The 56,841-nt window shown below is 64.0% G+C and carries 52 protein-coding genes (2 of these 52 running past the window's edge); 20 read left to right on the forward strand and 32 right to left on the reverse strand.

Translation table 11 applies throughout. The features are described 5' to 3' along the window. The 3 genes in view from BM190_RS23715 to BM190_RS23725 are tightly spaced (at most 10 nt apart) and all read left to right on the forward strand, a layout consistent with a single transcriptional unit that may run on beyond the window. Positions 1-216, forward strand: the 3' end of a protein-coding gene (locus BM190_RS23715) for an ABC transporter substrate-binding protein (RefSeq protein WP_092259591.1). The gene continues 1,293 nt to the left of window position 1, outside the view; the window shows 216 of its 1,509 coding nt (coding positions 1,294-1,509); its start codon lies off the left edge, out of view; the stop codon is at positions 214-216. 10 nt (positions 217-226) lie between these two features. Next, entirely contained in the window at positions 227-1,168 is a 942-nt protein-coding gene (locus BM190_RS23720) for an ABC transporter permease (protein ID WP_092259593.1), read from the forward strand. Between the two features lie 3 nt (positions 1,169-1,171). Then, positions 1,172-2,056, forward strand: a complete 885-nt coding sequence (locus BM190_RS23725; RefSeq protein ID WP_092259595.1) for an ABC transporter permease — start codon at positions 1,172-1,174, stop codon at positions 2,054-2,056. 216 nt (positions 2,057-2,272) lie between these two features. Here the strand turns inward: BM190_RS23725 and cnbZ are convergent, their stop codons facing one another. The 9 genes from cnbZ to BM190_RS23770 form a co-directional block, all read right to left on the reverse strand. Then, positions 2,273-3,019, reverse strand: a complete 747-nt coding sequence (gene cnbZ, locus BM190_RS23730; RefSeq protein WP_092259597.1) for a 2-amino-5-chloromuconate deaminase CnbZ — start codon at positions 3,017-3,019, stop codon at positions 2,273-2,275. Between the two features lie 9 nt (positions 3,020-3,028). Then, a complete protein-coding gene (locus BM190_RS23735) occupies positions 3,029-4,279 on the reverse strand; it encodes an adenylate/guanylate cyclase domain-containing protein (protein ID WP_092259598.1) in 1,251 nt (416 codons plus the stop codon). Further along, entirely contained in the window at positions 4,276-4,665 is a 390-nt protein-coding gene (locus BM190_RS23740) for a response regulator (protein ID WP_018315558.1), read from the reverse strand. The genes BM190_RS23735 and BM190_RS23740 overlap by 4 nt, the downstream gene beginning before the upstream one ends. Further along, positions 4,662-7,259 (reverse strand): ATP-binding protein, encoded by a 2,598-nt coding sequence (locus BM190_RS23745; protein ID WP_092259600.1) that lies wholly within the window; start codon positions 7,257-7,259, stop codon positions 4,662-4,664. Before BM190_RS23745 ends, BM190_RS23740 begins: the two co-directional genes overlap by 4 nt. A gap of 146 nt (positions 7,260-7,405) precedes the next feature. Continuing rightward, positions 7,406-10,501 (reverse strand): MexW/MexI family multidrug efflux RND transporter permease subunit, encoded by a 3,096-nt coding sequence (locus BM190_RS23750; RefSeq protein WP_038972774.1) that lies wholly within the window; start codon positions 10,499-10,501, stop codon positions 7,406-7,408. A gap of 70 nt (positions 10,502-10,571) precedes the next feature. After that, positions 10,572-11,765, reverse strand: coding sequence for an efflux RND transporter periplasmic adaptor subunit (locus tag BM190_RS23755; protein ID WP_177237250.1), 1,194 nt, complete (start codon positions 11,763-11,765; stop codon positions 10,572-10,574). 1 nt (position 11,766) lies between these two features. After that, positions 11,767-12,453, reverse strand: coding sequence for a TetR/AcrR family transcriptional regulator (locus BM190_RS23760; protein ID WP_177237251.1), 687 nt, complete (start codon positions 12,451-12,453; stop codon positions 11,767-11,769). Positions 12,454-12,614: 161 nt separating this feature from the next. Next, on the reverse strand, positions 12,615-13,205 hold the full coding sequence (locus BM190_RS23765) for a thiamine pyrophosphate-dependent enzyme (protein WP_092259606.1): 591 nt from the start codon (positions 13,203-13,205) through the stop codon (positions 12,615-12,617). Then, positions 13,202-13,744 carry a phosphonopyruvate decarboxylase gene (locus BM190_RS23770; protein WP_026201519.1) on the reverse strand — a complete coding sequence of 181 codons (543 nt, stop codon included), beginning with the start codon at positions 13,742-13,744 and terminating at the stop codon, positions 13,202-13,204. Before BM190_RS23770 ends, BM190_RS23765 begins: the two co-directional genes overlap by 4 nt. 105 nt (positions 13,745-13,849) lie before the next feature. On the opposite strand from BM190_RS23770, the gene BM190_RS23775 reads away from it, so the two are divergent. The 3 genes from BM190_RS23775 (at position 13,850) to BM190_RS23785 (ending at position 18,475) form a co-directional block, all read left to right on the forward strand. Continuing rightward, complete coding sequence (locus BM190_RS23775) at positions 13,850-15,070, forward strand: cytochrome P450 (protein ID WP_092259608.1); 1,221 nt, start codon at positions 13,850-13,852, stop codon at positions 15,068-15,070. A gap of 194 nt (positions 15,071-15,264) precedes the next feature. After that, on the forward strand, positions 15,265-16,479 hold the full coding sequence (gene rocD, locus BM190_RS23780; protein ID WP_092259610.1) for an ornithine--oxo-acid transaminase: 1,215 nt from the start codon (positions 15,265-15,267) through the stop codon (positions 16,477-16,479). A gap of 622 nt (positions 16,480-17,101) precedes the next feature. Continuing rightward, positions 17,102-18,475, forward strand: a complete 1,374-nt coding sequence (locus BM190_RS23785) for a Spy/CpxP family protein refolding chaperone (RefSeq protein WP_244550716.1) — start codon at positions 17,102-17,104, stop codon at positions 18,473-18,475. Between the two features lie 164 nt (positions 18,476-18,639). Here BM190_RS23785 and BM190_RS23790 read toward each other — a convergent pair whose 3' ends face one another. The 10 genes from BM190_RS23790 to BM190_RS23835 form a co-directional block, all read right to left on the reverse strand. Beyond that, positions 18,640-18,831 (reverse strand): hypothetical protein, encoded by a 192-nt coding sequence (locus BM190_RS23790; RefSeq protein WP_092259961.1) that lies wholly within the window; start codon positions 18,829-18,831, stop codon positions 18,640-18,642. A 604-nt stretch (positions 18,832-19,435) separates the two neighbouring features. Next, a complete protein-coding gene (locus tag BM190_RS23795; RefSeq protein ID WP_092259613.1) occupies positions 19,436-20,299 on the reverse strand; it encodes a sugar phosphate isomerase/epimerase family protein in 864 nt (287 codons plus the stop codon). Further along, positions 20,299-21,489 carry a dihydrodipicolinate synthase family protein gene (locus BM190_RS23800; protein WP_092259615.1) on the reverse strand — a complete coding sequence of 397 codons (1,191 nt, stop codon included), beginning with the start codon at positions 21,487-21,489 and terminating at the stop codon, positions 20,299-20,301. The genes BM190_RS23795 and BM190_RS23800 overlap by 1 nt, the downstream gene beginning before the upstream one ends. A gap of 136 nt (positions 21,490-21,625) precedes the next feature. Continuing rightward, positions 21,626-22,777, reverse strand: coding sequence for a Gfo/Idh/MocA family protein (locus BM190_RS23805; RefSeq protein ID WP_092259617.1), 1,152 nt, complete (start codon positions 22,775-22,777; stop codon positions 21,626-21,628). Further along, positions 22,774-24,171 carry a hypothetical protein gene (locus tag BM190_RS23810; RefSeq protein ID WP_092259619.1) on the reverse strand — a complete coding sequence of 466 codons (1,398 nt, stop codon included), beginning with the start codon at positions 24,169-24,171 and terminating at the stop codon, positions 22,774-22,776. The genes BM190_RS23805 and BM190_RS23810 overlap by 4 nt, the downstream gene beginning before the upstream one ends. A 203-nt stretch (positions 24,172-24,374) precedes the next feature. Beyond that, on the reverse strand, positions 24,375-25,220 hold the full coding sequence (locus BM190_RS23815; protein WP_018322821.1) for an ABC transporter ATP-binding protein: 846 nt from the start codon (positions 25,218-25,220) through the stop codon (positions 24,375-24,377). 151 nt (positions 25,221-25,371) lie between these two features. Further along, entirely contained in the window at positions 25,372-26,364 is a 993-nt protein-coding gene (locus BM190_RS23820; protein WP_177237254.1) for an ABC transporter substrate-binding protein, read from the reverse strand. A 55-nt stretch (positions 26,365-26,419) separates the two neighbouring features. Continuing rightward, a complete protein-coding gene (locus tag BM190_RS23825; protein WP_018322819.1) occupies positions 26,420-27,229 on the reverse strand; it encodes an ABC transporter permease in 810 nt (269 codons plus the stop codon). A gap of 308 nt (positions 27,230-27,537) precedes the next feature. Continuing rightward, on the reverse strand, positions 27,538-28,245 hold the full coding sequence (locus BM190_RS23830; RefSeq protein ID WP_177237255.1) for a TetR/AcrR family transcriptional regulator: 708 nt from the start codon (positions 28,243-28,245) through the stop codon (positions 27,538-27,540). 210 nt (positions 28,246-28,455) lie between these two features. Next, on the reverse strand, positions 28,456-29,304 hold the full coding sequence (locus tag BM190_RS23835; RefSeq protein ID WP_018322817.1) for a VOC family protein: 849 nt from the start codon (positions 29,302-29,304) through the stop codon (positions 28,456-28,458). Between the two features lie 224 nt (positions 29,305-29,528). On the opposite strand from BM190_RS23835, the gene BM190_RS23840 reads away from it, so the two are divergent. Both BM190_RS23840 and BM190_RS23845 read left to right on the forward strand, forming a co-directional pair. After that, the gene (locus tag BM190_RS23840; protein ID WP_018322816.1) at positions 29,529-30,422 is read left to right on the forward strand and encodes a sugar kinase; all 894 of its coding nucleotides are present in this window, start codon (positions 29,529-29,531) and stop codon (positions 30,420-30,422) included. 6 nt (positions 30,423-30,428) lie between these two features. Beyond that, positions 30,429-31,343 carry a ribokinase gene (locus tag BM190_RS23845; protein ID WP_092259625.1) on the forward strand — a complete coding sequence of 305 codons (915 nt, stop codon included), beginning with the start codon at positions 30,429-30,431 and terminating at the stop codon, positions 31,341-31,343. Here the strand turns inward: BM190_RS23845 and BM190_RS23850 are convergent, their stop codons facing one another. After that, positions 31,344-32,564, reverse strand: coding sequence for an NAD(P)/FAD-dependent oxidoreductase (locus tag BM190_RS23850; protein WP_092259627.1), 1,221 nt, complete (start codon positions 32,562-32,564; stop codon positions 31,344-31,346). A 228-nt stretch (positions 32,565-32,792) separates the two neighbouring features. Between BM190_RS23850 and BM190_RS23855 the strand changes: the two genes are divergently transcribed. Together BM190_RS23855 and BM190_RS23860 are read left to right on the forward strand one after the other, a co-directional pair. Beyond that, the gene (locus BM190_RS23855) at positions 32,793-33,587 is read left to right on the forward strand and encodes an enoyl-CoA hydratase/isomerase family protein (RefSeq protein WP_092259629.1); all 795 of its coding nucleotides are present in this window, start codon (positions 32,793-32,795) and stop codon (positions 33,585-33,587) included. Then, positions 33,584-34,192: a histidine phosphatase family protein gene (locus BM190_RS23860; RefSeq protein WP_092259631.1), complete on the forward strand. Its 609-nt coding sequence runs from the start codon at positions 33,584-33,586 to the stop codon at positions 34,190-34,192. The genes BM190_RS23855 and BM190_RS23860 overlap by 4 nt, the downstream gene beginning before the upstream one ends. On the opposite strand, the gene BM190_RS23865 is transcribed toward BM190_RS23860, so the two are convergent. From BM190_RS23865 to BM190_RS23880, 4 genes are all read right to left on the reverse strand, one after another. After that, positions 34,152-35,492: a TRAP transporter large permease gene (locus BM190_RS23865; protein ID WP_092259633.1), complete on the reverse strand. Its 1,341-nt coding sequence runs from the start codon at positions 35,490-35,492 to the stop codon at positions 34,152-34,154. The two genes, BM190_RS23860 and BM190_RS23865, sit on opposite strands and share 41 nt — an antisense overlap. After that, positions 35,489-36,067 carry a TRAP transporter small permease gene (locus tag BM190_RS23870; protein ID WP_018322810.1) on the reverse strand — a complete coding sequence of 193 codons (579 nt, stop codon included), beginning with the start codon at positions 36,065-36,067 and terminating at the stop codon, positions 35,489-35,491. Before BM190_RS23870 ends, BM190_RS23865 begins: the two co-directional genes overlap by 4 nt. Before the next feature lie 186 nt (positions 36,068-36,253). Beyond that, a complete protein-coding gene (locus BM190_RS23875; RefSeq protein WP_018322809.1) occupies positions 36,254-37,261 on the reverse strand; it encodes a TRAP transporter substrate-binding protein in 1,008 nt (335 codons plus the stop codon). A gap of 55 nt (positions 37,262-37,316) precedes the next feature. Then, positions 37,317-39,032: an IlvD/Edd family dehydratase gene (locus BM190_RS23880; RefSeq protein WP_177237256.1), complete on the reverse strand. Its 1,716-nt coding sequence runs from the start codon at positions 39,030-39,032 to the stop codon at positions 37,317-37,319. 174 nt (positions 39,033-39,206) lie between these two features. On the opposite strand from BM190_RS23880, the gene BM190_RS23885 reads away from it, so the two are divergent. The 3 genes from BM190_RS23885 (at position 39,207) to BM190_RS23895 (ending at position 41,833) form a co-directional block, all read left to right on the forward strand. After that, positions 39,207-39,890, forward strand: a complete 684-nt coding sequence (locus BM190_RS23885; protein WP_092259637.1) for a GntR family transcriptional regulator — start codon at positions 39,207-39,209, stop codon at positions 39,888-39,890. Positions 39,891-40,065: 175 nt separating this feature from the next. Then, entirely contained in the window at positions 40,066-41,241 is a 1,176-nt protein-coding gene (locus BM190_RS23890) for a TAXI family TRAP transporter solute-binding subunit (protein ID WP_092259639.1), read from the forward strand. Between the two features lie 34 nt (positions 41,242-41,275). Further along, positions 41,276-41,833: a hypothetical protein gene (locus BM190_RS23895; protein ID WP_092259641.1), complete on the forward strand. Its 558-nt coding sequence runs from the start codon at positions 41,276-41,278 to the stop codon at positions 41,831-41,833. Positions 41,834-41,869: 36 nt separating this feature from the next. On the opposite strand, the gene BM190_RS23900 is transcribed toward BM190_RS23895, so the two are convergent. Together BM190_RS23900 and BM190_RS23905 are read right to left on the reverse strand one after the other, a co-directional pair. Continuing rightward, entirely contained in the window at positions 41,870-42,280 is a 411-nt protein-coding gene (locus tag BM190_RS23900; RefSeq protein ID WP_092259643.1) for a hypothetical protein, read from the reverse strand. Between the two features lie 203 nt (positions 42,281-42,483). Further along, positions 42,484-44,277 carry a winged helix-turn-helix domain-containing protein gene (locus BM190_RS23905; RefSeq protein ID WP_092259644.1) on the reverse strand — a complete coding sequence of 598 codons (1,794 nt, stop codon included), beginning with the start codon at positions 44,275-44,277 and terminating at the stop codon, positions 42,484-42,486. Between the two features lie 151 nt (positions 44,278-44,428). Here BM190_RS23905 and BM190_RS23910 point away from each other — a divergent pair, with 151 nt between their 5' ends. From BM190_RS23910 to mddA, 4 genes are read left to right on the forward strand one after another with little or no spacing between them, the layout of a single operon-like run. Further along, positions 44,429-44,734: a nickel-binding protein gene (locus BM190_RS23910; protein WP_092259646.1), complete on the forward strand. Its 306-nt coding sequence runs from the start codon at positions 44,429-44,431 to the stop codon at positions 44,732-44,734. A 53-nt stretch (positions 44,735-44,787) separates the two neighbouring features. Further along, positions 44,788-45,042 carry a hypothetical protein gene (locus BM190_RS23915; RefSeq protein WP_092259648.1) on the forward strand — a complete coding sequence of 85 codons (255 nt, stop codon included), beginning with the start codon at positions 44,788-44,790 and terminating at the stop codon, positions 45,040-45,042. Then, positions 45,000-45,311, forward strand: coding sequence for a hypothetical protein (locus BM190_RS23920; protein ID WP_143109072.1), 312 nt, complete (start codon positions 45,000-45,002; stop codon positions 45,309-45,311). The genes BM190_RS23915 and BM190_RS23920 overlap by 43 nt, the downstream gene beginning before the upstream one ends. A gap of 42 nt (positions 45,312-45,353) precedes the next feature. Then, the gene (gene mddA / locus BM190_RS23925; protein ID WP_092259652.1) at positions 45,354-46,127 is read left to right on the forward strand and encodes a methanethiol S-methyltransferase; all 774 of its coding nucleotides are present in this window, start codon (positions 45,354-45,356) and stop codon (positions 46,125-46,127) included. Positions 46,128-46,194: 67 nt separating this feature from the next. Here mddA and BM190_RS23930 read toward each other — a convergent pair whose 3' ends face one another. Further along, positions 46,195-47,019 carry an NAD-dependent epimerase/dehydratase family protein gene (locus tag BM190_RS23930; protein ID WP_092259654.1) on the reverse strand — a complete coding sequence of 275 codons (825 nt, stop codon included), beginning with the start codon at positions 47,017-47,019 and terminating at the stop codon, positions 46,195-46,197. An 89-nt stretch (positions 47,020-47,108) separates the two neighbouring features. Here BM190_RS23930 and BM190_RS23935 point away from each other — a divergent pair, with 89 nt between their 5' ends. Next, on the forward strand, positions 47,109-48,086 hold the full coding sequence (locus tag BM190_RS23935; RefSeq protein ID WP_092259656.1) for an SMP-30/gluconolactonase/LRE family protein: 978 nt from the start codon (positions 47,109-47,111) through the stop codon (positions 48,084-48,086). 199 nt (positions 48,087-48,285) lie between these two features. On the opposite strand, the gene BM190_RS23940 is transcribed toward BM190_RS23935, so the two are convergent. Both BM190_RS23940 and BM190_RS23945 read right to left on the reverse strand, forming a co-directional pair. Further along, positions 48,286-49,716 carry an aldehyde dehydrogenase family protein gene (locus BM190_RS23940; protein ID WP_092259658.1) on the reverse strand — a complete coding sequence of 477 codons (1,431 nt, stop codon included), beginning with the start codon at positions 49,714-49,716 and terminating at the stop codon, positions 48,286-48,288. 249 nt (positions 49,717-49,965) lie between these two features. Beyond that, positions 49,966-52,329 (reverse strand): thiamine pyrophosphate-binding protein, encoded by a 2,364-nt coding sequence (locus BM190_RS23945; RefSeq protein ID WP_092259660.1) that lies wholly within the window; start codon positions 52,327-52,329, stop codon positions 49,966-49,968. A 134-nt stretch (positions 52,330-52,463) separates the two neighbouring features. Between BM190_RS23945 and BM190_RS23950 the strand changes: the two genes are divergently transcribed. Continuing rightward, complete coding sequence (locus tag BM190_RS23950; RefSeq protein ID WP_028144303.1) at positions 52,464-52,925, forward strand: Lrp/AsnC family transcriptional regulator; 462 nt, start codon at positions 52,464-52,466, stop codon at positions 52,923-52,925. Positions 52,926-53,021: 96 nt separating this feature from the next. Further along, the gene (ppk2, locus tag BM190_RS23955) at positions 53,022-53,942 is read left to right on the forward strand and encodes a polyphosphate kinase 2 (RefSeq protein ID WP_092259662.1); all 921 of its coding nucleotides are present in this window, start codon (positions 53,022-53,024) and stop codon (positions 53,940-53,942) included. A 142-nt stretch (positions 53,943-54,084) separates the two neighbouring features. Here ppk2 and BM190_RS23960 read toward each other — a convergent pair whose 3' ends face one another. From BM190_RS23960 to BM190_RS23970, 3 genes are all read right to left on the reverse strand, one after another. After that, the gene (locus BM190_RS23960) at positions 54,085-55,164 is read right to left on the reverse strand and encodes a zinc-binding dehydrogenase (RefSeq protein WP_092259664.1); all 1,080 of its coding nucleotides are present in this window, start codon (positions 55,162-55,164) and stop codon (positions 54,085-54,087) included. Positions 55,165-55,224: 60 nt separating this feature from the next. After that, positions 55,225-56,166: a DMT family transporter gene (locus BM190_RS23965; protein WP_177237275.1), complete on the reverse strand. Its 942-nt coding sequence runs from the start codon at positions 56,164-56,166 to the stop codon at positions 55,225-55,227. Between the two features lie 187 nt (positions 56,167-56,353). Continuing rightward, a protein-coding gene (locus tag BM190_RS23970; RefSeq protein ID WP_092259668.1) for an aldo/keto reductase crosses the window boundary here: on the reverse strand, positions 56,354-56,841 show its 3' portion. The gene runs 352 nt beyond the window's last position; 488 of the gene's 840 nt are visible here — the last part of the coding sequence; the start codon falls outside the window, past its right edge; its stop codon occupies positions 56,354-56,356.

The raw sequence follows: 56,841 nt of genomic DNA on the forward strand, positions 1-56,841 counted from the left end.
CCGCAGGCCGACAAGGCACTGGAGGACGCCCGATCGGTCACCGATCCCGCCAAGCGCAAGGCCAGCTATGAGACCCTGGCCAAGCTGGTCCAGGACGAGGAGCCGCTGCTGTACCTCTACCACCGCCGCATCATCATCGCGCACACGACCAAGCTCGAAGGCTACAAGCAGATGCCCGACGGCCTCGTGCGCGTGATCGGGCTCAAGCTGAAGTGACGCCGCCAGAATGCTGAACTTCCTCGCCCGCCGCCTCGCGCAGATCGTGCCGACGCTGTTCTTCGTCTCAGTACTGATCTTCTCGCTGCAGCAATTGCTGCCGGGCGATCCCGCGCTGGTGATGGCGGGCGAAGAGCGCGACCCGGCCGTGATCGAACAGATCCGCCACCAGTACCGGCTCGATCAGCCGGTCCCGGTGCAGTACGCCTACTGGATCAAGGGCGTACTCTCTGGCGATTTCGGCGAGTCGCTGCGCAACAAGATGCCGGTGCGCGAGCTAATCGCTCAGAAGCTACCGGTGACGCTGCAGCTTGGCGCGATGGCGATCGTGATCGCGTTCCTGATCGGCATCCCCGCCGGCATCGTCGCAGCCGTGAAGAAAGGCTCGGCCTGGGATTACGGCGCGAACCTGTTTGCGCTATGGGGCATCTCCACGCCGAACTTCTGGCTCGGGATCATGCTGATCTTCCTGTTCTCGATCGAGCTCGGCTGGCTGCCGGCTTCCGGCTACGTGCCGCTCACCGAGAACTGGCGCGCGAGCCTGGCGGCCACCATCATGCCGGCTTTCGTGCTCGGCAACGCGATTGCCGCGGTCCTGATGCGGCATACCCGCAGCGCCATGCTGCAGGTGCTGGAAAGCGACTACGTCCGAACTGCCCGGGCCAAGGGACTGTTGGAGCGCTCGGTGATCCTGAAGCACGCGATGCGCAATGCGCTGACGCCCGTCATCACGCTCGGCGCACTCGAGCTCGGCACGCTATTGTCAGGCGCAGTCCTGACCGAGCAGATCTTCTCCATCCCCGGCTTCGGTAAGCTGATCGTGGACGCCGTCTTCAACCGCGACTACGCCGTCGTGCAAGGCGTCGTGCTGGTGACGGCCACGATCTACATCACGCTGAATCTCGTTGCCGACATCGCCTATATCCTCGTCAATCCGCGGCTGCGGGGCTAGAGCATGACCGACGCCGCGCTGCCGGGCCCTCTCACGCAAGCCGACGAGCTGGATAGCCCGGCCCACCGCGCGCGCCGGCGGCTGTTCAAGCGCAAGGCGGCGATATTCGGGCTCACCGTGCTCACGATGTTCATCGTGCTCGCCGTGCTGGCCCCGCTCATCGTGCCCTATGATCCCATCGCGACGAGCTGGAGCCTGGTGCGCAAGCCGCCCACCGCGGCGCATTGGTTCGGCACCGACGAGCTCGGCCGCGACATCTTCAGCCGGATCGTCTACGGCGCGCGCGCCTCGCTGCTCGCGGGCCTCATCTCGGTTGCGATTGCGCTCGGCATCGGCGTGCCGCTCGGCCTGCTCGCCGGCTATCGCGGCGGCTTCGTCGACGCGCTGATCAGCCGGATCACGGATGCGATGCTGGCCTGCCCGTTCCTGATCCTGGCGATCGCGCTGGCGGCGTTCCTCGGGCCGAGCCTCGGCAATGCCATGATCGCGATCGGCATCTCCGCAACCCCGATCTTCATCCGCCTGACCCGCGGCCAGGTGCTCGTCGTCAAGGCCGAGGACTATGTCGAGGCCGCGCGCGCGCTCGGCAACCCGCCGTGGCGGATCGCGCTGTCGCATATCCTGCCGAACATCCTGCCCGCGCTGCTGGTGCAGGCGACGCTCTCGATCGCCGCCGCCATCATCGCCGAAGCCGCGCTATCGTTTCTCGGCCTCGGCCAGCAGCCGCCGGCGCCGTCCTGGGGCAGCATGCTCAATGCCGCGCAACGCTTCCTGACCCAGGCGCCGTGGATGGCGATCTGGCCGGGCCTTGCGATCTTTCTCGTGGTGCTGTCGCTGAACCTGCTCGGCGACGGCCTGCGCGACGCGCTCGATCCGCGGCAGCGCTGAGGTCCGATCAGAGGAAACTCAGCTAGCACCTCCAGCGGAGGTGCGTTCCCTCCCCCCTTGTGGGGGAGGGCTAGGGAGAGGGGTAACCAGGAAAAGGTGCCGGTTGATTGCGCGCGGAGAACGGCTGCGCCACGGAGGGAATCCCCGTGTGGCCCCCCTCCCTGCCCCTCCCCCACAAGGGGGGAGGGAACGGAGAGAGCGTTGCCGTCAGAAACTCTAGATCACCACTTCCCGCAATACCCGACGGCAATCCATCTCGTATTCGAGATCGACTACCGGAGGGCGGGCGAAATACCAGGTCAGGCCGGAGCGCAGCGCGCCGCGGCGGACCAGTTCGTCGGCGAGTGCGTGGTGGAAGTCGTGCACGGAGTAGGCCTGCACCGCGGTGGTGTCGCTCCAGCCGAAGCCGAAGGCCGCCATGCGGTTTTCCATCTGCGACGTCGTCGTGAAGCGCACCTTCTCCCGCAGCCCCTCCGGGCTGAGGTCGCGATAGCGCACGGTGCGCTCGACATAGGTGCCGCTGCCCTCGCGCGCCTCAGCGCCGCCTGATATCACGAAGGACGGCGCTTTCGAGCGGGTCGGACGCGTGAACGAGAACGCGTAGAACGACGGCTCTGACGGCGGATCGATCTCGGGACAGACATTGCTGCGCGCCACCGGATTGGTGGTGCCGTCGAAGATGCTCCATTCGGACAGCGTCTTCACATAGTGCAGGTTGAACGCGCGAAAGCCCTCTTCGCTGAAGGCTGCCGGTGAACGCAGCTCGCAGGCGCAGAATGCCGTCAGCGGCCGTCCTGCCTCCTGAATGAATCTTGCCGCCAGTGCAAACCCTTCCGCGAGCGGGACCAGACGATCGAAGCGGACGCGTTCGATTTCATAGCCGTCGTCCGCGGCGACCCCCGCCGAATACTGGAACACGGACGGAATGAAGCGGTAATTGCCGGCAGAGAACTCACGAACCATGGCGAACTCCTATTCCAGTTGCATGCGAATGCCCTTGGCGCCGTTGAGCAGGCGCCTCAGGTGAAAGCCGGCCAGGGAATCGTCGGCGTGCATGCCGACCAGCGCGGCAAAGGCCGGCATGGCCGCGGCATCACCGGCCTCCATCTTGGCGAAAGCCTCCGAATACAGCGCCGTTTCCGGCGCTTCGAACTTGCCCGGTGGCAGCGGCTCGAACGCGCGCAACGGCTCGCTGCGTCCGCGCAGCATCAGCTCCCCCACGGGGCGGCCTTGAAAATTCTCCGCCGCCTCGGCGACGCTGGCGCTGACGCAAATGCGGGTGCCCAGATGCTTGTTGGCGGCCTCCAGCCGCGCCGCGATGTTGATGGAGTCCCCATACGCGGTGTAATCGAAGAAGCGGTTGCCGCCGAAATTGCCGACCAGCGCGGGACCGGCGTGAATGCCGATGCGGGTGGCACCGAAGGTCACGCCCATGGCGCTCTGGCGCGCGCGAAAGTCCTGCGCCCAGGCATCGAGCTCATGGGCGCAGGCGACCGCACGCGTGGCATAATCCGGCTGATCGCCGGGCGCGTTGAAGAGCACCTGGATCGCATCGCCGATGATCTTTGCGACCGTGCCCTCATGGGCGAAGACGATTTCGGTCATGCCGCCGACATACTCGTTAAGCAACTTGCCCAACGTCTCGGGCGGCGCGCTCTCGACCAATGAGGTGAAGCCGGTAATATCGGTGAAGATGGTGGCGACATCGCGCCACTGCACTTCGATGCCCTCGCCGTCGCCGCTGGCGGCCAGACGCTTGGCAAGCTCGGGCGAGAAATGACGCGATAGCGCGGCATGGGCGCGCTCGGCTTCCATCTGGCGCCGCCGCACCTCGCGCAGCATCTCGATATGGCGGATGGTCTTCTCGATGGTGGCTTCCAGATCGGCGAAGTCGATCGGCTTGGTCAGGAAGTCGAACGCGCCGCGGTTCATTGCGGTGCGGATATTGCTCATGTCGCCATAGGCCGAGACGATGATGGTCGACTTCTTGTCCTCGGCCTCCTGGAGTTTCGCGAGCAGCGAGAGGCCATCCATCCTGGGCATGTTGATATCGGAGACCACCATGTCGACCTGCGGGTTCTGCTCGAGCGAGGCCAGCGCCTCGATACCGTCGCGGGCGAATATGATGGCGACCTGTCCGTCGCGGATCTGCCTGCGAAACTTTTGCAGGACCAGCGCTTCGAGATCCGGCTCGTCGTCGACGAAGAGGATGGTCGCGCTCATGCGGCTTGCTCGAGCCTCGTGTCGATCTCCTGTCGCAGCAAGGCAAAGTCGATCGGCTTGGTGAGAAGCCCGACGGCGCCGCGCTCGATCGCCTTTCGCCGCGTCTCGGCGTCGCCATAGGCCGTGATCATGATGACGGGGACGTCCGGATGCGCGGCACGCACCTTCGGCAGCATGTCGAGCCCGCTCATGCCGGGCATGTTGATGTCGGACAGGATCAGGATCAGCGAGGGATCGCGAACCTCGGCGGCCCGCTTGAGCGCATCGGGCGCCGAGGAGGCGAACTCCATCTGGAAGCGGCCGGCGCGCAGCTCGCGCCGGAATTGCTGCCGGAACAGCGCCTCGACGTCGGGCTCGTCGTCGACGACCAGGATGTAAACGTTCACGACTTGCCTCCGGAAGTGCCGTCCGCCGCCATCGTGCGCGGCAGGGTGATGATGAACTCGGTGAATACACCTTGTGTGGTGTTCACGTCGATGGTGCCACCGTGCTGCTTCACGACGATGTCATGGCTCATGGAGAGGCCGAGCCCAGTGCCCTCGCCGGCCGGCTTGGTGGTGAAGAAGGGATTGAACATCTTCTCCTTCACCTCGGGCGGAATTCCCGTGCCATTGTCACGAATCCGGATCTCGACCCTGCCACCAAGGTCTTTTGTTGCTGCGCTCAAACTCGGCTCGAAGGTCTCACCCGCGCTCTCCTTGCGCTTGGCCGTGGCATAGAAGCCGTTCGAGATCAGGTTGAGCAAGACGCGCGTGATCTCCTGCGGATAGATGTCGACCATACCGGCAGCGGGATCGAACGTGCGCTGGAGCGTAACGTTGAAGGACGGCCGTTCGGCGCGCGCGCCATGATAGGCGAGATTGAGGCTCTCCTCGACGATCGCATTGATGTCGACGGCCCGATGCTCGCCGGAACCCTCGCGCGAATGCAGCAGCATGTTCCTGACGATGGAATCGGCGCGCTTGCCGTGCTGCACCACCTTCTCGAGATTGCTCCTCAGCATGCGGGTCAGCTCGTCGACCTCCTCCCTGGTCTTGCCGTCGAGCGCAGCCGATTGCAGCGCCTCGTTGAGCTCATCGATCAGCTCCGTCGAGAGAGCGGAGAAATTGTTGACGAAGTTGAGCGGGTTCTTGATCTCGTGGGCGATGCCGGCGGTGAGCTGGCCGAGCGAGGCAAGCTTCTCGGTCTGGATCAGGCGATCCTGGGCGGCGCGCAGCTCGCTCAGGGATTGGGACAGTGCCTCGGTGCGCTCACGCAACTCTCGAAGCAGCCGCGTGTTCTCGATGGCGATGACCGCTTGCCTGGTGAAGTTTTCGACCAGCGCGATCTGCTTGTCCGTGAAGAGCCGTACCTCCTTTCGAAAGATCGTAATCGCGCCGATCAATTGATCTTCCTTAAGCATGGGAACGACCATGAGCGTGCGGGCTCCGGCAACCTCCACCATCGGAATGACATTGGGAACGCGAGCCAGGTAAGCCGGGCTCTCCCTAAGATCGGGAACCTGCGAAGACTTGCGTGTCTTGACGACAGTTTCAAGCGAGGTGCCGGGATAAGGACGCATCGGTGTGCGTCGCCTGAAATCAGAGAACTCGGATGGAAGGTTGTAGTCCGCAGCCAGATTGAACTCTTCGCCGTCCCAAAAATTCATCGTTCCAAAGGATGCGCCGCACACGCGCGTGGCATTCTCCAGCATTTTGCGAAACACCGGCTCCAGCTCGCCCGGCGAGGAGCTGATCACTTCCAACACTTCGGACGTTGCGGTCTGCTGTTCCAGCGATTCCCGCAGTTCCGCAGTGCGCTGCTCGACCTTGTTTTCGAGGTCGGCATAGGATTCCTGCAAGCGCGCGCCCATGTCGTTGAACTGGTCGGCGAGCCCTTCGAGCTCGTCGCCCGTCCGGATCGAGATGCGCTGGGAGAAGTCGCCACCGCCGATCCGTTCCGCACCGCTGCGCAGGGCCTGGATCGGCCCGACCATGCGGCGCGCAAGGAATACCCCCGCAAGCACCGCGAAGATCGACGCCCCGAGCAGCACGATCGCAAGCCGCTGCAGCGAGGCGTAGAGCGACGCATAGGCCTCCTCGACCGGCAGCTCGACGAACATGGTCCAGTGCAACGGCTCGATTGGTGCCGATGCGGTCAGGACCTTCTGGCCCTGGATGTTGCGCGCTTCCTCGAGCGCGTCCGGCATGGTGCCGCCGGCCGCCTGCGCGGCGCGCACCTGTGCGAGGCCGGACATGTCGGTGTTGCGCAGCACGAGACTGATATCGGGGTGCGCGATCAGGCGCCCTTCCGGGCCGACGACATAGGCATGCCCGTGCTGGCCGACCTTGATCTGCGAGACCACGTCCCAGATCAGCTTGAGATTGACCTCGGCAATACTGACACCTGCATCCCTGCGCGCGCCGGCCAGCGCCAGCGTCATGTAGGGCTCAGACTCCCGGCGGAAATAGACCGGACCGTAATAGACCTTGTGCGCTACCGCCTCGGTGAACTTCGGATCATTGGACAGGTCGATCCCGCTCTCGATCGCATCCATCGCCAGCCGCGAGACCCGCAACCGTTCCTTGCCGGTCGAATCCACCTGGGCAAGCTCGGTGATCCCGGGCACCTGGCGCAGCAGCCGCAGCGCGTCGAACCGGCGCTGCTCGGTCGAGCCCGCCGACCACGGCAGTTGCGTCGTCCATCCGAGCTGGTTCTCGATTTCCTTGACGAATTGGCCGATCTTGGCTGCGGCCGCCTCGGCCTGCTCATGCTGGACCCGGATCAGCGAAGCCTTGTGCTCGCGATAATAGAAGAAGACCTCGAACAGGCCGTTGGCCAGCAGCGCGATGGCGACGACAGCCACGAACAGCGCGACATATTTGGTGAACAGCCGGGTCCTGATCCCCCGCCCCGCACCCGCGCCGGCAGCGACGCCATCCGAGGCCGCGCTCGGCAGCGTCCTGGCTTGCGGGGTGTCGGGATGGAGAGAAAGGCTCATCACCCGGAACCTAGCAAGAAGACGGGACCTTGTCTTTCGCAAGCGCGGGATAAGGCCCCATCCAGTGAGCCCGGCGCCCGGACGCAACAAAAAGGGTGGCAGCGGACCCGCCGCTGCCGCCCTCGTTCGCTTGCTAGCTTGCGGCGTCAGGTCGGCCGCAGGGCCTTGGAGCCAAGGTCGAGCTCATTGACCTGCTTGTTCCGCTCGGAATCGGCGGCCGCGCGATGGTCGGTTGCCAGCACCACATAGACCGCGGGCAGCACGAACAGCGTGAACAGCGTGCCGATCGACATGCCGGCCACGACGACCAGGCCGATCGAGAAGCGGCTGGCCGCGCCCGCGCCGGTCGCAGTCAGGAGCGGGATCAGTCCGGTCACCATCGCGGCCGTCGTCATCAGGATCGGCCGCAGGCGGATGCGGGCCGACATTTCGATGGCCGAGCGGCGGTCGAGCCGCTCGTTGACCTGGAGCTCGTTGGCGAACTCCACCATCAGGATGCCGTGCTTGGTGATCAGGCCGACCAAGGTGAGCAGACCGACCTGGGTGTAGATGTTCATGGTCGCCACGCCGAAGAACAGCGGAATCAGCGCACCGACGATCGCCATCGGCACCGAGATCATGATCACCAACGGGTCACGCAAGCTCTCGAACTGCGCGGCCAGCACCAGGAAGATGATGATGAGCGCGAAGCCGAAGGTGATCGCAAGCTGATTGCCTTCCTGCACGTACTGCCTGGAGTCCGCGAGATAGTCGTGGCTGAAGCCTTGCGGCAGCTTCTTGGCCTCGCTTTCGAGGAAGTCGACCGCCGCACCGACGGTCACGCCGGGCATCGGCACGGCCGAGAACGTCGCCGAATTGAGCTGATTGTAGTGCGTCAGCGAGTTTGGATCGGTCTTGGTCTCGATCGACACCACCGTCGACAGCGGAAGCTGCTGGCCGGTGTTGGTCGTCACATAGAAGCCACCGAGCGATTCCGGCGACAGCCGCTTGGCGCGCGGAACCTGCGGGATCACCTGGTAGGACCGGCCCTCCAGATTGAAGCGATTGACGTAGTTGCCACCCAGCAGGACCGCGAGCGTGGCGCCGAGGTTCTGCATATTGACGCCGAGATCCTGCGCCTTGGTGCGGTCGATCGTGACCTTCACGTTCGGCTGGTTGTAGGCAAGATCGCTGTCGGAGACGATGAACATGCCGCTCTTGCGCGCAGCGTCCTTCAGCTTCTCCATCTGCTCATAGACCGTCTGGAACCCGGCGGTGGAATTGATCACCATCTGCACCGGAAGACCGCCCGGCCCGCCCGGCAGCGGCGGCAGGTTGAATGCGAAGGCCTGCACGCCCTCGATCTTGGAGAGCTCGGCCTGCACCAGCGGCTTCAACTGGATCGACGAGCGCTTGCGCTCCTCCCAGGGCTTGAGCAGCATGCCGGCGATGCCGCCCTGCGGGCCGTTGATGCCGTTCAGCACGAAACGCAGATCGGTCTCGGGGAATTTCGAAAATTCGTGGTCGAGCTTGTCGCCGTAGAAATCGACATAGTCGATGTTGGCGTATTTCGGCGCTTTGGTCACCGCGAACACGATGCCCTGGTCTTCCTCAGGCGCCAGCTCCTTCGACGTGTGCATGTAGAGGAAGCCGACGAGTCCGAGGATCGTCACCGCGAACAGGCCCGTGATCGCCTTGTAGTCGAGCGAGCGGTCGAGCCTGCGGCCGTACCAGCGCGTCAGCGCACCGAACACCTTGTTGACGGCCTTGGCGAAGCGGCCCTCTTCGGTGTTCTTCAGCAGCACCGAGCACATCATCGGCGACAATGTCAGCGCGATCACGCCCGACACGATCACCGAGCCCGCCAGCGTGAAGGCGAATTCGCGGAACAGCGATCCGGTGAGGCCGCCAAGGAAGCCGATCGGCGCGTACACCGCGGCGAGCGTGATGGTCATCGAGATGACCGGGCCGACGATTTCACGCGCGCCTTGCAGCGAGGCCTGGACCGGCGTCTTGCCCTCCTCCAGATGGCGATGGATGTTCTCCACCACGACGATAGCGTCGTCGACCACGAGGCCGATCGCCAGCACCATCGCGAGCAGCGTCAGAAGGTTGAAGCTGAATCCCAGCGCCAGCATCAGGGTGCAGACGCCGATCATCGACAAGGGAATCGTGACGACGGGAATGATGACCGACCGCAGCGACGCCAGGAACAGGAAGATCACCACGATCACGATGATCACGGCTTCGCCGAGCGTCTTCTCCACCTCGTCGATCGAGGATTGGATGAACTTGGTCGAGTCGTAGGCGACCTTCATCTTCATCGATGGCGGCAGATTGCGCTCGAGCTCGGGGAACAGCGCGCGCACGCCCTTGACCAGCGTCAGCGGGTTGCCCTGCGGGGTTGCCTGCACGCCGATGAAGATCGCGTGCTCGCCGTTGAAGGCGACGCTTGCATCCGTGCTTTGGGCGGCAAGCTCGACGGTGCCGATGTCCTCCATCCGCACGAAGCCGCCGTCCTTGGCCTTGACGATCATCTTCTTGAACTGGTTGACGTCGGTCAGGCCCGTGTTCGTCGAGACGTTCGAGACGATGAGATAGCCCTTGGTCTGGCCCGCCGCGGACTGAAAGTTGTTGGCGGTGATCGCCGCAGCGACGTCAGCCGGCGACACGTTGCGGCCGGCCATCTTCTCGGGATCGAGCCACAGCCGCATCGCGAAGGTCTGGCCGCCGAGAATGTCGGCGGAAGCCACGCCGTCGACGGTCGACAGCACCGGCTGCACCACGCGCGTCAGATAATCCGAGATCGCCGAGCCCGAGAGCTCCTCGGACGAGAAGCCGAGATACATCACGGCCGTAGTCTGGCCCGTGGTCTTGGTGACGATCGGGTCGTTGGATTCCTTCGGGATCAGGTATTTGACCGAATTCGTCTTCGCCAGCACCTCGGTGAGAGCCTGGTTCGGATCGAAGTTCAGCTTGATGTAGACCTGGATCGTCGAGGTGCCGAGCACCGAGGACGAGGTGATGTAGTCGACGCCCTCGGCGGACGCGACCGCCTGCTCGATCGGCGTGGTGATGAAACCCTGGATCAGATCCGCGGACGCGCCCGGATAGACGGTCGTGATGTTGATGACCGTGTTCGACAGCTTCGGATATTGCCGGATCGGCAGCACCATCGCCGCGCGCAGCCCGATCAGCAGGATCAGCAGACTGACAACGACCGACAGAACCGGGCGTTTGATGAAAATATCGGTAAAGCGCATCGCGGCGATCTCGATTTATATGTCTCAAGAAAAGTGATCCGGCCGAGCCGGATCACTTGAATGCAGAGGGTCAGTAGCGCGGCGGCTGCGCCGGGATCTGCGGAGCCGGGTCGGTCGAAATCGACACCGCCGCGCCCGATTGCAGCTTGAGCTGGCCGACGGCAACGACCTTGTCGCCCGCCTTCACGCCCTTGATGATTTCGACGCGACCTTCGACCCGGTTGCCGGTCTGCACAAAGGTGCGCACCGCGGACAGGCTGGTCTTGCCGTCTTCTTCCTTCTTCTCGGTGATCACGAACACCGAGTCGCCGTACAGCGTGTAGTCGACCGCCGTCTCCGGAACGGTGATCACGGCCGGCTTGTCCGGCAGCACCACCGTGGTGGTCACGAACATGCCGGGCTTCAGGATCTTCTCCGGATTGGCGATCGTCGCCTGCACGCGGATGTTGCGGGTGTCGGTCGAGATTTGCGGTTCGATCGTGGTGATCTTGCCTTCGAAGATACGGCCCGGATAGGCATCGACCTTCAACTTGACAGTCTGGCCGACCTTGAGGCTGCCGGAATCCTTTTCCGTCACGGTGAAGTTGGCCCACAGCTCCGACAGATCGGTCAACGACACGATCGCCGTACCCGCCGTCAGATACTGACCGACCTCGACCTTGCGGACGCCGAGATCGCCGGAGAACGGTGCGCGCACCAGCTTCTGCGAGATCAGCGCCTCGGTCTTGGCGATGCCGGCCTGCGCCTGGTCGTAGGCGGCCTGCGCGGTATCGACGGTCGCCTGCGGACCGAACTGGCGCGCGGCCAGCTGCTTGGCACGATCAAGCGACAGCTGCGCGACGGTCGCCTGGGCCTTGTAATTGGCAAGGTCGCCCTGCTCCGGCGCGTCGAACAGCTGGACCAGCGGCGTGCCGGCTTCGACGCGCGTGCCCGGCGCGAACTTGATCTCGGTGACGCGGCCGTTGACGTCGGCACTGACGTCGACCTGGTGCACGGCGACGAGGCCGCCGACCGCGGTGAGCAGGTTCGGCACCACCTCGGACTTGGCCTCCGCCGCGCTGACCGCGGTCGGCGGCGGCTTGTTGTTGGCGAAGAACTGCTTGATCATCTGGCCGCGGAAATAATTGAACCAGACGAGGCCGCCGACCAGCACCGCCAGGAGCGTGCCGACGATGATGAACCAGAGCACCGGCCGGACCGGACGCTTGGGAGCCTTGCTGTCGATCGGTTCGCCCGAAATCTTGTGTTCGGTTACGATGTTCATGTCATGCACTCTCTGCAATCGCCGCCTTGCCGGCATCCGCGGCCTGATTGTGGCCCAGATGCGAAGCAATTGCGGCGTCGTTAAGTCCGATACCCCTCAGGAGAAACTCACACAGCTGCCGCTCGAGGTCTTCAGCCTTGCCGTAAGCGAGGCAAGGCGTGGCCGGCAGCCTGGTCAGCGCCGCAGTCATCACCGAGTGATGCGCAAACCAGAACAGGTTGAGTGGATTGCCGCTGCATGGCCGTGCGTCCCCGGCGGCAACGGCACGTTCGAGCGAGGAGACGAAGATCGCCCCGATCAGCGTCTCGATCTTGGCATACAGCAAACGGGCGAATTCGCCATCATCCAAATGGCTCGTGGCCATCAGTCGCAGGCGCTGGGCCTCTTCCTGATCGGGACCATCAGCGATGTGCAGGAAATGCTCGACCATGCCGCGGATCACTTCGACCAGCGTGGCGGTCGAAGGCTCCCGCTCGAGAAGCTCGGTGAGCGCCGGGTCGGCCTCGCATTCGTCGCTGAGGATTTCGGCGTAGAGCGCCGCCTTGGACGGGAAATGCTTGAACAGCAACGCCTCGGAAATGGCAGCGGCGGCCGCCACGCTCTTGGTCGTGGTGCCGGTATAACCATGTCGGGCAAAGCAGCGTTTCGCGGCTCCGAGGATCAATTGACGCCTCAGGTCGCTCGTCATACGCAATGAGCTCATGCTAGTGAGTAAGCACTCACCCACGCAAAAAGTCAAGCACTATGTTGCATCGCAACCTGAGTGCGTCGTTAATTCAGTGGAAATTGGCCCTGCCTGCACGGCTTCCGTGCAGGACCTGGGCGCCGGTGGGAATGGACAGGCCCGCCCTAGATTGGCTGGAAGCCGAGGTCGCCGCGGATCCGGTTGAGGATGTAAGTCCCGTCCCGGCTTGGCAAAATCCGCTCAAGGCTGGCGCTGTCGATCTTCATATTGGCAAAGCGCGGCCCCGCAGAGACGTCGTGGACGGCTTTGGCAAAGGCCTCGACCTCGGCCATGGTCGTGATGGCCCGGCTATCCCCGATGCCGCAGGCCTTGGCGACGCCAACGAGATCGGCGGCAGCGGAGGTGTGGCTGGTCTGGCCGCCCGTTTCGCCATAGGCCTCGTTGTCGAGCACTGCGATCGAGAGGTTGGACGGCTTCTGCAGCCCGATGGTGGCCAGGCTGCCCATGCCCATCAGCATCTCGCCGTCGCCGGTGATGACCAATACCGGCAGTTTTGGCTGCGCCAGGGCGAGCCCCAGCCCGATCATCGCGGCGCCGCCCATGCCGCCCCAGAGGTAGAAATTGCGGGGGTGGTCGCCGGCCGCGCACATGTCGTTGGTGGAGGCCCCAAGGCCGCCGATCGCGACGACGTCCTTGCGGTCCGCGAGCAGCGTGGACACCACCTGGCGGCGATCGAGGAGATTAGCCTTGCTCATTTGGTGAAAACCTTGGCGCCGATCAGGCGCTGCGACAGAAGGACAGCGGTGGGGGTGAGCGCGTTGTAGGCTTGCGACGCAGCGGCTTCGAGCACGGCCGGCACCTCGGCCGCGCTGGAGGCCCGCAGCACCTGGACACCCGACAGCTCGAACACGCCCTGCGTGGTCGAGCCCATCGGCACCTGCCACGGATTGAACTCGCCCCACTCGCCGCGCATGGTCACCAGCGTCAGGAACGGGAAGCGCAGGATCGGGATCAGCGACAGCATGTTGATGCAATTGCCGACGCCGCTCGACTGCATCAGCAGGACGCCGCGCTGTCCGCCGGCCCAGGCGCCGGCGAGAAGCGCCACGCCCTCCTCTTCCGTCGTGAGCGGAATGCCGCGCATCGTGGACGATGCCAGCACGCGCTGGATCAACTTGGAATGGCCGGCATCCGGCACGTAAGGTACCTGCCTGACATCGAAGCGTTGCAAGGTCGCGAAAATATCATCGGGCCAATTCGGCGCCGTGTCGGCAGCGTCAGCGCGTGCGTGCATTTTCCTGTCCGGTCGGCTAGCAAGGTGGGCAGACTGTAGACGCATGCGTGCGCCGACCAGAACAACAAAAACGGCATAACGGCTTTAACCGGCGAGTATAACGGGATGAACGCAGATGCGAAGGCGCTGGCGGCAAGCTTCGACCTCGAGAAGCTGACGCCGGAATTCTACGACGACCCCTACCCGACCTATCGTGCACTGCGGGAGAACGAGCCGGTCAAGCGCCTGCGCAGCGGCACCGTGTTCCTGACCCGCTATGACGATCTCGTCACCACCTACAAGAACACCAAGTCGTTCAGCTCGGACAAGAAGCGCGAGTTCGCGCCGAAATACGGCGACACCCCGCTCTACGAGCATCACACCACCAGCCTCGTCTTCAACGATCCGCCCGCGCATACCCGCGTGCGTCGCCTGATCATGGGCGCGTTGTCGCCGCGGGCGATCGCCGGCATGGAGCCTGACATCGTCAAGCTGGTGGACGGTCTGCTCGATGCCATCGCGGCCAAAGGGGCTTGCGAGCTGATCGAGGATTTCGCCGCGTCCATCCCGATCGAGGTGATTGGCAATCTGCTCGACGTGCCTCACGAGGAACGCGGGCCACTGCGCGACTGGTCGCTGGCGATCCTGGGTGCGCTCGAACCCGTGGTGTTGCCCGAGGTCGCCGCGCGCGGCAACAAGGCGGTGACGGATTTTCTCAGCTATCTCCAGACGCTGGTGGCACGCCGGCGCGACAAGCCGGGCAATCCCGAGCGCGATGTGCTGACACGCCTGATCCAGGGTGAGGAGAATGGCGAGCGGCTGACCGAGAAGGAGCTGCTGCACAATTGCATCTTCCTGCTCAATGCCGGGCACGAGACCACCACCAATTTGATCGGCAACGGCCTCGTCGCGCTGGATCGCAATCGCGACCAGAAGCAGCGGCTGATCGGCAATCCCGACATGATCAAGACCGCCGTCGAGGAGATGCTGCGCTATGAGAGCTCGAACCAGCTCGGCAACCGCATGACCACGGAAAAGATCGAACTCGGCGGCGTCATGCTCGATGCCGGCACGTCGGTGACGCTGTGCATTGGCGCCGCCAACCGCGATCCCGCACAGTTTCCGGACCCCGAGAGCTTCGACATCGCGCGCACACCGAACCGGCATCTCGCCTTCGCCACCGGCGCGCATCAATGCGCCGGCATGGCGCTGGCGCGGCTGGAGGGCGCGATTGCGATCTCGCGGTTCCTGGCGCGCTTCCCGAACTATGCCGTCAGTGGCCAGCCGGTGCGGGGCGGACGGGTGCGGTTTCGCGGCTTTTTGAGCGTGCCCTGTACGATCGGCTGAGGGCTCGACACCAAAAACTGCGAAAACAACCCCATGCACAGTAGAGAACCCTCTGATACTTTTGGCAAATCAGATCGGGCTACGCCACCGGAGGGATGAAGACTTCCAAGGCGGCAAGTTGATACCCAGATCAAGCTGAGGGCCGGCGGTGCAGTCGGTTGGCACCGCCGCGCGCAGCCATGGAGTGACGACAGATGAGCGCGTCGGTCATTGATTTCGTCGCAACGGAAGCACGCTTTGGGGCCCATAATTACGAGCCGATCGGGGTCGTCTTGTCCCGCGGCGAAGGTGTCTGGGTCTGGGATACCGAGGGCAACCGCTATCTCGATTGCCTCTCGGCCTATTCGGCGGTCAGCCAGGGCCACTGCCACCCCAAGATCCTGGCGGCGATGGTGGAACAGGCGCACAGGCTGACGCTCACTTCGCGCGCCTTCCACAACGACCAGCTCGCCCCCTTCTACGAAGAGATCGCGGCACTGACCGGCTCCCACAAGGTGCTGCCGATGAACAGCGGCGCCGAGGCGGTCGAAAGCGCGATCAAGTCGGTGCGCAAATGGGGCTATGAGGTGAAGGGCGTGCCGGACGGCCAGGCCGAGATTATCGTCTGCGCCAATAATTTCCACGGACGCACGCTGGGCATCGTCGGCTTTTCAACCGACCCCGACACTCGCACACATTTCGGCCCGTTCGCGCCGGGCTTCAAGATCATCCCGTTCGGCGACGCCACGGCGCTGGCGGAGGCAATCACCCCAAACACGGTCGCCTTTCTGGTCGAGCCGATCCAGGGCGAAGCCGGTGTCATCCTTCCTCCAGCCGGTTATTTCGCTGAGGTGCGGGAGCTCTGCACCACCAACAACGTGATGCTGGTACTCGACGAGATCCAGACCGGGCTCGGCCGCACCGGCAAGCTTCTCGCCGAACAGCACGAGGGAATCGAGGCGGACGTGACGCTGCTCGGCAAGGCCTTGTCCGGCGGCTTCTATCCGGTATCGGCCGTGCTCTCGAACAACGACGTGCTCGGGACATTGAGGCCCGGCCAGCATGGTTCGACGTTTGGGGGCAATCCGCTTGCCTGCGCGGTGGCGCGCGCGGCGCTGCGCGTGCTGACCGAGGAAGGCATGATCGAGAACGCGGCCAGGCAGGGCGCGCGCTTTCTGGAAGGCTTGAAAGACATTCGCGCCAACACGATCCGCGAGGTGCGCGGGCGCGGCTTGATGCTGGCGGTTGAGCTGCATCCCGAGGCCGGCCGCGCCCGCCGCTACTGCGAGGCGCTTCAGAGCAAGGGCATCTTGGCCAAGGATACCCACGAGCAGACGATCCGCATCGCTCCGCCGCTGGTAATCACAAGCGACCAGGTCGACTGGGCGTTAGAGCGGCTCGCCACCACCCTGACGCAGGATTTCTCTTGAGGCGGCCTGCGTCGGAAGATCGCAATGCCGGCCGCGGCCGGCAACGAACGATTCCGCCAGCTGCGCGTTGAACGTCGTGGGCGATTACGAGCTGGGAGCGACAATCATGCTTCCGCATGGCGCTTGCCTTACGGCTGCTTTCATTGGTGTCTCGATGCTGGCGACGAGCGTCGGCGCGCTCGCCCAAGGACCCGGCCAGGGACATGGAAGGGGCGGACCTGCCGGTCCGGCCGCAGCGCCGGCAGCACGGCCAGCAGCACCGCCGGCCATGGCCCGTCCGGCGGCGCCGCCAGCGATGGCACGTCCCGCCGCCCCGGCGTTCCATCCACCGGCCATGCCGCAGCGACCGGCCATGGCGCCGCGCCCGGCGCCCCACATCGCCGCACCGCCGCCGCGTCCGGGCCCCCGTTTTGCAGCACCGCCGCCGCGTCCGGGCCCCCGTTTTGCAGCACCACCGCCGCGAGCCGCCCCGCACGTGGCAGCGCCGCGACCTGAAATCCACCGGGCGCAGGCAGCACCACAACGTCCGGCCATGGCCCCGCGGCCGACGCCGCATATCGCCGCCCCCTCGCGTCCAAGCGGGCCATCGGCTGTGACCGCGCGGCCGCCGCGACAGGAGGGGATGGAGCAGCGCGCGCAGCAGCATCAGCAGCAGATCCAGCAGCGACAGCAAATCGTGCAGCAGCGGCAGCGCGAGATGCTCACGCGTCAGAGCTCGGAACGGCAGAGCCGCATCGATCGGATGCAACAGCGCGTGCAGCAATTGCAGTCGCAGAAGCCGGAAGGCGTGCGGGCGCAACGTGCACAGGAGCGGACGCTGCAGACGCAGAACCGCCTGCTCCAGCGCGAACAGAGCATGCAGCAGCGCGATCAGGCGCGCCTGCAGCGGTTGGGCCCCGAGCCCGCCACAGTTGGGCGAGCCGCCGCTGCCGTCGCCGCCGTGCAGGCGGCCGAGCGCGGGCGATTTGCCGAGCGCTTCCGCGAGCAGGCCCCTGCGCAAGCCCAGGCGGCGCTCACCACCCGCCAGAGCGGCTGGGCTCCCCGGCAGGCCTGGCGACACCGCCATCCCGCGGTGTTCGTGGCGTGGCTTGGGCCGGTGTTCTGGCCTTACGCTTATTCCGACATTTTCAACTACACGTTCTGGTCCTATGGCTACGAGCCCGGTTATTGGGCATATGCCTATGACGACTTCGTCGACACCGTGTTCTGGGGTGGTGACGGCCCCTACTCCGCCTATGCCAGCACCAACCCGTATGATTATCCGCAAGCCGGCGGCAGCAGTCGCGCCCGTCCGCGCGCGAGCGTGAGCCCGCAAACGCTACAGCAACTGTGCGGCACACCGGACAAGGGCGTCACCGCCTGGCCGCTTGCCGATATCGCGAAAGCGGTGCGGCCGACGCCGGAGCAACGCGCGCTGCTCGATGAATTGAAGACCGCGGCGGCCAACGCTGCCGGCGTGTTCAAGGACTCCTGCGCGGAGACCTATGCACTAACTCCCCCCGGCCGCCTGCGCGCGATGATGAACCGCATCAGCGCGACGCTGGAAGCCGTCAAGATCGTTCGACCGGCCCTGGAGAATTTCTACAACTCGCTCAGTGACGAGCAGAAGGCCAGCTTCAATGCGCTCGGCCCGAATGTCGGCGAGCGCTCGCCGCAGCAACAAGCCAACGTCGAGGGCTGCGGCGATCCGAAATCCAGCCTGACCCAGCTGCCGATCCAAAGGATCGAGGCTGTGCTCCACCCAGCCGGCAAGCAGAAGGAGGCGCTCGACCGCCTCAGCGAAGCGACAGCCAAAGGCGTTGAAGGCCTGCAAGCGGCTTGCCCGAACGATGTGCCGCTGACGCCGGTCGGACGGCTGGAGGCGATGCAGCACCGGCTCGAGGCGATGCTGACGGCCGCCAAGCTGGTAGAGCCTGCGCTGGACGAGTTCTATGCCACGCTGAGCAGCGAGCAGAAGGCGCGCTTCAACACGCTGCAACAGGTCGCGGGGCCGTGAGGACGGCATCGCGTTCTCTCGTTGCAATTTGCGTCGCGGTCGAACGAAGCGGGGTCACGTAATCGTCCTGCTTCAAAGCTCGACGAGACCATGTATGTCGCTGCCGCGCACTCTCTGTGAGGGTGCGGCGGCACGTAACGCAAGCGACAGCCTCGTTTCCGACCTCACGAGGACTGCCCAGCCTCATTCGTGTTTGTGATCGCGTTGCATTGCTGGAAGTGAGAAGACAACTCGAGATTAGCCAGATGATCCCAGTATTCCGCTTCTGCGAGCAGCTTCCATTTGTTCATGCTGTTGTACGCGGCCTGTTGGCGGCATAGTGAGCTCATCGCACGCAAACGCTGCACCTTATCCACTGCGAACCTCTCTTCACGCTTGCTTGTTTGCAAGCGCATTCTGTTGTCACAGCTTCGCAGATCGAATTGACAGGTGATAGTCCGGTGTTTGACGGTGAATCAATGATAGCGCAATCGTCCGACTTTTCGGCGAACGGCCGTGGCCGACAAATTCGATCGCAAAACCAGTTTGGCACGGCGCATTGAATTGCAGATCGTCCTTGGCGGTCCTTCGCCGCGCCAAAGCACGCCAGTGCCTTCGGCAAAGCTCGCCAGCCATGTCACGCCGGACACGGCAATGGCCCCGACGGTTGCACGTCGGGGCCATTCAAGGTCAACAGGCATGGGTACATCCGCCGTCCCTGCTGATCGTTGATGCCACTGATTACCGCATCCGATCTGGCACAGACTGTGGCGAGGCTGCGGCATCGGCATGATGACATTCTGCCTGAAAGCTGATGGCAGTCCACCACATCTTTGGTGGTACTCCGACCAGCTCGCCGCCTCGCCAGCGGGGCGAACTTGCGCTGGACCAGTTCTATCGACGCCGAACAGCGGGCAGAACGTCCGCTTCAACACGCTGCAACAGCTCGCCAGCCCGTAGGGGCCGCCACTCGTGGTAACTTTACACCGCCGCCTTATGCCGCGCGATGCAGGTCCGCAGCACCTCCTCCATCGGCTTGCCCCACCAATCGTGGGAGAAGATCTCGATCTCGGAATAGCCTTCAAAGCCCTCCGCTTCGACCGCCGCCCGCACGGATTTGATGTCGATGACGCCGTCGCCCATCATGCCGCGGTCGTTGAGGATGTCCTTTGTCGGCACCAGCCAGTCGCAGACATGGAACGCGAGCAGGCGATCCTTGCCGGCGCGCGCGATCTGGCTCATCAGCTCCGGATCCCACCAGATGTGATAGACGTCGAGCGCGACGCCGAGCATGCCGCTGCGAGCAGGATCGAGCCGGTCGCAGATGTCGAGCGCCTGCTTCGTCGTATTCACGCAGGCGCGGTCGGCCGCGTAAGCCGGATGCAGGGGCTCGATCGCCAGCGGCAGTTTGGCCTGCCTCGCGTAGTCGAGCATGTCGGCGAGAGCCTCCTCGACCTGCCCGCGTGCCGTCACGATGTCCTTCGAGGCCTCGCTGCCCGGCCGCGAATATTGCGGCAGGCCGCCGACGACCAGGACGATGCAGGGCGCGCCCAGCGCTTTGGCCTCGTCGACGCAGCGCCTGTTGTCGTCGCGCACTTCACTCCGGCGCGATGCGTCCGAGGTGAACATGCCGCCGCGGCAATAGCCTGAGAGCTCGAGGCCGGCATCGCGCACTGCGCGCGCGGCGCGGTCGAGGCCGACGGATGCCACCTGGTCGCGCCAGGGATCGATGGCGCGGATGCCTTGCTTTGCACAGGCATTGATGATCTCGACCAGGTCACCCTGCTTGCGGACGGTTGCCGTGTTCAGCGACAACCAGCGATGGTCGGACGAAAATTCGCGCATCAGGATTCGATACCGTGGGTGGCGAGCACGGTCTTCATCCGCTGCGTCGCGAGTTCAGGGTTGGCGAGCAGGCCGGCCTTGTCGGCCAGACGGAACAGCTCGGCCAGATGCAACGTAGAGCGCGTGCTCTCCTGTCCCCCGACCATGGTGAAATGGTCCTGGTGGCCGTTGAGATACGCCATGAACACCACGCCGGTCTTGTAGAACCGCGTCGGCGCCTTGAAGATGTGACGCGACAGCGGCACCGTCGGCCCCAGCACGTCGTGGAATCCGGCTTCGTCGCCGGCCGCCAGCCGCGACAGTGCGTAGGATGCCGCCGGCGCAATGGCGTCAAAAATACCAAGCAGCGCATGCGAAAAGCCCTGCTCGTCGCCGGCGATCAGCTCCGCGTAATTGAAGTCATCGCCGGTGTACATCTTGATGCGCTTGTCGAGGCGCCGGCGCATGTCGATCTCGCGCTGCTTGTCGAGCAGAGAGACTTTTACGCCATCGACCTTGGCGGCGTTGCCGTTGATGATGGCCACGGCCGTGTCCATCGCCTTGTCGAGATCCCCGGTGCCCCAATATCCCGCCAGCGCCGGATCGAACATGTCGCCGAGCCAGTGAATGATCACGGGCTCACGGACCTGCGACAGCACGCGGTCATAGACCTTGGCGTAATCGTCAGCGTTGCGACCAAGCTTGGCCAGCGCGCGCGATGCCATGAGGATGATGCGGCCACCGACCTTCTCCACCGCCGAGATCTGCTCCTCATAGGCGCGGATCACGTCGTCGAGGCTCCTGGCATCCTCGACCACGAGATGGTCCGTGCCGGCGCCGGAGAACACCAGCGCGTTGCGGCGCTTGGCGGCGGCGACCGAGCGCGTGATCAGCTCCAGCGAGGTCGGCCAGTCCAGCCCCATACCGCGCTGAGCGGTGTCCATGGCTTCGGCAACGCCAAGACCGAGGTCCCAGACGTGCTCGCGGAAGGCGATGGTCTTGTCCCAGTCGACGGCAGCCGACAGCCAGGGATCGTTGTCCGCGAAGGGATCGACGACCGTGTGCACGGCCGAGAAGGCTATGCGGTTCAGCGGTCCTTCGAGCTTTGCGGGAAACGTACGGGAGGCTGCGAGCCGGTAGGTCTCGATCGACCGGTCGGCCTTGGGCAGCTTGAGCGACAATGACGACATCGGCAGAACGGGCTTGTTCATGACTTCAGACCTCTCCCCGTCATTGCGAGGAGCGAAGCGACGAAGCAATCCAGACTGCCTCTGCAGAAAGACTCTGGAATGCTTCGCTTCGCTCGCAGTGACGGCTTAACAGACATCGAGACTTATCCAATCGATCTCACGCCTTGATCGGCGCGACGTCGATCCAGCGCCGCTCCTTCCAGCTCTTGAGCGCGCATTCGGCGAGCTGCACGCCCTTGACGCCTTCGAGCAGCGTGAACTTGTAGGGCGCATCCTCGTAGACGTGACGGATGAACATCTCCCACTGCTCCTTAAAACCGTTGTCGTAGCTGACGTTGTCAGGCAGCTTCTGCCAGTCGCCGTAGAAATCGTGCAGCCGCTTCTCGTCGGGATTCCACACTGGCCTCGGGGTGGCCTGCCGCGCCTGGATCATGCAGTCGCTGAGCCCCGCGACCGCCGAGCCATGGGTGCCGTCGACCTGGAAGGTGACGAGGTCGTCGCGATAGACGCGCGTCACCCAAGACATATTGATGTGGGCGATGACGCCGCCTTCGAGCTGGAACGTCGCATAGGCGGAATCATCCGCGGTCGCCTTGTACTTCTTGCCCTGCTCGTCGAAACGCTCGGGGATGTCGGTGTTGCCGATGCAGCTCACGCTCTGGACATTGCCGAAGAGGTTGTCGAGCACGTAGCGCCAGTGGCAAACCATGTCCAGAATGATGCCGCCGCCGTCTTCGTCGCGATAGTTCCAGGACGGCCGCTGCGCTTCCTGCCAACCACCTTCAAAGACCCAATAGCCGAACTCGCCGCGCACCGAGAGGATGCGGCCGAAGAAGCCGCTATCGCGCAGGAACGCGATCTTCTTCAGGCCGGGCAGGAACAGCTTGTCCTGCACCGTGCCGTGCTTGACGCCCTTGGCATTGGCGAGCTTGACGACTTCAAGCGCCTCCTCAAAATTCGTCGCGATCGGCTTCTCGCAATAGACGTGCTTGCCGGCATTGATCGCCTGGGTCAGCAAACCCGGGCGCGCCTGCGTGGTCGCGGCATCAAAGAACATGGTGTCGTTCTTGTCGGCGAGCGCCGCATCGAGATCGGTGGTCCAGCGTGTGATGTTGTAGCGCTTGGCGAGCGCCTCGACCTTCTCGGCGCTGCGGCCGACCAGGATCGGATCGGGCATCACGCGGTCGCCGTTCTTCAGCCGTACACCGCCCTGCTCGCGGATCGCGACGATCGAGCGGATCAGATGCTGGTTGAGCCCCATGCGGCCGGTGACGCCGTTCATGATGAGGCCGAGGCGTTGGGTGGTCATGTCAAATGCTCCTGAAGTGATCTCGGCTGTTCGAGCGGGCGGAGCGCCGACCAGTCCGGATGAACCGACGTCGCAAAGCCCGTTGCGTGGAGCGATCCCGTCAGGAGATCGCCGTTGTGAATGGAGAGGCGAATGCCCTGCCCGGTATCGGCATAGAGATCGGGATGCGCGGCGGCGAACGCCCGCGCTTCGGCGAGAGGCGTGTCGCCAAAGCCGTCGACATAGTGATGGCCGTTGCGTTCGGCATGGGTGACGCCGATGAAGGCGCCGAGCGCGAGGTCCTGCTGCACGGCGAGGCCGGCCTGGCAGGTCAGATCCTCGCCTGTGATGAAAAACGTTTCAGCGCCGGTAGTCCATTGCGCGGCGCGGACCGCGTTAAGGATCGATTTGTAGAGACCCTTGCAGGATTTCGAGGAGATGCCGCGATAGCCGAGCGGCCTCATCGCCAGAAACGTTCCGTAGGAATCATCGGCTTCGTCGATGATGAAGTCACGCGTGGCGAGCGACCCGAGAGCAGTCTGGAATGTAATATCGCGCGGCATTGGCTGCTCGATGTAAAGAAGCCGGGTCGAGATTCCGTGCAGGGCTGCGTCGCCATCAAGGCGATCGATCAATGCACGCAATGCAGCAAGGTCGGCGTATTGTTCGTTGGCGTCGAGGGAGACCTTGTAGTCACGATCCAGGTTTCCGAGTTCTTTGCCGATGCGCGCCAGCCGTGCCACATCTGCTTCCGGATCGCCCGACAATTTGAGCTTGAAATAGCGAGCGCCAGCGTTTTCGCGTACGTCCGCTACCCCACCCTCGCCCTCGATCTTGTCATCGAGGCCAACCGTGTGCCGTATAGCAACCCGCGGCAGAGGCGTTCGGCCCTTCAGAAACCCTGCGATCTCGGCGCCGGTCAGATCGAGTGACATCCGCCCGTCGATCCCCGCGATGTTGTCAGCCATTCCCTCGAAAAAGCTCGCACCGACCGCGCGCAGGAGCGCGTCGAGGATCGCCTTGTCGATTTCCGCCGGACCATAGCCCGCTGCAAGCGGCGGAATATCCTCTTCCGCACACGCCTTGACTTGGGCGGCAATACACGACGCATGCAATCCAAACGCTGGACGAAACCCGGTCTCCGCAAGATAAAGCCCGCGCGCAATCTCGAGCGACCGCCGCAAGCCATCCACCGTCTGCGCCGGGGACAGCTCCGGCCGCTTGTCGAACCATTTTGGCACGAGCAGCTCGGCACTGGCGCCGACCGCGCTCCCCCTGCCCTCCACCTCGATCTCGACTCGCACGAACAATTGCGGCGTCGCGTTGATCGTGATCGCACCGAAGCGGAATGGCCGCGCGAACTGCACGGGACGTTCGAAGAAGGCGATGTCTCGCAGCTTCAGGCGGGGTGACATAGTGCTAGTTGGTCCCGACGATTTCGCCACGGCGGCGGTGCACCTCTCCCGCTTGCGGGAGAGGTCGGCGCAACGCGCCGGGTGAGGGTTTTCTCCTCTTAGGGGTCCTCGCGAGCGGAGACACCCCCTCCCCGACCCTCCCCCGCAAGCGGGAGAGGGAGCGCATCGCCGTCGTGGTTGCAGCCGAGATTAGTCGCATTGCCTTAGTCCAATGCCCCTTGCGAGAAGAAATGCTTGCGGATGCGCTGCACAAGCTCGGTGAAAACCGGGTCGGCCATGACGTCGAGCGAGCGCGGGCGCGGCAGCGGTACGTCGTAGATCGCGGCGATTGCGCCGGGGCGCTCGGTCATGACCAGCACGCGGTCGGCCAGGAACACGGCCTCCGGAATCGAATGCGTGATCAGCAGCACCGTCTTCCTGGTCTCGCGCTGGATCCGCATCAGCTCGACATTCATGCGCTCCCGCGTCAGCGCATCGAGCGCGCCAAACGGCTCGTCCATCAGCATGATTTTTGGATCGTGCACCAGTGCGCGACAGATCGAGGCGCGCTGCTGCATGCCGCCGGAGAGCTGCCACGGCAGCTTCTTCTCGAAGCCTTCGAGGCCGACCAGCTTCAGCAGCGCCTTGGCGCGGGGAAGATATTTGTCCCGCGGCAGCCGCTTCATGTCGATCGGCAGCATGACGTTGGACAGAATGTTGCGCCAGGGCAGCAGTAACGCGTTCTGGAAGACGATGCCGACATTGCCGTGCGGCGTCGTCACCTTCTCGCCCTCGACCAGAATCTCGCCTGATGTCGGCGGCAGCAAGCCGGAGATCAGCTTGAGCAGCGTGGACTTGCCGCAGCCGGATGGCCCGACCACGACGAAGAACTCGCCGTCGTTGATGTGGAAGTCGAGCGGACGCAGCGACGGCACATCGCCGTCGCGCGTCCGGTAGGTCTTCGACACGCCGGACAGTTTGATGCCCGAGGCATCGCCCGCGGCCCGGTCGCTCACCAGTCTCAGATGGGCGGCCGGCTGGACATCGATTGGTTTGGTCGCAGGGTTCATCGCAGCGCCCTCCCCCCGTCGTCCCTGCGAATGCAGGGACCCATACGCCGTGCCGGTACGTTCAGGCACGCGGGGAAAGACCTTCCGCAACAATCAAGGCCGGTGGTTATGGGTCCCTGCGTTCGCAGGGACGACGGCGGATATTGATCGCTCACGAGCCACTCTTCGGCAGATAGTCGTTGGTGTAGAAGGCTTTCGGGTTGTCCTTGGCCTTGGCATCCAGTCCGCCATATTCGACCATCAGGTTGACGGAGTCCGTCATGTTCTGGTCCGTGACCTGGAACGGCCGCTTGCTCTTGGTCTCCGCGGTCCGGTACAGCGGAATGGTCAGCTCAAAACCCTGCGTCAGCGTGTCGATCTTGCCGCCCTTGGGGTTGGCATCGAGGATCGACTGCGCGGCGGCCTTCGGCTCCTTCTCGGCGGCTTCCACCGCCTTGGTCGTCGCCGACATGAAGCGGCGGACGAGATCGGCATTGGCCTTCACATAGTCGGCATTGGCGATGATGCCGGAGGAGACCATGTTGATGCCGTAGTCGGCAAACTTGATCGGGTAGACGTCCTTGCCGGTGGCGTCCTTGATCTTCATCGACTGGTCCATGACATAGCCGAGCAGCAGATCAGCCTGGCCGTTGATGACCGCATTGAGCTTGGTCTGGCCATCGCCGGCAACGGTCTGGAAGTCGCTCTCCTTCAGGCCCGTCTTCTTCAGGAACAGCGGCCAGATCTGGGTCATGGAATCGGCCGGCGTGATCGCCACCGTCTTGCCCTTGATGTCTTCGGGCTTCCTGATGTTCTTGTCGGCGAAGCCCATGGCGGACATCGGTGAGGTCTGGAGCAGCACGCCGGTCGCGACCACGGGCGCGCCCTTGATCGCGGCGCGCATCATGGTGGGGACGTCGACATAGCCGAAATCGGCAGTCTTGGCGGCGACGGCCTGCGTGGTCGCAGCCGAGCCGCGGCCTTCCTGGATCTCGAGCTCGATGCCCTCGGCGGCATAGATGCCCTTGGCCTTGCCGTAATAAAACGGCGCGTGCTCGCCATAGACGTACCAGTTCAGCATCAGCACGACCTTGTCGGCCGCCTGCGCCGGCATGGCCGCAAACACCATCAGCACCGCTGAGACAGCCCCAATCAACCGCTTCATCGTCACTCTCCCTTGCCGTTGTTGTTTCGGCCGTTGGTGGCCGTTTGTGTTCTAGTTAAGAAGCGAAAATCACGTCCTCGCGCTGGCTGACATGCCAGGGAATGACCAGCTTCTCGATCCGGTCGACGATCCAGAACAGGATCACGCCGAGCAGCGCGAGGATCACCAGGGCTGCGAACATCGTCGGCAGGTCGAACGTGCCGATCGAGCGCTGCATCACGTAGCCGATGCCGGAATTGGACCCCACGAACTCGCCGACGACGGCGCCGACCACGGCGAGCGTCACCGACACTTTGAGACCCGAGAAGATCGCCGGCAGCGCGTGCGGCAGATTCACCGCACAAAACACCTGGAAGCGGCTGCCCTGCATGGCGCGGGCGAGATCGACCATGTCAGGATCGACCGATTTGAAGCCCTGCACCGCCGAGACCACCACCGGAAAGAAGCCGAGCAGGAACGCCGAGATCACCTTTGGAATGATGCCGAAGCCGAACCAGACCACGAACAGCGGCGCGATCGCGATCTTGGGCACGGATTGCGAGAACACCAGCAGCGGATAGATGTAGCTCTCCACCGTCTTCGAGCCCGCGATCAGCATGGCGACGGGAATGCCGAACAGAGCGGACAGCGCGAAACCGCAGACCGTCGCATAGGTCGTCGGCCAGGACTGGCGCAGCAATTCCGGCCAGTCGGTACGCAGCACCGCGACGACGTCGAGGGGCGACGGGATCTGGTAGGCGGGGATCCTGAACAGCCGGATGGCGAGATCCCAGGCGACGACGATGAAGACGAGGAACAAGAACGGCCGAACCCAGGCCGCATTCAGCAGCTTGGAGATCGCATTCTGCGGCTTCAGCTCGGCCAATTTTCACTCCCGGCTGTCTTCTTCGTTGTGGGGAGAAATTAACCCGTTGGATAAATACTGTCCAGACCTTTCCCTGTGACGTTTTGCGGCGGCGGTTCCGCGGTGCTTTGGAAATGGGACGTTGCTGCGCTGCGTCCGGGGCATGAGACCGCCCCACTCTCGGTGCCATTCTCCGCGAAAGCAGGGAATCCAGTACGCGGCGCCCTCTCCGCATCCCTTCGCTGTCTCTGGAATACTGGATCGCCCGGGCGAGGACAGCGGAGAAACTTGGCATCAGCAGCCGATCGTCGACCAGCGACGAGCGAGCACTACACCGTCTGCGCCACCACGCTGCGCGACTTCGGCGCTTTCGCGATCTCGAACAAGGCCACGGACTGCCCCGTCAGCGCCGCCAGCACCAGGCCGACCATATGGGCCAACCGCTCATCCTTGGCCTTTTTGTCCAGGAGATCGCGGCCGAAGATCACGCTGAGCGTCGCCGAGTTCGAGAGGTAGAAGAAGCAGAGGCCTGCGATCGAGATGTAGAGCTGCACCGGATCGACCGCGACCTGGAAGTCGCCGCTGTCGACGCCGCGTCGCACCACGGTGCGGATCATCTCGACGAAGGGCGAATGCATCGACTTGACCTTGGTCGATTTCTTCAGGTGCTTGGCGCGCGCGAGGTTCTCGGTCTGCAGCAGCGACAGGAATTCGGGATTGCGCAGGAAGTAGTTCCAGGTGAACTCGATCAGGCGCCGGATGGCCTCGGGCGGATCGAGATGCTCGAGATCGAGCCCCCGCTCCTCGCTGCGAATCTTGTCATAGGCGCCTTCGAGCACCGCGAGGTAGAGCTCGTCCTTGTTGCCGACGTGGTAGTAGAGCATGCGCTTGTTGGCGCCGGCCTTGGCCGCGATACGGTCGACGCGTGCGCCGGCGAGCCCGTGAGCGGAAAACTCCTGCTTGGCGGCTTCGAGAATGCGCAGCCGCATGCCCTCGGGATCACGCTGCCATTTCAGAGTTCGCTTTGCCTTCGCCAAGTGGAGTGCTCGCTGGGTGCTGTCGGTACGCATGTAACACGCGGGCAGCCCGCCGCATAGTTTCGCGACAGTGAAAGCCAAGCAAGCCGGTGTCGTAGGGTGGGCAAAGGCGCCCTTGCGCCTTGCCCACGTCTTCTCATCGAGCAGCCAAGACGTGGGCACGCTGCGCTTTGCCCACCCTACGAGAGTCTTCGAGTGGAAAGACCGCTTTCACCCCACCGGCTTGGGCGAGCGCTCCAGCAGAACGGTCTGAATGCCGCACGTCCCGTTCCGCACCGTCATGATTCGCGTGCCGGGCTTGCGGCCGTTGCGGACCTCGGTGACGTCGAGGCCGGCGGCGATCAGGCGGGCGCGCGTGGCGTCAATGTCGGCGACCCGCCAGCTCAGGCCCCAGAGCCGGTCACGCGCGTGGTCACCGCCGGCGACCGGCCGGCGGACCACCTCGACGATGAGATCGCCGCAGCGGAAGAACATCAGCTGGCCCCAATCCTGGTGCGAGCGATCGAGCGCCAAATCGAGCCCGAGCCGTGCGCCATAGAGCGCGGCGGCGCGTTCGGAATCCTCGGTGGTGACGACGACATGGTCGAGTGCGTCGATCGGCGCGACGTCGGTCGCCGGGGAGAGCGGACGCTCGTCGGCCAGTTCGAGGAAGAACATGCGCACGCCGCGCGTGAGTTCCGTGGCGGCGCGCGTGCGCTTCCAGTGCAGGACGGCGCCCGACTCGTCGTCGCTGCTTTCGACCTCGGCGACCGGATCCGGGCTCAGGGCCACCCGCTGCAGCCGCCGGTGCATCCTGCTCATGTCTGCGACACGAAAGCACAGGCTGGCGAGCACGCCCTCCTGGTCGTCGAGCAGCGCACGCATCCGATCGGCCGTCACGCTGAAACCGCTCGGCGCCATCAATTCGATCGTCATGTTCTCGAGGGTGAACAGCACGCGGTCGGCGCCCTCGCCGGAGTTCTGCCAGGCCGGCGCGCGGGCGAGCAGCGTCTGGTAGGCCGCCTTGGCTGCACCGATATCCCTGACCAGAGCGACGACGTGATCGAGGCCGGTGATCATATGTCCCCCTTTTGATCGACCCTTTTATTGACCTGGAACCAATGCGCAGAAAACACGGCGTTTGTCCGGGCTTGGCATTGCCCGGTGATGGTCGTATTCCGGCCTCATGCTGACCTCAAGCGCTTGGGGCGGCAGATTTGCGAATAATTTCAGCGATCCCTGAGCGGAACCGGTGCTACAGTAAGCGCGCCGGCCTGGACCACAAAGCGCATGACGGACAAGCAATGCAGGCTCTCTTCATCGGACAGACCTATATCGACGTCGTCTTCATTACCGACCACATGCCGACCGGAGACGAAAAGCACGTGGCCTCGGACTACGCGGTCTCCTTCGGCGGCAACGCGGTGACGGCGGCGTTCTGCTGCGCCAAGCTCGGTATCGTGCCTGACCTGATCGCCACCGCGGCCAATGACTGGCTGGGACGCATGTTCCAGGACATGTGCGCGAAATACGCGATCTCGCTGCACGGGCGGAAGGTCAACCAGTCCTCGCTCTCCTTCATCATGCCCAAGGACGGCAAGCGCGCCATCGTCCGCTGCCGCGACGACGAGCACATCCACCCCTTTCCGATGCTCAATCTCGGCGGCTGCCGCGCGCTGCACGTGGATGGTCATCAGCCCGATGCCGCGATTCACTACGCCAAGGTCTGCCGCGAGGCCGGCATTCTGACCTCACTCGACGGCGGCGGCCTGCGCACCAACACCCATGAGCTGCTGGAATATATCGACGTCGCCATCGTCGCCGAACGCCTGTGCGAGCAGATGGACCTGACGCCGGAGAAGATGCTCGACTATCTCAAGAGCCGCGGCTGCAAGATCGGCGGCATCACCATGGGCGAGAAGGGCCTGCTCTGGTACGACGAAACAGGGACGGTGCAGGTGATGCCGGCGATGCCGATTCCGCGCGAGCGCGTGATCGACACCAACGGCGCCGGCGACGTGTTCCACGGCGCCTATGTCTATTCCTACCTCGCCCATCCCGGCAAAAGCTGGCGCGAGCACTTTGATTTTGCCCGAGCCGCCTCGACCTTCAAGATCCAGCGCCTCGGCAACGAGGCCGGCTTGCCGACGCTCGTCGACATCGCCAAGGTCAGGCACGAGTTCGAGGTCAGGGTCTAGATCCAGATGGGGCGCGTTTTCGTCGCCGGCAGCATCAACATGGATGTGGTGGCGACCGCCGATCGCCACCCGCGCGTCGGCGAGACCGTCGCCGGCCGCGAGGTGCTGTATTTTCCAGGCGGCAAGGGCGCGAACCAGGCGGTGGCGGCGTCACGGCTCGGCGCGAAGACCATGCTGATCGGGCGACTGGGGAAGGATTCGTTCGGGGCTGAGCTGAAGACGTTCCTCGGCGCGCAAGGCATCGATCTCGGCTCGGTGCGCGACGCCGACACCCACACCGGCACTGCGATCATCACGGTCGCGGCCTCCGATAACACCATCGTCGTCATTCCCGGCAGCAATGCGCAGGTCGGCGCGGATGATGTCGCGGACGTGCCGCTGGCGAAGGGCGATGTCGCCGTCAGCCAGTTCGAGATCCCGCTGACGACGATTGCCGCGTTCTTTGGGCGCGCACGCGAGGCCGGGGCCGTAACCTTGCTGAACCCGGCGCCAGCGCAAAAGATGTCCGGTGAACTGCTCGCGCTCGTCGACATCCTCGTGCTGAACGAGACCGAGCTCGGCTTCCTCGCCGGTGAGGAATTATCCGACGGCGACGAGGCCGCGAAGATCTTCGATGTTGCGCGAATACTTCAGGCGCGCGCGGACCAGACCATCTGCATCACGCTCGGCAAGCGCGGCGTGCTTGCGCTTGCGGGGCGCGAAGAGGCCGCCGTGCCCGGGCGTGCCGTGAAGGCGGTCGATACCACCGGCGCCGGTGATTGTTTTGTCGGCGCGCTCGCCGCGCAACTGGCTGACGGTGTGCCCTTGCGCGCCGCCCTCGCCTTCGCCAACGCGGCCGCCTCGATCAGCGTGCAGCGCATGGGCGCGGGGCCGTCGATGCCGACGGCCGCGGAAGTGGCGGCTGTGCTCCGCGCTGGTTGATCACGCCAGCGCGCTTTTCAGATCGAAGCTTTCATCCGCGGCCTGCGCCGGCGTGATCGAGCGATTCATGCCCTGCAACCGTCGGCCGAACATGTGATCGCCGGCGCGGTTGATCGATTCGATGCCGAGCAGCGTCTCACCCTTGTAGCAGAACGCGGAAAACGCCTTGTTCGCGGCGCTGCCACGCAGCACGACGCGGTCGTAGCCGGTGGTGAGGCCGGAGATCTGGAGCTTATCGTCGCCCTGGTCGCTCCAGAACCAGGGATGGCTGTCGTAAGGTTTGCGGTCGCCGGTCAGTCGCGCGGCGAGGCAGCGGGCGTGGTCGGTGGCGTTCTGCACCGATTCCAGCCGCAGCGATCCGCCGAAGCGCGGGCTTGCGAACAGCGCGCAATCGCCGATCGCGGAGATGTCAGGGTCAGCCGTCGAAAGATATTCGTCGACAATGATCCCGGCGGCGACCGGCAGCCCGGCTTCCGCGGCAAGCTCGATGTTGGGCAGCACACCGACGCCGACCACGACGAGGTCGGCGGGCAGATGCCGACCGTCGCTCAGGGAGACCCCGGTGACCTTGCCGCCTTCTGCCTCGATCGAGGTCGCCTGCACGCCGAGATGGACGCGGATACCGGCCTCGCGATGGCGTTCCTGAAAATACTCCGACACCTCCGCCGTCACCGCCCGCGCCATCACGCGCGGGGCGAGCTCGAGCACGTCGACCTCGAGGCCCTTGATCCGCGCGGTGGCGGCGAATTCCAGGCCGATGAAGCCGGCGCCGATCACCACGACCCGTGACTTCGAGGGCATGATCGCACGCAGCGCCTCGCTCTCGTCGAGGATGCGCAAATACTTCACGTCGGGCAGATTCGCATTCGGCAGATCAAGCAGCCGGTTGCGCGCGCCCGTCGCCAGCACGAGATGACCGTAGGCCAGCGTCTCGCCCGAGGCGAGCAGCACCTTGTGGCCGGCGCGGTCGATCGACACTGCACGGCCCGCGATCAGCTCGATCTTCTGGTCCTGATAAAATTTCTCCGGCCGGAACATCAGGCTCTCCGGCCCGGCCGAGCCCTTGATATAGGCCTTGGACAAAGGCGGCCGCTGATAGGGCAGATGCGCCTCGTCATTGATCAGGCAAATGCGCTGCGAAAAGCCCGCCTGGCGCAGCGATGCCGCGACCTGATAGCCGCCATGGCCGGCACCGACGATGATCACCGGACCGTCGCTCATTGGACAGCCCATTTCCGGAAGACACGAGCGTGACCCATGCCGTCTCCTCTCTCGCTGATTTTGGTTGCTGGCCTTACGAGGAGCCGGCGCTCGTGTCCGTCCCTTGGCAAAGGCAGCCCCATTTGAGCCTATCGTTTCGCCCCGCGCAAGGGCGGCGGTCGGGGATTGTCACCCCTGCCCTTCTGCGATTTAGTTGCAGCAACCACCTCCTGCCGGAGACTCTCTCAGATGCCAGCTCCCATCTCCCAGCCCGATGATCCCGCCCTGCTGCGGATCGACGGCCCGATCGCGACCATCACGCTCAACCGTCCCGCCGCGTTCAACTCCATCAATCTCGCCATCGCGCAGAAGCTAGAGCAGCTTGCGGCCTATCTCGAAGGCGACGACGACCTCAAGGTCGTCGTGCTCGAAGGCGAAGGCCGTGCGTTCTCGGCCGGCGGCGATCTGCAGACGATTGGTGCCGCCGCCGAAGCGGGCACGGTGACGCCTGTTGTCGGCGAGCTCTTGAAGTACTATCACGCCTTCATCGAAATCATCCGGCGCATGCCGAAAATCTCGTTGTCCAGCGTTCACGGCTCGGCCGCCGGTGCCGGCATGGGCCTCGCCTTCGTCACCGATCTCTGCATCGCCGCGGACGACGCCAAATTCACGCCGGCTTATGCCAAGATCGGGGTGTCGCCGGACGGCGGCTCGACGGTCGGCATCGTCGGCACGGTCGGCTCCCGCCGGGCGCTGCAGATCTTTCTCGCCGAGGACAATTTTACCGCGCAGCAGGCCTATGAATGGGGCCTCGTCGCCAAGACGGTTCCGGCCGCCGAACTGAAAGCGGCCACCCGAAAACTCGCGGAGCGTCTGGCGCAGAACCCGCCGGCGGCGATATCAGGCACCAAATCGCTGGTCTATCAGGCCGCCACCACGCCGGTGAAGCAGCAGCTCGATGCCGAGGAGCACAAGATCATCATGGCGATGAACACGGAGGAATTTCGCAGCGCCGTGAAAAAATTCACGAGCAAGTCGAAGTGACGACACCAGCGCGTACGTTCTACGGCCTTCGTCACGGCGCGACCGACTGGAATCGCGAGGGACGATTCCAGGGGCGGACCGACAATCCGCTGAACGAGGACGGTCTGCGGCAGGCGCACGAGGCCGTGGACATGCTGCGCGGCGCAGGCATCAGCCGCATCGTCGCAAGTCCCTTGGCCCGCGCGGCGCGAACGGCCGAGATCATCGCGGCCGCGATCTCGGTGCCGCTGGCGATTGACGACGGCATCATCGAATTCGACTTCGGGAGCTTTGAAGGCCTGCCAGTTCGCGACCTCATGATCAAGCACGGGGTCAAGTCGGCGACGGGCCTCGTCTCGATCCTGCCAGCCGACGGCGAGAGCTGGGACACCATGACGAAACGGTCGCTGGCTTGCGTCTCGGCGTGGCTCGACCGTCATCCCGGCGACGATCTCCTGTTCGTCTGCCATGACGCGGTGATGCAGGGGATGGCCAACGCGCTGTGCGGCAGCTACTTCAAGAATAGCCATGGCACGCCGTTCCGTTACGTGCGCGAGCAGGCGCAATGGCGCGTCGAGCAAGTCGTTACTTCGGACAGATATAGCCCGTCCCCGCCGGCGACTTGAAGCAGCCGACCGATTCCGGCAGCACTTTCTGCGGCAGCCACAGCACCACGCTCGGGAAGTAGATCGCGAATGCGATCGTCCCCAGGAACACCAGATAGATCGGCAACGCAGCGCGTAGCGCTTTCGCGAAACTTATGCCGACGAATTTCGAGGCCATCAGCAGCACCAGCCCGTAAGGCGGCGTGATCAGGCCGAAGGCCAGCGTGGCGATCAGCACCACGCCCATATGGACGCTATTGATGTCACCCGCCTCCGTCAGTGTGTTGACCAGCGGCATGAAGATGATGATGGTCGGCACCGGTTCGATGAAATCGCCGACCACGGTGAAGAGCAGCACCATCAGCAGCATGATCAGATGCGGATCGTTACCTGCCATCGAGGTGATGATTTCGGCGATGTAGCTCGCCCCACGCAGATAAGCGAGCATCCAGCCGAAGGCATTGGCCGCGCCGATGGTGACCAGCGGCAGCGAGAAGATCAGTCCGGCAATGCAAAAATCGTAAGGGATACTCTTGATGTGCCCGCGATTGAGCGCGGGGATCACGACCAGCACGATCCAGACCACGGCGACCACGCCGGCTTCCGTCGGTGTGAACCAGCCGGTCAGGATGCCACCGAGCAGGATCACCGGGATCATCAGCGGCAGCGCCGCATCGCCGGCAGCGAACACCACCTGCCGAAGCGGCGCGCGCGGCTTGCGCAGGCCGGAGGGGCCGAAGAAGTAGCAATAAAGCATCAGACCGAAGCCGATCATCAGGCCGGGCACCACGCCCGCCATGAACAGGCCCGCGATCGAGACGTTGCCGACCGCGCCATAGACCACGGCGGTGATGCTCGGCGGCACCAGCGCGGCGATTGTGGAGGCCGAGGCAATGATGGCGGCGATGAAGGCCGGCTCGTAACCCTCTCGCTTCATCGGCCCGCCAAGCGCGCGGCTCATCACGGCGACGTCGGCGGTGGTCGAGCCCGACATCTCCGAGAAGAACATGCTGAAGACGACGACGACCTGCGACAGCCCGCCCCTGATATGCCCGACCAGCGACACCGAGAGGTTCGCGATCCGCACCACCACATTCGCCGAGCTCATGAGCTCGCCGACCAGCAGAAAGAACGGGATCGCCAGCAGCGCCTCGGAATCGACGCCGTCAAAGATCTTCTGGATGATGGCCGCGAGCGAAACGTCGGAGAGGATCGCGCCGATGAAAACGCCGGCCATCAGCGAGAACGGCACGGGCACGCCGAGATAGCCGAACGACAGGAAGCAGATCGTCATCAACGCCAGAACAACAGGTGCGCTCATAGCTGCGCCCTCGCCTGCGCGTCGGTGACGATGGGCGTTCCATCCTCCTCGGGCGGCTCGGGATGGTCGAAGCCGTTGCGCAGGCCGTTGACCAGCTGCTCGATGGTGAACAGGCCGATCAGCACGCCCGACAGCGGGATAATCGCATAGAGCGAGGCGATCGGCGTACCCGACGGCAGGCGAAAGCTGCCGAAGCCGCGCAGATAATTCTGGTAGCCGTACCAGATCAGGCAGAAGGCGACACCGAGCACGACGAGACGGATGATCAGCTCGACGATCAGCCGCGAGGTGCCGTGCAAGGCCTCGGAGATCGCGGTGAGATAGAGGTGGTCGTTGCGGCGCGTCGCAGCGGCCGTGCCGATGAAGATCGCGTAGATGAACAGCGTCGAGGTGACCTCCTGCAGCCACAGCCAGGGATGACCGATGGTCCGGGTGACGATGTCCGCGGTGACCGACAGCGAGAAGCCGAAGCAGAGCACGCCGCAGAGGATCATCAGCGCGAGCTCAAGCCAGTCGAGCCAGCGCCATTTCAGGTGGCGTTGGCGATGCACGAGCAGTTTATCGGCGATGGCCATTAGTCCCCGTCCCAAAGCTATCGGATGTGACAGCTGGGAAGCTGCCGATCACACTCGGCCTGCATGGTTCGAGACGCCCGCTTCACGGGCTCCTCACCATGAGGGTCTAAAATCTCGCCGCGAAACTAGACCTCATCCTGAGAGCCCGCCGCAAGGCGGGCGTCTCGAAGGATGGCCGCAAGCGACCTAATTGATTGACCGGATCAAGTCCTTGATCTTCTCGGCGTGCGGCCCGAGCTCCTTGGCGAGCTTGTCGAGATAGGGATCGGCGACCGCAACAAAGCTCTTCTTGTCGACGTTATCGACGACCTTCACGCCCATCTTCTTCAGCTTTTCGGCGGCGGTGCGCTCCAGCTCGAACGCCTTCGCCGGCTCCTTGGTGCTGATCTCGTTGGCCGCCGTCTGTACCCAGCCCTTCTGCTCGGCCGACAGGCTCTGCCAGAGCTTGTCGGAGATGAACACCAGCGCGTTGTTGGCCTCGTGCTCGGTGATGTTGAGGACCGGCGCCACCTCGTAATGCTTGTTGACGAGGTAGACGTTGATGCTGTTCTCGGCGACGTCGACGACCCCGGTCTGCAAGCTGGTGTAAACGCTGCCGAACGGCATGTGCACGGTCTGGGCGCCATAGGCCGGGAACATGGTGTCCTCGGTCGCGGTCGCCTGCACGCGGACCTTTGCGCCCTTGATGTCGCCGACGTTGTGGATCTCCTTCCTGGCGTACATGTGGCGCACGCCCTGCGATCCGGTCGCGATCACGTGCAGCCCCTGCGTGGTCTCGTCGATCATCGTCTTGAGCGCTTCAAACACGCGGGGATCGGCCAGCCCCTTGACCACGTGCTTCTCGTCACGGAACAAATAGTGCAGCGACATCACGCCGGCCTGCGGCGAGATCGTCGCGGTGTTGGCGGAGGAGATGATCGAGAATTCGACGTCTCCGGCTTTCACGAGCTGGAGCACCTGCGGCTCCTGCCCGAGCTGCGCGCCCGGATACTGGTCGATGATCATGGTGCCTTTGCTCAACTCCTTGAGCTTTTCGGCAAAGATGTCGCCCGCGATGGAATAGCCGGTGTTGCGCGGCTGGTCATAGGCGAAGCGATAATGCTTCACCTCCTGCGCCCCCGCCCCGGTCACGAACAGCACGGCGGCCGCAGCCGCCAACCCATGTAAGAATCCTGGCATGGATCGTGCAATCATCGTTTCCCCCTATGTTATCGCCCGCCGCTTGTGCGGTCTGAGCGCTCGTCGTTCGTCAGCTTGTCTCGGTCTTCCCAGTCCTCTGCATGAAGTCGAAGTCGCAGCCCTCGTCGGCCTGCATGATGGTTTCGTTGAACAGCCAGGCATAGCCGCGCCGCGCCTCATCGGGCGCAGCCGCCGGCTTCAAGGCAGCGCGCCGGCGCTCCAGCTCGGCCGCATCGACCAAGAGCTCGATGCTGCGCTTGGCTACATCCAGGCTGATCTTGTCGCCGTTCTTCACCAGCGCCAGCGGCCCGCCGACGGCGGATTCCGGGGTGATGTGCAGAACGATGGTGCCGAACGCGGTGCCGCTCATGCGCGCATCCGAAATGCGCACCATGTCCTTGGTGCCGCCGCGCGCGAGCTTCTTCGGAATCGGAAGATAGCCGGCCTCCGGCATGCCCGGCGCGCCTTTCGGGCCGGCATTGCGCAGCACCAGCACGTCGTCGGCGGTCACGTCGAGATCGGGATCGTCGACGCGCAAGGTCATGTCCTCGACGGATTCGAACACCACCGCGCGCCCAGTGTGCTTCAACAGCTTCGGACTTGCCGCGGATTGCTTGATGACCGCGCCGCGGGGCGCAAGATTGCCGTGCAACACGGCAAGGCCGCCCTCTTTCTTAATCGGATTGTCACGCGAGCGAATGGCGTCCTGACCGGGCACGTCCTCGGCATTGGCGACGACATTGCGCAGGGTCTGGCCCGAGATGGTCTTGGCGTCGAGATCGACGAGGTCGCCGAGTTGCGCCAGCAGCTTCGGCACGCCGCCGGCGTGATGGAAATGCTCCATATAGTGCTCGCCCGACGGCTTGAGGTCGACCAGCACCGGCACCTCCCGGCCGATCTGGTCGAACACTTCGAGATCGAGCCGATGCGGCGAGCGATGCGCCATCGCGGTCAGATGGATCAGGCCGTTGGTGGAGCCGCCAATCGCCTGGAGCACGACCTGCGCGTTCTTGAAAGACGCGGGTGTCAAAAGCTCGCTCGGCTTCGGCCCCTTGGTCTTGGCCATCTCGGCGGCGACCTTGCCGCTCGCCTCGGCAAGGCGGAATCGTTCGGCATGCGGCGCCGGGATCGTCGCGCTCATCGGCAGCGACAGGCCCATGGCTTCGATCATACAGGCCATGGTCGAGGCCGTACCCATCACCATGCAGGTGCCGACCGACGGCGCGAGACGGCCGTTCACTGCTTCGATTTCGACATCGTCGATTTCGCCGGCGCGATACTTGCCCCATAGACGGCGGCAATCGGTGCAGGCGCCCAGCACCTCGCCCTTGTGATGGCCGACCACCATGGGACCGACCGGAATGACCACGGTCGGCAAATCGGCGCTGATCGCCGCCATCACCTGCGCCGGAAGGGTCTTGTCGCAGCCGCCGATCACGATCACCGAATCCATCGGCTGGGCCCGGATCATCTCCTCGGTATCCATCGCCATCAGGTTGCGCAGATACATCGAGGTCGGATGGGCAAAGCTCTCGGCGATCGAGATGGTCGGGAACACGAACGGCATCGCGCCCGACAGCATCACGCCGCGCTTGGCGGCTTCGATGATCTGCGGAACGTTGCCGTGGCAGGGATTGTAGTCGCTATAGGTATTGGTGATCCCGACGATCGGACGCTCCAGCGCGTCGTCGGAATAGCCCATGGCCTTGATGAATGCCTTGCGCAGGAACAGCGAGAAGCCGGCATCGCCATAGCTCGTCAGACCCTTGCGCAACCCACTCGTCATCATGCCACTCCTTCAGTTGCCATTGTGGTACAGCCCGCACCTCGATTGTCAATAAGCTTGGCCCATATTGTCGCATTTTCCGCCCAAAGGCTCGATCTTCGGCACGAATTATTGACAATCTGTCCCTTCCCTGCTCCACAGGGCGAGCCGGCCAGACGCCGGGAGGCCGAGGGCATGTCCGACATTCGCACCGCAGATAGCATGCCGATCCGGCACGACGATCCGGACGACGTCGTCGCGCGGCTGGAGGAGGACATCATCTTCGGCCGCCTGCCGCCCGGCGCGCGCCTCACCGAGGACGCGCTGATGTCGCGCTACGGCACCTCGCGCCACTTCGTGCGCCAAGCCTTGGTGGATGCCGAGCGCCGCGGCATCGTCCGCCGCGAGAAGAACGTCGGCGCCACCGTCCGGTTCTACTCGGCCGAGGAGGTCCGGCAGATCTACGAGGTCCGGGAGATGCTGACGCGGCAGGCGGCACTGATGATCCCTCTGCCCGCGCCGCAAGCCCTGATCGACGAGCTCTCCGCGCTGCAACGACAATATTGCGCGAGAGCCGATGCGCAGGATCTGCGCGGCATCCACGAAGCCAACGACGCTTTCCACCTCGCGCTGTTCTCGGCCTGCGGCAATCCCTACCTGGTGGGCTCGCTCCAGGACTACATGAACCTGACCCTGCCGATGCGCGCCAAGAACCTCGCCGACCGCGACGGCCTCGCGCAATCGCGGCGGCAGCATGAGATGATGATCGAGCTACTCAGGGGACGCGACAGCTGGGCGCTGGCGCAGCTGTGTGTCGATCATATGCAGTTCAGCAAGAGGGATTATCTGGCGAGGATTGCGGACGAGGCCAGGCGCTAATCGGCAAACTTCTGCTGCAGGCATCCATCACGGAACGGCGCTGCCCCGGGCGCGTTGGAAGGCCAAGCATAAGGCTCGGTCTTGGTTCGGAGGCCGCGGGTGGCAGTTTCTCGCAGCATGTCGCGCCCAAGGGAGGACTGACCGAGCAGGTTGAATAATGAGGGTCTGCGGAGCGATGCGGACCGGTTTGTTCATCGCATTGATTGCGGCGGCCTGGCTCGGCGGACAGGTCCAGGATTCTTTCGCGCAAAAGCGGCCGTCGGCTTCTCCGAGCGAATCCACGAAGGTGTCTCCGAGAAAGGAAGGCACCCCGAAGAAGGAAACGGGACGACCTGCGGACCCGTTTACGGTGGGATTTGTAACCGGTTCGCCGCAATGCACTGAATTCGCGATCGCTCAGGACATTGCGACCACGCTCGCCGGCGGTCAGGAGACCGGTCCTCATGGCCAAGTCGCATTGCGGGTCCTGCCCATCGTGGGAGACGGCGGTGTCCGCAACGTCCTTGATGTGCTCACCCTCGCAGGTGCCGACGTGGCGATTTCGCCCGTCGTCCTCGTCGACCGGCTCCGGGAGACAAGGACCTTCGGGGATATTTCTGACAGGCTGACCTACATTGCCCCGCTCTATATCGAAGAGTTCCATCTTCTCGCACGGGCGGAAATCGGAAGCCTGACGGAGCTTTCGGGAAAGAGGGTCAATCTCGGGGACGACGGCAGTGCCGGCGCCATTCTCGGCCGCGAAGTGTTGAACCGTCTGGGCGTCGAGATCATGGAGTCGAACCTGGGACCGGAGGCCGCGCTGGATGGTCTGAGGAAGGGAGATCTCTCCGCCGCTCTGCTGGTCTCAGGAAAACCGCTCAGCTTCCTGACGCAGGTCTCGCAACTCGATGGTATTCACCTCCTGCCGATCCCCTACTTCAACGAGCTGCTGCAACAAGATTATCTGCCATCGACGTTCCGCCACAAGGATTACCCGAATCTGATCGCCGCCGAAGCGAGCGTTGACACGATCGCGATCAAATCCGCCCTCTTCGCCTACAACTGGCCGAGCGGCAACGAGCGATTTCGGTTGCTGGAGTTCTTCGTCCAGACATTGTTCACGCGCTTTCCCGAATTTCTCGGGGACGCCCATCATCCTAAGTGGCGCGAAGTAAACCTGGCCGCACAACTCCCTGGATGGCGACGATTCCGACCGGCAGAGCGCTGGCTCCAGCAGCAATCGGGAGGGGAAGCCGCGCTTCGCAAGGCGTTCGGCCGGTTCATCGAGGGAAAGCCAACTGCCGATCTACCTGATCGCGAAGAACTGTTTCGGGATTTCCTGCGCTGGAGAGAACGCAATCCGGCCAAGTGAGCAGACTTGGGCAAACAAACCTCGGGAGGTATCGATGCGCAAAACCGTGGTGGGCGCAGCCCTTGTTGCGTTGCTCGCCTTGATCGCCGATGTGAGGCGCCCCGCCGCCCAATTTGCTCCCTTCTGGCCACAAGCTCCGCAGCTGCTCCCGGGCACAGCGCCACCGGCCGACGAGGTCGACAAAACCAGGACAGCCCCTCACCGAAAGAAGGCACATAGAAAGCACAAAGTCGTTCGTCCACCACCAAACCAGCGGGAGGTCGCGGAAAAAAACGGATACCAGCGGGTCAGCGATCTCGTGAACTTTCCGAAGTTCTTTCCGGGCCTCGGCACTATATTCGTCAAGCCCGACACCTTGCCGCTGGGGCCGTTCCTGACCTTCGATCGCAGGGACCGTCTGGTCGCGACCGTCTACATGGTCCCGAACAAGGACATCGACGATCACAAAACGTTGGAGGGGGCGGGGTCAGCAGGACCAGTTGACCACGTCAGCTTCTACTTCAACCCAGGTCACCCCGGCGTGGATGTGCCGCATTACCATGTGGTGCTCTGGCACGTGACCAAGAAACAGGAAGCGCGCGTTGCCAAATGACGTACGACAGGTCATGCGATCACGTCACTAACGATGTCAGTACCGCCTCAGCAGGCCACGCTCCACGCTGGTCTCGCCATAATCGGCGCAGGCCCTTTTCGGGTTTTGGATCAGGTCCGTTCGGACCCGTCTGAACGTTTTGCGGGCCGCGTCGGACACCTCGGGACGGAATTTGCGGGGATCGTAGCTCTCGCCGTCGCGGGCCTTGATGGCCGCAGCATAGGCGTCGATCATGGCCATCGCGACGTCGGGACTGCCGAGCAGCCGGGCGCCGAGCTGAACGCTGCCGCTGCCATCGACCTCGTAACCGTCGCATCGCTGTTCGAGCACCACGGATGCCGTGACGAGCTGGTCCAGGAATGCCGCCTCGGCCTCGGTGAGAGGTACGGCTAGCGCCGGTCCGGAAACGATCATCGCGAATATCGCGACTGACAATTTGATTTTCATTGTCGTGGCTTTCGCTGCAGCTTTTGCGGCGTCATCAACGCAACCGTTGCTGAATTCCGATCGCACAGATCGAAAGCCGAAACGCTGGAGCACCGTTGATCCACATCAAGGGGCGAGAAACCAAAGCATTTGGCGGCACCGGCTGACCCGAACGAAAAATCACGTGCCGCTTGACAAGACAGGGTAGGTATCGCGGACGATCGCTAGGCAGCGCGTCCCGTCGCACGCATATCGGCCCCGCGTCGCAAAGCCGCACACTCAGCCTCGAACTTCCGCGAGCCCAATTCGCCAGCCACGAGCTGCGCCGCATGAATTTCCGCCGAGGCGCCTCGAACGTCATCATGCGCCAATTGCAGCTTCGCGATCCGCAGCCTCAACCCGACGGCCTGCACTCGTCCGTCGATGCTCGACCACAATTGCCGGGCCAGATGCAGATGTCGCAGCGCTGCCTCATAGTCGTCGCGCGCATGCGCGAGGACCGACTGCGCTTCGTTCGTCAATGCGCGGATCGACGGCATCGGCCACCGGTCCGGACTTCCGGAGAGCTCCTCGATCAGTTCAAGCGCCTGCTCACGACGGCCCGTGTACGCGGCCGCGAGTGCCAGATGTGCGAACAGGATCCCACGCCGCTGCAGGGTCCACCAGGACTTTCCGATCAGACTGCGCTCGAGGCTGGCGTAAGCCGCCTCCGCTTCGCCTCGCTCCAGCAACAGCATGGCGCGACCGGGTTCCGGGCACCAGCCGAGCGCGTAGGCCTTTTCATAGGCTTCGAGCGCGTCGTCTTCATTGCCGATCGCTGCGTAAACGTCGCCAAGCACGCGATTGGCATCGCCGATCGCCCAAGGCGCGTCACCGGTAAGCCGTGCCAACGAGTCCTGAATTCGGAGCAAAGCTTCGCCGAGCGAGCCCCTGACACCGAGAACTTCTGACCGATGAAGCTGGCAGGAGCCGGACAATTCCATCCCGCTCTCGGTGCAATATTTCTGATAACCCAGCGTCCACTGGTCGGCCCTGGCCCAATCTCCGAACATCCGCGCCGCCCACAGAATGTTGCAGTAGAGGATGCCTCCGACGATCGGATCGATATCGCCGCTGGAGAGCGCCATCGCAGCGGCGAGGTCCTGATCCGCTAGGCCAGCGCGTGTATCGCCCAGACACAGCCGGTAGAACCCGCGATAAGCAAGACTCAGCGCCTCGATGCCAACAGCGTTCTTGTGCCGGACCATGCTGTACGCGATATCGGCAAGCGAAAGCGCCTGTTCAGGCTCGCCGTCGAACGCGGCGACCTTCGACTTCATCCAGAGAATGAGCGCAGTCGTGGCGGGATCCTCGACTTCGGAGGCCCAGTCCTCCGCCTGTGCCAGCCAGCCCTTGGCAATCGCCGCCTGGCCGCGCTCGAAGTGCAAGCCGGCGAGTGTGACGGCATCGATGACGGCCAGCGGCACGTTGCTCGCCTTGGTATGGGCAGCAACCGCACGAGCCAAAAGAGGCAGGGCCGCATCGGCCTTGCCGGTGCACTGCAAGGCCAGCGCCCATCGGTGCAAGTCGGCGCCATCGAGCGGTCCGACGGTATCGGCCGCCTCGAACAACGCTGCGGCTTCGTCCCAGGCTTGCACGTCAGCGGCGCGCTGAGCTTGCGCCCGCACGTCCGGAACTTGCCCGCCCGTCGTCTGGGGAGCGGCGAGCTGCATCTCCGATACGCCGTCGATGCAGAAACGATATCCCCTGCCCGGCATGTTCCGGATGGCACTATCCATGCCACCCTTGCGCAGCACGCCACGCAGCATGCTCACCGCCCGCTGCAACGAATTGTCGGTGACGGTTACATCAGGCCAGAGGGTATCGAGCAGTTCTTCCTTGGTGACGACCCGATCCCGGTTGCGCGTCAGGTAGACCAGCAGATCGAACACACGTGGTTGCAACGCGACTTCCCGCTGCGCGTGGATGAGCGCACGGCCCTCTTCATCGAGCTCGAAGGGTCCAAACCTGAGGGTCATATCGTTAAGTCCAGGCAATGCGGAAAAGGTTCAGACAAGGATCAGGCAATGATCAGCCCGCGGTAAGGACGGTCAGCACCGGTCGCCCCTATAGCTCCTCACGGCCCGGGTCGCTTCCGACCGCCGGCAACAACCCCCGAGGAGATGTCTGATGGAACTCTATGTCATCCGCCGCCCGAGCGCCTGGGCAAATTTGAGCGAACTGGAAGCCGCCGGCGCGAAGTCCGCTCGGATCGGCAACGAGCAGATGTCCGACCGCGTCCGTTGGATCCGCAGCTATGTGGTCCATGAGGCCGACGGCCGCATCGGTACCTTCTGCATCTATGAAGCGCGCGATGGGGAGTCGATCCGCGAGCATGCACGGCGCGTCGGCATGCCGGGCGAGGAGTTCTACAAGGTCGCCACGACAGTGGTCGTCCGCGGCGATCCCACACCGCAGACGGTCGCCGCCGAATAGCAAATCAGCGCGGGCGCCGTCATCGACTCGGGATTCCATGAAAGGATAAGAAAATGTCCGTTCAGTCTCAGGCGCCGCCCGCACCGAGCCCCTCGCAGCGATATCTCGCCGGCATCCTGTTGCGGCTTCGCCGGCTCATCAACCAGTCCGTCGCCAGCATGCTGGCGAACCGCGAGAAGGCCGCAATGCAGTTCGCGAAGGGTTGCGGCGGCACCACGGCCAGCGGTGATGGCACGGTTCGAGACACGCTTCATCATGAGAGGATTTGCATTTCCAGCAACAGCTTCAATTCGAGGAAATTGTCATGAGTTCTTTCATCCAATCCGACGCTTCCGAAGCCAAGATCTCCTGTTTCAAGAATTTCAAATCCAGAATCGTCGCGGTGGCGATCGGGACGTTCGGGGCCGTCCTGATGTCGCTTGCTCTGGCTTCGGCTGCAACGACGTTCGGCGACCATCGCACCGAAGGCGTGAGCGGCGGCGCAGTGGTCCAGAAAAGCCCTGGCAAGTGCGCAAGGGCGCGACGGTTCCGACAGCCTTTTCAACCTGACGAAGGCGGCGGTGACACCGCCCGCTGAAACAGCCGTTCAAGCCCTCACCACTGAACTGGAAACTCCATCATGTCCATCACCATGCAAAACGGACCTACTCAGACCGCAAGCTCGCTCTTGGCACGAAGCTTCGTGCTCAGCTATGGCCTCCTTGCCTATCTCATCTTCTTCGGGACCTTTCTCTACGCCGTCGGCTTCATTTCGCAATTCATCATGCCCAAGACGATCGACAGCGGCGTGGCGGGTTCGACCGCACAGGCCCTCTTGATTGATCTCGCGCTGATGTCCCTGTTTGCCGTCCAGCACAGCGGCATGGCTCGCCAGGGCTTCAAGAAGCTGTTCGCCGCCTTCGCCTCACCCGCGCTCGAGCGCAGCACCTATGTGCTGCTGGCAAGCCTGAGCCTGATCCGGCTGTTCTGGCAATGGCGTCCCATCACCGCCGCGGTTTGGGAGATAGAGACGCCGATGGCAGCCTACGCCGCGGTCGCCGGCAGCTTCGCCGGCTGGCTCATCGTGCTGTACAGCACGTTTCTGATCAGCCATTTCGAATTGTTCGGACTGACGCAAGTCGTCAGCCACTTTGCGGGGCGGCTCGCCGAGCCGATGAAGTTCAGGACGCCGGGCCTCTACCGCCTGATCCGGCATCCTATCTATCTCGGCTTCATTATCGCGTTCTGGTCGACGCCTACCATGACGCTCGGGCACATGCTGTTCGCGATGGTGACGACGGCCTACATCTTCGTCGGCATCTGGTTGGAGGAGCGCGACCTGATCACTCTTTTCGGAGATCAGTACCGACACTACAGGGAGAAGGTGGCGATGTTGATCCCGGGCCTGTTCTGATCCGGCGAACCTACGATTTGAGCGGCCAAGCAGAACTCGGCCGCTCTCACGATGTCGAGCGCGCTCCCTAGCGCTTCTTCCAGTCGATGATCCGGTCCGGATCCGCATCGAACTCCATGCTGCAGAACGTGCCGCCCTGGAAATAATCGCCGACCGGATCCGGCTTCAGCTTGGCCTGCTCGGCCATCGCGTGCTCGCGGAAATCCTCGGCGCGCCCCGTGGGGCGGTAGCCGAATTCGTAGGCGCGGCTGTTGTCCCACCAGGCGCGCTCGTTGAGGGATGCACCGTAGAAGATTTCGAAATGGATGTCGGGATGCTCGAGCCCGATGCGGCAGAGCTGCACGAGGTCGTCGGGCTTGAGCCAGATCGAGAGCCGGCGCTGATCGAGCGGCATGTCGCCGAAATTGCCGATGCGCAGGCACGTCACCTTCAGCCCGTGCTTGTCGGCATAGAGCGCGCCGACGGCTTCGCCGAACACCTTGCTGACGCCATAGCGACCGTCTGGGCGCGGGGTCACGTCGGTGCCGATCTTGTGGTGGCGCGGATAGAAGCCGACGGCGTGGTTCGACGAGGCGAACACCACGCGCTTGACGCCCTTGCGGTAGGCCGCCTCGAACAGATTATAGCCGCCGATGATGTTGGCCTGGAGGATCTGATCCCAGTTACCTTCGACCGAATAGCCGCCGAAATGAATGATGCCGTCGACGCCCTCGCAGATCGCCTCGCACTGCGCGAGATCGGCGAGGTCCGCTGCCTTGAACTTCTCGTTCGCGCCGAGATCGGCCGGCGGCTTGATGTCGGACAGCAGGAGATCCGAATAGATCGGCGGCAGCAGTCTTCGCAGGCTCGTGCCGATTCCGCCCGAAGCTCCCGTCATCAAAATACGCGGCATGTCTTCCCTCGCCGTTGGTGACCGATTTGCGGTCACGTGTCTCTAATGATAGCAGCATTGTCCAGAGGGAACGAAACGAGAGAACCGACATGAATGAGGCATCGTCCCACACCCAGGAGCGGCCAGGCTGGCGGCCGGCGACGTATTACCCCGACCCGGCCATTCGTGCACTCGATCCCCGTTTCGAAAAATACTGGCTGAAATTGTCCGCAGTGGAGCGGCTGGCGACCGGCCTGCGCTGGGCCGAGGGTCCCGTGTGGTTCGGCGACGGGCGCTATCTCTTGTGCAGCGACATCCCGAACCAGCGCATCGTCAAATGGGAGGAGGAGACCGGCGCGGTCTCCGTGTTCCGCAAGCCCTCGAACTTCGCCAACGGCAACACGCGCGACCGGCAGGGCCGGCTCGTCACCTGCGAGCATGGCGGGCGGCGCGTGACGCGCACTGAGTATGACGGCAGCGTCGCCGTGCTGATGGATCAATTCAACGGCAAGCGGTTGAACTCGCCGAACGATGTCGTTGTTAAATCGGACGGCTCGATCTGGTTCACCGATCCGACCTTCGGCCTGCTCGGCAATTACGAGGGCTACAAGGCCGAGCCCGAGATCGAGCCGAATGTCTACCGGCTCGATCCCGAGACGCGCAAGGCGACCATTGTCGCCGAGGGGGTGCTCGGGCCGAACGGGCTGTGCTTCTCGCCGGATGAAAAGATCCTCTATGTCGTGGAATCCCGCGGCGTGCCAAACCGAAAAATCCTCGCCTATGACGTCTCGGCTGACGGCACCGAGATTTCCAACAAGCGCGTCCACATCGATGCAGGTCCTGGCACGCCGGACGGCATGCGCTGCGACATCGACGGCAATCTCTGGTGCGGCTGGGGCATGGGAGATCCCGAGCTCGACGGCGTCGTGGTGTTCGCGCCCGACGGCGTCATGATCGGCCGCATTGCCCTGCCCGAGCGCTGCGCGAACGTCTGCTTCGGCGGCGTCAAGCGCAACCGCCTGTTCATGGCAGCGAGCCAGTCGATCTACGCGCTGTATGTGAACACGCAGGGGGCGATGGGGGGATAGGCGCTCCACAAATGACGGTCTCGTAGGGTGGGCAAAGGAGCGTAAGCGACGTGCCCACCACCGCGCCGTCGCGGGCGCGAAGACGTGGGCACGCTTCGCTTTGCCCACCCTACGGCACCTCGCCTTCGCGACACGCCGCCCAAAACAAAAACGCCGGAGCGGTTGCCCGCTCCGGCGTCATTCGTTCACGCGCTAAAACTTACGCCGCGTTGAAACCGGCGACGGCCTTCACTTCGAGGAAGTCCTCGAGGCCGTACTTGCCCCACTCGCGTCCGTTGCCCGACTGCTTGTAGCCGCCGAACGGCGCGGTGCGGTCGTTGGGCACGCCCTGGAGGTTGACGTTGCCGGCGCGGATCTGGCGGCCGACGCGCTTGGCGTCTTCGACCGAGGCACCCGTGACGTAGCCGGCAAGGCCATACGGCGTGTCGTTGGCGATCTGCACGGCTTCGGCTTCGTCCTTGGCGCCGATGATGGTCAGCACCGGCCCGAAGATTTCTTCGCGAGCGATCGTCATGTCAGGAGTGACGTCGGCGAAGATGGTGGGGCGGACATAGAAGCCCTTGTTGACGCCTTCGGGCAAGCCCGGGCCGCCGGCGACGAGCGTTGCGCCCTCGTCGATGCCCTTCTTGATCAGGCCCTGGATCTTGTCCCACTGGCCGCGGTTGACGACGGGGCCGATGGTGGTGCCTTCAGCGCGGGGATCGCCGGCCTTGGTCTTGTCGGCGACGGCCTTCGCGATCGCGGCGACGTCCTTCATCTTGGACAGCGGCACGATCATGCGCGAGGGCGCGTTGCAGGACTGGCCGGAGTTGTTGAACATGTGCATCACGCCGCCGGTCACCGCCTTCATGAGGTCGGCGCCTTCGAGGATGACGTTCGGCGACTTGCCGCCGAGCTCCTGGCTGACGCGCTTCACGGTCGGCGCGGCGCGCTTGGCCACGTCGATGCCGGCGCGGGTCGAGCCGGTGAAGGAGATCATGTCGATATCGGGGTGCTCGCTCATGGCGGCGCCGACCTCGGGGCCGAGGCCGTTGACGAGGTTGAACACGCCCTTGGGCACGCCAGCTTCATGGAGGATTTCCGCGAAGATCAGCGCCGAGGTCGGCGTGAACTCCGACGGCTTCAGGATCATGGTGCAGCCGGCGGCGAGCGCGGGCGCGACCTTGCAGGCGATCTGATTGAGCGGCCAGTTCCAGGGCGTGATCATGCCGACCACACCGATCGGCTCGCGCAGCACCATGGCGGTGCCGACCGGCTCTTCGAAATGGTAGTTCTTGAGCACGTCGAGCGTGGTCATAAGATGGCCGAGGCCGGCACCGGCCTGGAGCTTCTCCGCCATCGGCAGCGGCGCGCCCATCTCGTCGGAGACGGCGGCGCCGATCTCCTTGAGGCGGCCCTTGTAGACCTCGATGACCTTGGTGAGCAGCGCGACGCGCTCCTCGCGGCTGGTCTGGGAGAAGGTTGCGAAGGCGCGCTTGGCGGCGGCAACCGCCTTGTCCACGTCGGCCTTGGAGCCCAGCGCAACCTCGTACATCGCCTCTTCCGTCGCGGGATTGACCACGGCGGTGGACTTCTTGACGGCGGGATCGACCCAGGCGCCGTCGATGTAGAATTGCATGCGATTGACCATCGTTAACCTCTTCTTGGGGGCATGTGGGGGCGTTTCGGCAGGCATCCTTGCACGAAAGCGCCGGCAATTGAACCCGCCATATGCGGGGCCAGCGTTGCGGCGGACGGAGGTTATATGAGCCGATGGCGGGAACGTGGCAAGGTTCTCTCAGCCGTCATTCCGGGGCGATGCGAAGCATCGAACCCGGAATCTCGAGATTCCGGGTTCGGCTCTTCGAGCCGCCCCGGAATGACACCTCGATTACTTCCACTACACCGCCATCTTCCGATGCAGCACCGGCGCGCCGGTGGTGAGGCTTTCGGCCGCATCGATGATGGCGTTGGCATCAATGCCGTAGTGCCGATAGAGGTCGGCGATCGTGCCGGTCTGGCCGAACTGCTCGACACCGAGCGCCTCGACGCGGTGGCCGCGGACGCTGCCGAGCCAGCCGAGCGCGGAGGGATGGCCGTCGATCACGGTCACGATGCCGCAGTCGCGCGGCAGCGGCGCCAGCAGCTTTTCGATGTGGCTGAGATGCTGCACGCCGCGGCGATCCCGCCGCAATTTCCGCGCGGCGGTCCAGCCCGCATGGAGGCGGTCCGCCGAGGTGATCGCGAGCAGGCCGATGTCGCGCCGGCTCTCGCCGATGAAGCCGGTCGCCTCGATCGCCTCAGGTGCCACCGCGCCGGTATAGGCGATCACGACTTCGGCATTCGGGCCCGGCTTGCGCAGCCAATAAGCGCCGTCGGTGATGCCCTGCTGCAGCTCCGGCGTCATGATCCGCTGCGCCTGCTCGATGCTGCGCGTCGACAGCCGCAGGTACACCGAGCCGCCCTCGCCCGCTTCGCGCTGCATGTGCTCAAACCCGAAGGCCATGATCACGGCGAGCTCGTCGACGAAGGCCGGCTCGAACGAGGCGAGCCCATCCTGCGCCATGCCGATCAGGGGCGTTGCGATCGACTGGTGCGCGCCGCCCTCGGGCGCGAGCGTGATGCCTGATGGCGTCGCCGCCACCATGAAGCGCGCGTCCTGGTAGCAGGCGTAGTTCAGCGCATCGAGCCCGCGCTCGATGAAGGGATCATAGAGCGTGCCGACCGGCAGCAGCCGCTCGCCGTTGATCTGGTGCGACAGCCCAAGCGCCGAGAGCATGATGAACAGGTTCATCTCGGCAATTCCAAGCTCGAGATGCTGGCCCTTGGGCGAAAAGTCCCAGTTGAACGTGGAGGGAATTTTCTCGCTGCGGAATAAGTCCGCCTTCTCGGCGCGCGCGAACAGGCCGCGCCGGTTGACCCACGGACCGAGATTGGTCGACACCGTGACGTCGGGCGAGGTCGTGACGATGCGCCTTGCCAGCTCACTGTCGCTGCGCGCGATCTCGTTCAACACGAGGCCAAAGCCCTGCTGGGTCGACATCTGCGGTGACGGCTTGAACGCGAGCTGCTGGGGCACCTCGACGACGGGCGCGGTCAGCCGGCGGCCATCCTGGTTGAACGGCACGCGCGCGAGGAACGCGTCGAGTTCGGCGGCGGATTGCGCGAGCCCTTCGTACTTCTCCCATTCGTGACCGGGCCGGATGTTCTGGCTGTCGCGATATTTCTCCATCTGCGCGACCGTCATCAGGCCGGCGTGATTGTCCTTGTGACCCTGGAACGGCAAGCCGACACCCTTGATGGTGTAGGCGATGAAGCAGACCGGACGGTCGTGATCGATGGACTCGAACGCCTCCAGCATGCTCGCCATGTCGTGGCCGCCGAGATTCGACATCAGCGCCAGCAATTCGTCGTCGCTGCGCTTGTCGATCAATCTGGTGACCGGGCCCTGGTCGCCGATCTCGTCATGCAGATGCTTGCGGAACGCGGCGCCGCCCTGGAAGCAGAGCGCGGCGTAGAGCGCATTCGGGCAATTGTCGATCCAAGCTTTAAGCGCCTCGCCGCCGGGCTCGGCGAAGGCCTCGCGCATCAGGCGGCCGTATTTCACGATGACGACGTCCCAGCCGAAATTGCGGAACATGGTCTCGAACTTTTCCCAGAGCCCTTCGCGCACGACGGCATCGAGCGACTGGCGGTTATAGTCGACCACCCACCAGGTGTTGCGCAGGCCGTGCTTCCAGCCCTCGGCGAGCGCCTCGAAAATGTTGCCTTCGTCCATCTCGGCATCGCCGACGAGCGCAATCATCCGCCCTTCGCGGCGATCCTTCATCCAGCCATGCGCCTTGACGTAGTCCTGCACCACCGAAGCGAACAGCGTCTGCGCAACGCCGAGGCCGACCGAACCGGTGGAGAAATCGACGTCGTCGACGTCCTTGGTCCGCGAGGGATAGGACTGCGCGCCCTTGAAGCCGCGAAAGTTCTCCAGCTTCTCGCGGCTCTGCCGGCCGAACAGATACTGGATGGCGTGGAACACCGGGCTCGCATGCGGCTTCACCGCGACGCGGTCCTCAGGCCGCAGCACGTGGAAATACAGCGCCGACATGATGGTGGCGAGCGAGGCGGACGAGGCCTGATGTCCCCCGACCTTCAAGCCGTCGGCATTGGGGCGGATGTGGTTGGCATGGTGGATGGTCCAGGACGACAGCCACAGCGCCTTGCGGCTCAGCGCGGTCAAGGTGTCGAGGCGGGCGGTATCGACGGGCATGGCAAGGCTCCCGGGAACAGGTGCCACGATGATACGCCCGTGGGAGGCGCCAAACTTCTCAATTTTTCGCGCAATACCACCCGATATTGGGATACCATACTAATGATTACCCCGAATATACAGGTTTCATCCCAATGCCAGAGCTCGACGCCATCGACCGCAAAATCCTCGCGTTGCTTCAGGCCGACAGCCGGCTGACCATGCAGGAACTCGCCGACAAGGTCGGGCTCTCGGTCTCGCCCTGCCATCGCCGGGTCAAGCTGCTGGAGGAGCGCGGCGTCATCAGCCGCTACGTTGCGACCGTGGACCAGAAGGCGCTCGGCCTGCATGTCAGCGTCTTCATCTCGATCAAGCTGGCGCGGCAGAAGGAGGAGGATCTCAACCGCTTCGCGCGCGCGATCTCGAAATGGGATGAGGTGCTGGAGTGCTATCTGATGACCGGCAACCGCGACTACCTCCTGCGCGTCGTCGCGGCCGACCTCGCCTCCTACGAGACGTTTCTCAAGACCAAGCTGACCCGGCTCGACGGCATCGCCTCGATCGAGTCGAGCTTTGCGCTGAGCCAGGTGAAATATTCGATCGCGCTGCCGGTGTGACCTGCCTCAGCGTGACAGAGCGGCTGTCACATGGACGCAACAAACCCCGCCGATGGTCGTTGGTAACACTGGCACCCTAGCCGAGAGAAGAAGCCCATGACCGCATCCGACCGCACCTTCCAAACCGCCAAGCGCGAGCGCATCATTCAGGAGATGGCCGACGACCTCGACGAGGAGCTGGAGATGGAGCTCGATGACACGAGGCTCGACGAGCTCCTGGACGAAACCGACACACCGGGTCCGACGGTCGATCGCAAGCTCTATTTCCGGGAGCTGCTGCGGCTCCAGGGCGAGCTGGTCAAGCTGCAGGACTGGGTGCAAAGCGAGCGCAAGAAGGTTGTCGTGCTGTTCGAGGGGCGCGACTCCGCCGGCAAGGGCGGCGTCATCAAGCGTATTACCCAGCGCCTCAATCCGCGCATCTGCCGCGTCGCGGCGCTTCCCGCCCCGAGCGAGCGCGAGCGCACGCAATGGTACTTCCAGCGCTACGTGTCGCACCTGCCGGCCGGCGGCGAGATCGTGCTGTTCGACCGCAGCTGGTACAACCGCGCCGGCGTCGAGCGCGTGATGGGCTTCTGCTCGGAGGAGGAGTACCAGGAATTCTTCAAGACGGTGCCCGAGTTCGAGCGCATGCTGATTCGCTCCGGCATCATCCTGGTCAAATACTGGTTCTCGATCACCGACGACGAGCAGCAGTTCCGCTTCACCATGCGCATCAAGGATCCGCTCAAGCAGTGGAAGCTGAGCCCGATGGACGTCGAGGCGCGCAGCCGCTGGGAGGCATACACCAAGGCCAAGGAGACGATGCTCGAGCACACGCACCTGCCGGACTCACCATGGTGGATCGTCGATGCCGTCGACAAGAAGCGCGCGCGGCTCAACTGCATCGCGCATCTCCTCAGCCAGATCCCGTATCAGGAGGTCGCTCGCGCGCCGGTGATGCTGCCGCCGCGCGTCCGCCACCCCGACTATCAGCGCGGCCCGGTTCCGCCGGAGATGTACGTGCCGGCGAAATATTGACGGGGGCGAACGAATTCGGCCTGCATGGGTATGGACTCAGGTCTCGTAGGATGGGCAAAGCGAAGCGTGCCCACCATCTGCGTTTGAATCGGGAAAGATGGTGGGCACGGCGCTTTGCGCCTTTGCCCACCCTACGAGACCGTCACCGCCACGGCTGCACGATGATCTTGGTGTGGGCTTCAGGATTGGCGAGATCGGCGAACGCCTTGGCGACGCCGTCGATGCCGACCTCGGCCGTGACCATCGCCGCCGCATCCACCTGCCCTTCCGCGATCAGGCGCAGTGAGCCTGCGAATTCGTCCGGCGTGTAGCCGAGCACGTATTGGACGTTGAGCTCCTTCATGATGCCGAGCATGGGTTCGCTCTTGTCGGTCTCCATGCAGACACCGACCACCACGATGCGCGCGTCACGCGGTGCACCTTCGAACACCTGCTGCAGCAGGCCTGGCACACCCACGCATTCGAAGATGATCGCGGGCTTCAGCGCCGGCAGCATGGCCTGGAACGGCGGCCTCGCCGCCTTTTCGGCGTCCGACATCTGCGCGTGCTCGGCCCAGGTCGCATAGGGCTGCGACACCCTGGGATCGACGACGACGTCGGCGCCGAGCTTTGCCGCGAGCGTGCGCCGCGCTGGTGAATAGTCGGCGGCGACGATCGGGTGCAGCCCCTTGATCTTCAGCGCCGCGATCACCGCGAGCCCGACAGGGCCGCAACCGATGACGAGCGGCACTTCGCCGCCCCGGATATTGGCCTTTGCCACGGCGTGAATGCCGACTGCGAGCGGCTCGGTCAATGCTGCATGTTCCGGCACAAGACCGTTGGGCACTTCGAGCAGGAGCGGCTCGCTCAAAATCATCTGCTCCGCATAGCCGCCGACGAAGTCGTTGGAGTAGCCGATTCCCTTGATGCCATCCGGCGTCACCAGCGCGGGCAGCGAGCAGACATGCGTCCCCGGTTTGAACTTGCGTTCCGCGCCGGGGCCGTAATCGACGATCTCGCAGCAGAATTCGTGACCGAACACGACGTCACGCGACAGATCCATCGGCGTGCGACCGGTCTTCCTGGCCATCTCCACCATCCGCGACGCATGCTGGCGCGCATGCAGGTCGGAGCCGCAGATGCCGCAGGCGAGCGTCTTGACCAGCACCTGGCCGGGGCCCGGCTTCGGCTCGGCCATCCTGTCGACGACAATCTCACCGTTCCTGAAAATCGCAGCGCGCATCCGGCTCCTCCCGTATTGTTGGAGCCGTTGATAGCACGTAACGGGGCGCGCGAACTTGCGTCAGGGGTTCGGGGAACGCTCTTCCAGCACCAGCAGCTGGGCGCGGCGGATACGCTCGCGATGGGCGATGTAGAGACCGCTTGCGACAATGAAGGCGGCACCGACGACCGTCCAGAGTTCGGGGACCTCGCCGAAGATGAAGAAGCCGAGAATGCTGACCCACAGCAACTGGGTGTAGGAAAACGGCGCCAGCACCGAGGCATCGCCATAGCGATAGGCCAGCACGATGATCCACTGGCCGACGGTCGAGGCGACGCCGATCACGATGCCGAGGCCAATCGCGGTCCACGTCGGCGTGACCCAGACGAACGGCACCATCACGGAAAGGATCGCAACGCCCGTGAGCGCGGAATACGCCATCGTGGTGAGCACGGCTTCACGTCCGCTCATCATGCGCGTCAGGATCAGCGCCGCCGCCCAGCAGAACGCCGAGATGATCGGGAAGAACGCGGCGGCGTGGAACGCGCTGGTGCCCGGCCGCAGGATGATCAGCACGCCCGTCAGGCCGATCCCAGTCGCGATCCAGCGTCGCAGGCCCACCTTCTCGCTCAGGAAGACGATCGACAGCGCAGTGACGAACAGCGGCGAAACGAAGCCGGTGGCGGAAGCTTCCGCGATGGGCAGGAAACTCAGGCCGGTGATGAAGAACAGCGAGGAGCCGAGCAGCGCGGCGCCGCGCATCAGCTGCAGGCCGAGCCGCTCGGTGCGCATCGCATGCAGCGGCGAGCCCGGCAGCATCACCGGCGTGAACATCAGCGCGAACGTGACGAAGCGGATCCAGGTGATCTCGATCGACGGCAGGCTGGTCGAGAGATATTTCGCGGTGGTGTCGGAGCAGCCGAGGAAGATCGTCGACAGCAGCACCAGCGCAATGCCCTTGAAGGGATGGTCGACGCGCGCAGGCGCACGGCGAGCCGTCTGCTTCTTCTCCGGCACGGGCATGGGAATACTGTCGAGCCTTGCGGCTGCGGCGGGCGGCGGTGTCACGGCTGGAACCCGGGAAAATGCGAATCGAGAACGGTTGTAAAAAACGACAAATGCGGCGCGTTCACAACTTCCGAAAACAGGATGCCGATATGCGCGAGCCGCCGCGCGCGTCAATGCTCCGTTAATAATGGCCGTTTGTGCGTTACAGCATGGGCAGGCTGCGCGGCTTCGCCCCGCGCGGAAACGCCGCATCTAACGCCGAAATCTCGTCTTTCGTCAGCACGAGATCACCGGCCGCCGCATTCTCGCCGGCATGTTCGGCGGACGAGGCCTTCGGAATCGCGAACACCGTAGTCGCACGGGTGAGGAAGCTGAGCGCGACCTGACGCGGCGTCACGCGACGAGCCTCTGCGATGCGCGCCAGCACGGCACCGCCCTTGCTGCGTGCATCAGGGAAATCGTCATGACCGAACGGGGAATAGGCGACCACGGCGACACCATGCCGCTCGCACCACGGGATCACCGCGTGCTCGATCGCGCGTTCCTTCAGATGATAGAGCACCTGATTGCAGGCGATACGATCCTCGCTGGCGACATCGAGAATCTCGTCGAGATCGTCGGCGTCGAAATTGGAAACGCCCCAGGATTTGATCTTGCCTGATTTCACCAGTTCCTCGAACGCGGCGACGG

Source organism: Bradyrhizobium sp. Rc3b (genome assembly GCF_900114915.1).
In the GTDB taxonomy this organism is placed as follows: domain Bacteria; phylum Pseudomonadota; class Alphaproteobacteria; order Rhizobiales; family Xanthobacteraceae; genus Bradyrhizobium.

Excerpts from the sequence above, each read along its gene's own strand:
- BM190_RS23720 (WP_092259593.1), top strand. The coding sequence starts at position 227 with ATGCTGAACTTCCTCGCCCGCCGCCTCGCGCAGATCGTGCCGACGCTG.
- BM190_RS23725 (WP_092259595.1), top strand. The coding sequence starts at position 1,172 with ATGACCGACGCCGCGCTGCCGGGCCCTCTCACGCAAGCCGACGAGCTG.
- cnbZ (WP_092259597.1), bottom strand. The coding sequence starts at position 3,019 with ATGGTTCGTGAGTTCTCTGCCGGCAATTACCGCTTCATTCCGTCCGTG.
- BM190_RS23735 (WP_092259598.1), bottom strand. The coding sequence starts at position 4,279 with ATGAGCGCGACCATCCTCTTCGTCGACGACGAGCCGGATCTCGAAGCG.
- BM190_RS23745 (WP_092259600.1), bottom strand. The coding sequence starts at position 7,259 with ATGAGCCTTTCTCTCCATCCCGACACCCCGCAAGCCAGGACGCTGCCG.
- BM190_RS23750 (WP_038972774.1), bottom strand. The coding sequence starts at position 10,501 with ATGCGCTTTACCGATATTTTCATCAAACGCCCGGTTCTGTCGGTCGTT.
- BM190_RS23755 (WP_177237250.1), bottom strand. The coding sequence starts at position 11,765 with ATGAACATCGTAACCGAACACAAGATTTCGGGCGAACCGATCGACAGC.
- BM190_RS23760 (WP_177237251.1), bottom strand. The coding sequence starts at position 12,453 with ATGACGAGCGACCTGAGGCGTCAATTGATCCTCGGAGCCGCGAAACGC.
- BM190_RS23765 (WP_092259606.1), bottom strand. The coding sequence starts at position 13,205 with ATGAGCAAGGCTAATCTCCTCGATCGCCGCCAGGTGGTGTCCACGCTG.
- BM190_RS23770 (WP_026201519.1), bottom strand. The coding sequence starts at position 13,744 with ATGCACGCACGCGCTGACGCTGCCGACACGGCGCCGAATTGGCCCGAT.
- BM190_RS23775 (WP_092259608.1), top strand. The coding sequence starts at position 13,850 with ATGAACGCAGATGCGAAGGCGCTGGCGGCAAGCTTCGACCTCGAGAAG.
- rocD (WP_092259610.1), top strand. The coding sequence starts at position 15,265 with ATGAGCGCGTCGGTCATTGATTTCGTCGCAACGGAAGCACGCTTTGGG.
- BM190_RS23785 (WP_244550716.1), top strand. The coding sequence starts at position 17,102 with ATGGAGCAGCGCGCGCAGCAGCATCAGCAGCAGATCCAGCAGCGACAG.
- BM190_RS23795 (WP_092259613.1), bottom strand. The coding sequence starts at position 20,299 with ATGCGCGAATTTTCGTCCGACCATCGCTGGTTGTCGCTGAACACGGCA.
- BM190_RS23800 (WP_092259615.1), bottom strand. The coding sequence starts at position 21,489 with ATGAACAAGCCCGTTCTGCCGATGTCGTCATTGTCGCTCAAGCTGCCC.
- BM190_RS23805 (WP_092259617.1), bottom strand. The coding sequence starts at position 22,777 with ATGACCACCCAACGCCTCGGCCTCATCATGAACGGCGTCACCGGCCGC.
- BM190_RS23810 (WP_092259619.1), bottom strand. The coding sequence starts at position 24,171 with ATGTCACCCCGCCTGAAGCTGCGAGACATCGCCTTCTTCGAACGTCCC.
- BM190_RS23815 (WP_018322821.1), bottom strand. The coding sequence starts at position 25,220 with ATGAACCCTGCGACCAAACCAATCGATGTCCAGCCGGCCGCCCATCTG.
- BM190_RS23820 (WP_177237254.1), bottom strand. The coding sequence starts at position 26,364 with ATGAAGCGGTTGATTGGGGCTGTCTCAGCGGTGCTGATGGTGTTTGCG.
- BM190_RS23835 (WP_018322817.1), bottom strand. The coding sequence starts at position 29,304 with ATGATCACCGGCCTCGATCACGTCGTCGCTCTGGTCAGGGATATCGGT.
- BM190_RS23840 (WP_018322816.1), top strand. The coding sequence starts at position 29,529 with ATGCAGGCTCTCTTCATCGGACAGACCTATATCGACGTCGTCTTCATT.
- BM190_RS23845 (WP_092259625.1), top strand. The coding sequence starts at position 30,429 with ATGGGGCGCGTTTTCGTCGCCGGCAGCATCAACATGGATGTGGTGGCG.
- BM190_RS23850 (WP_092259627.1), bottom strand. The coding sequence starts at position 32,564 with ATGAGCGACGGTCCGGTGATCATCGTCGGTGCCGGCCATGGCGGCTAT.
- BM190_RS23855 (WP_092259629.1), top strand. The coding sequence starts at position 32,793 with ATGCCAGCTCCCATCTCCCAGCCCGATGATCCCGCCCTGCTGCGGATC.
- BM190_RS23865 (WP_092259633.1), bottom strand. The coding sequence starts at position 35,492 with ATGAGCGCACCTGTTGTTCTGGCGTTGATGACGATCTGCTTCCTGTCG.
- BM190_RS23870 (WP_018322810.1), bottom strand. The coding sequence starts at position 36,067 with ATGGCCATCGCCGATAAACTGCTCGTGCATCGCCAACGCCACCTGAAA.
- BM190_RS23875 (WP_018322809.1), bottom strand. The coding sequence starts at position 37,261 with ATGATTGCACGATCCATGCCAGGATTCTTACATGGGTTGGCGGCTGCG.
- BM190_RS23880 (WP_177237256.1), bottom strand. The coding sequence starts at position 39,032 with ATGACGAGTGGGTTGCGCAAGGGTCTGACGAGCTATGGCGATGCCGGC.
- BM190_RS23885 (WP_092259637.1), top strand. The coding sequence starts at position 39,207 with ATGTCCGACATTCGCACCGCAGATAGCATGCCGATCCGGCACGACGAT.
- BM190_RS23890 (WP_092259639.1), top strand. The coding sequence starts at position 40,066 with ATGCGGACCGGTTTGTTCATCGCATTGATTGCGGCGGCCTGGCTCGGC.
- BM190_RS23895 (WP_092259641.1), top strand. The coding sequence starts at position 41,276 with ATGCGCAAAACCGTGGTGGGCGCAGCCCTTGTTGCGTTGCTCGCCTTG.
- BM190_RS23900 (WP_092259643.1), bottom strand. The coding sequence starts at position 42,280 with ATGAAAATCAAATTGTCAGTCGCGATATTCGCGATGATCGTTTCCGGA.
- BM190_RS23905 (WP_092259644.1), bottom strand. The coding sequence starts at position 44,277 with ATGACCCTCAGGTTTGGACCCTTCGAGCTCGATGAAGAGGGCCGTGCG.
- BM190_RS23910 (WP_092259646.1), top strand. The coding sequence starts at position 44,429 with ATGGAACTCTATGTCATCCGCCGCCCGAGCGCCTGGGCAAATTTGAGC.
- BM190_RS23915 (WP_092259648.1), top strand. The coding sequence starts at position 44,788 with ATGTCCGTTCAGTCTCAGGCGCCGCCCGCACCGAGCCCCTCGCAGCGA.
- mddA (WP_092259652.1), top strand. The coding sequence starts at position 45,354 with ATGTCCATCACCATGCAAAACGGACCTACTCAGACCGCAAGCTCGCTC.
- BM190_RS23930 (WP_092259654.1), bottom strand. The coding sequence starts at position 47,019 with ATGCCGCGTATTTTGATGACGGGAGCTTCGGGCGGAATCGGCACGAGC.
- BM190_RS23935 (WP_092259656.1), top strand. The coding sequence starts at position 47,109 with ATGAATGAGGCATCGTCCCACACCCAGGAGCGGCCAGGCTGGCGGCCG.
- BM190_RS23940 (WP_092259658.1), bottom strand. The coding sequence starts at position 49,716 with ATGGTCAATCGCATGCAATTCTACATCGACGGCGCCTGGGTCGATCCC.
- BM190_RS23945 (WP_092259660.1), bottom strand. The coding sequence starts at position 52,329 with ATGCCCGTCGATACCGCCCGCCTCGACACCTTGACCGCGCTGAGCCGC.
- BM190_RS23950 (WP_028144303.1), top strand. The coding sequence starts at position 52,464 with ATGCCAGAGCTCGACGCCATCGACCGCAAAATCCTCGCGTTGCTTCAG.
- ppk2 (WP_092259662.1), top strand. The coding sequence starts at position 53,022 with ATGACCGCATCCGACCGCACCTTCCAAACCGCCAAGCGCGAGCGCATC.
- BM190_RS23960 (WP_092259664.1), bottom strand. The coding sequence starts at position 55,164 with ATGCGCGCTGCGATTTTCAGGAACGGTGAGATTGTCGTCGACAGGATG.
- BM190_RS23965 (WP_177237275.1), bottom strand. The coding sequence starts at position 56,166 with ATGCCCGTGCCGGAGAAGAAGCAGACGGCTCGCCGTGCGCCTGCGCGC.